The 56,739-nt window shown below is 63.2% G+C and carries 50 protein-coding genes and 1 tRNA gene (1 of these 51 only partly in view); 29 read left to right on the forward strand and 22 right to left on the reverse strand.

The annotated features are described in order from the left end of the window. Positions 1-587 precede the first annotated feature (587 nt). The 5 genes from LZ005_RS04015 to LZ005_RS04035 are packed head-to-tail and all read left to right on the forward strand — an operon-like array spanning position 588 to position 8,505. Positions 588-2,138: a class I SAM-dependent DNA methyltransferase gene (locus tag LZ005_RS04015; protein ID WP_237804941.1), complete on the forward strand. Its 1,551-nt coding sequence runs from the start codon at positions 588-590 to the stop codon at positions 2,136-2,138. After that, positions 2,128-3,396, forward strand: a complete 1,269-nt coding sequence (locus tag LZ005_RS04020) for a restriction endonuclease subunit S (RefSeq protein ID WP_237804943.1) — start codon at positions 2,128-2,130, stop codon at positions 3,394-3,396. The genes LZ005_RS04015 and LZ005_RS04020 overlap by 11 nt, the downstream gene beginning before the upstream one ends. Before the next feature lie 51 nt (positions 3,397-3,447). Continuing rightward, positions 3,448-4,173 (forward strand): hypothetical protein, encoded by a 726-nt coding sequence (locus LZ005_RS04025; RefSeq protein ID WP_373889299.1) that lies wholly within the window; start codon positions 3,448-3,450, stop codon positions 4,171-4,173. Positions 4,174-4,211: 38 nt separating this feature from the next. Beyond that, entirely contained in the window at positions 4,212-7,367 is a 3,156-nt protein-coding gene (locus LZ005_RS04030) for a type I restriction endonuclease subunit R (protein ID WP_237804947.1), read from the forward strand. A gap of 55 nt (positions 7,368-7,422) precedes the next feature. Continuing rightward, positions 7,423-8,505 (forward strand): endonuclease NucS domain-containing protein, encoded by a 1,083-nt coding sequence (locus LZ005_RS04035; protein ID WP_237804949.1) that lies wholly within the window; start codon positions 7,423-7,425, stop codon positions 8,503-8,505. 93 nt (positions 8,506-8,598) lie between these two features. Here the strand turns inward: LZ005_RS04035 and LZ005_RS04040 are convergent, their stop codons facing one another. The 5 genes from LZ005_RS04040 to LZ005_RS04055 form a co-directional block, all read right to left on the reverse strand. Continuing rightward, positions 8,599-10,041, reverse strand: a complete 1,443-nt coding sequence (locus LZ005_RS04040) for a DUF6538 domain-containing protein (protein ID WP_237804951.1) — start codon at positions 10,039-10,041, stop codon at positions 8,599-8,601. A gap of 703 nt (positions 10,042-10,744) precedes the next feature. Continuing rightward, positions 10,745-11,125, reverse strand: coding sequence for an STY0301 family protein (locus LZ005_RS04045; protein WP_237804953.1), 381 nt, complete (start codon positions 11,123-11,125; stop codon positions 10,745-10,747). A 20-nt stretch (positions 11,126-11,145) separates the two neighbouring features. Continuing rightward, positions 11,146-11,520 carry an STY0301 family protein gene (locus LZ005_RS21855; RefSeq protein ID WP_373889300.1) on the reverse strand — a complete coding sequence of 125 codons (375 nt, stop codon included), beginning with the start codon at positions 11,518-11,520 and terminating at the stop codon, positions 11,146-11,148. Beyond that, entirely contained in the window at positions 11,477-11,914 is a 438-nt protein-coding gene (locus LZ005_RS04050) for a BPSL0067 family protein (RefSeq protein WP_237804955.1), read from the reverse strand. Before LZ005_RS04050 ends, LZ005_RS21855 begins: the two co-directional genes overlap by 44 nt. Before the next feature lie 14 nt (positions 11,915-11,928). Further along, positions 11,929-12,420 carry a type VI secretion system tube protein Hcp gene (locus LZ005_RS04055; RefSeq protein ID WP_237804957.1) on the reverse strand — a complete coding sequence of 164 codons (492 nt, stop codon included), beginning with the start codon at positions 12,418-12,420 and terminating at the stop codon, positions 11,929-11,931. A gap of 731 nt (positions 12,421-13,151) precedes the next feature. On the opposite strand from LZ005_RS04055, the gene LZ005_RS04060 reads away from it, so the two are divergent. Genes LZ005_RS04060 through LZ005_RS04070 form a run of 3 tightly spaced genes read left to right on the forward strand, consistent with a single transcriptional unit; the run spans position 13,152 to position 14,338 of the window. Next, a complete protein-coding gene (locus LZ005_RS04060; RefSeq protein WP_237804959.1) occupies positions 13,152-13,457 on the forward strand; it encodes a hypothetical protein in 306 nt (101 codons plus the stop codon). 12 nt (positions 13,458-13,469) lie between these two features. After that, positions 13,470-13,883 (forward strand): hypothetical protein, encoded by a 414-nt coding sequence (locus tag LZ005_RS04065; RefSeq protein ID WP_237804960.1) that lies wholly within the window; start codon positions 13,470-13,472, stop codon positions 13,881-13,883. A gap of 11 nt (positions 13,884-13,894) precedes the next feature. Beyond that, a complete protein-coding gene (locus LZ005_RS04070) occupies positions 13,895-14,338 on the forward strand; it encodes a hypothetical protein (protein ID WP_237804962.1) in 444 nt (147 codons plus the stop codon). Positions 14,339-14,399: 61 nt separating this feature from the next. Here LZ005_RS04070 and LZ005_RS04075 read toward each other — a convergent pair whose 3' ends face one another. The 5 genes from LZ005_RS04075 to LZ005_RS04095 all read right to left on the reverse strand — a co-directional run bounded on the left by LZ005_RS04075 (position 14,400) and on the right by LZ005_RS04095 (position 19,795). Then, positions 14,400-15,620 carry an integrase arm-type DNA-binding domain-containing protein gene (locus LZ005_RS04075; RefSeq protein WP_237805524.1) on the reverse strand — a complete coding sequence of 407 codons (1,221 nt, stop codon included), beginning with the start codon at positions 15,618-15,620 and terminating at the stop codon, positions 14,400-14,402. A gap of 182 nt (positions 15,621-15,802) precedes the next feature. Next, positions 15,803-15,879 (reverse strand) — tRNA-Met (locus LZ005_RS04080). A 40-nt stretch (positions 15,880-15,919) separates the two neighbouring features. Then, positions 15,920-16,873 (reverse strand): tRNA (adenosine(37)-N6)-dimethylallyltransferase MiaA, encoded by a 954-nt coding sequence (gene miaA, locus LZ005_RS04085; RefSeq protein WP_237804964.1) that lies wholly within the window; start codon positions 16,871-16,873, stop codon positions 15,920-15,922. Next, positions 16,873-18,756: a DNA mismatch repair endonuclease MutL gene (mutL, locus tag LZ005_RS04090; protein ID WP_237804966.1), complete on the reverse strand. Its 1,884-nt coding sequence runs from the start codon at positions 18,754-18,756 to the stop codon at positions 16,873-16,875. Before mutL ends, miaA begins: the two co-directional genes overlap by 1 nt. Positions 18,757-18,892: 136 nt before the next feature. Next, the gene (locus LZ005_RS04095; RefSeq protein ID WP_237804968.1) at positions 18,893-19,795 is read right to left on the reverse strand and encodes a peptidylprolyl isomerase; all 903 of its coding nucleotides are present in this window, start codon (positions 19,793-19,795) and stop codon (positions 18,893-18,895) included. A 108-nt stretch (positions 19,796-19,903) separates the two neighbouring features. Between LZ005_RS04095 and LZ005_RS04100 the strand changes: the two genes are divergently transcribed. Then, the gene (locus LZ005_RS04100) at positions 19,904-20,548 is read left to right on the forward strand and encodes a VTT domain-containing protein (protein ID WP_237804970.1); all 645 of its coding nucleotides are present in this window, start codon (positions 19,904-19,906) and stop codon (positions 20,546-20,548) included. A gap of 65 nt (positions 20,549-20,613) precedes the next feature. Then, positions 20,614-21,756, forward strand: coding sequence for a carbonic anhydrase (locus LZ005_RS04105; RefSeq protein ID WP_237804972.1), 1,143 nt, complete (start codon positions 20,614-20,616; stop codon positions 21,754-21,756). Between the two features lie 163 nt (positions 21,757-21,919). On the opposite strand, the gene LZ005_RS04110 is transcribed toward LZ005_RS04105, so the two are convergent. From LZ005_RS04110 to tsaE, 3 genes are read right to left on the reverse strand one after another with little or no spacing between them, the layout of a single operon-like run. Further along, on the reverse strand, positions 21,920-22,765 hold the full coding sequence (locus LZ005_RS04110; RefSeq protein WP_237804974.1) for a D-hexose-6-phosphate mutarotase: 846 nt from the start codon (positions 22,763-22,765) through the stop codon (positions 21,920-21,922). Between the two features lie 9 nt (positions 22,766-22,774). Continuing rightward, positions 22,775-24,070, reverse strand: coding sequence for an N-acetylmuramoyl-L-alanine amidase (locus LZ005_RS04115; protein WP_237804976.1), 1,296 nt, complete (start codon positions 24,068-24,070; stop codon positions 22,775-22,777). Further along, on the reverse strand, positions 24,034-24,519 hold the full coding sequence (tsaE, locus tag LZ005_RS04120; RefSeq protein WP_237804978.1) for a tRNA (adenosine(37)-N6)-threonylcarbamoyltransferase complex ATPase subunit type 1 TsaE: 486 nt from the start codon (positions 24,517-24,519) through the stop codon (positions 24,034-24,036). The genes LZ005_RS04115 and tsaE overlap by 37 nt, the downstream gene beginning before the upstream one ends. Before the next feature lie 41 nt (positions 24,520-24,560). On the opposite strand from tsaE, the gene queG reads away from it, so the two are divergent. Then, positions 24,561-25,673 carry a tRNA epoxyqueuosine(34) reductase QueG gene (gene queG, locus LZ005_RS04125; RefSeq protein ID WP_237804980.1) on the forward strand — a complete coding sequence of 371 codons (1,113 nt, stop codon included), beginning with the start codon at positions 24,561-24,563 and terminating at the stop codon, positions 25,671-25,673. Positions 25,674-25,751: 78 nt separating this feature from the next. Next, entirely contained in the window at positions 25,752-26,366 is a 615-nt protein-coding gene (locus LZ005_RS04130; protein WP_237804982.1) for a hypothetical protein, read from the forward strand. Here LZ005_RS04130 and LZ005_RS04135 read toward each other — a convergent pair. Beyond that, the gene (locus tag LZ005_RS04135) at positions 26,363-26,947 is read right to left on the reverse strand and encodes a response regulator transcription factor (RefSeq protein ID WP_237804984.1); all 585 of its coding nucleotides are present in this window, start codon (positions 26,945-26,947) and stop codon (positions 26,363-26,365) included. The genes LZ005_RS04130 and LZ005_RS04135 overlap by 4 nt on opposite strands. A 9-nt stretch (positions 26,948-26,956) precedes the next feature. After that, positions 26,957-28,903: a sensor histidine kinase gene (locus tag LZ005_RS04140; RefSeq protein ID WP_237804986.1), complete on the reverse strand. Its 1,947-nt coding sequence runs from the start codon at positions 28,901-28,903 to the stop codon at positions 26,957-26,959. A 133-nt stretch (positions 28,904-29,036) separates the two neighbouring features. Between LZ005_RS04140 and LZ005_RS04145 the strand changes: the two genes are divergently transcribed. From LZ005_RS04145 to LZ005_RS04170, 6 genes are all read left to right on the forward strand, one after another. After that, positions 29,037-30,026, forward strand: a complete 990-nt coding sequence (locus LZ005_RS04145; protein WP_237804988.1) for a TRAP transporter substrate-binding protein — start codon at positions 29,037-29,039, stop codon at positions 30,024-30,026. Between the two features lie 18 nt (positions 30,027-30,044). Beyond that, positions 30,045-30,602: a TRAP transporter small permease gene (locus LZ005_RS04150; RefSeq protein WP_237804990.1), complete on the forward strand. Its 558-nt coding sequence runs from the start codon at positions 30,045-30,047 to the stop codon at positions 30,600-30,602. Further along, complete coding sequence (locus LZ005_RS04155; RefSeq protein ID WP_237804992.1) at positions 30,599-31,879, forward strand: TRAP transporter large permease; 1,281 nt, start codon at positions 30,599-30,601, stop codon at positions 31,877-31,879. Before LZ005_RS04150 ends, LZ005_RS04155 begins: the two co-directional genes overlap by 4 nt. 275 nt (positions 31,880-32,154) lie before the next feature. Beyond that, positions 32,155-32,679 (forward strand): methylated-DNA--[protein]-cysteine S-methyltransferase, encoded by a 525-nt coding sequence (locus LZ005_RS04160; RefSeq protein ID WP_237804994.1) that lies wholly within the window; start codon positions 32,155-32,157, stop codon positions 32,677-32,679. After that, a complete protein-coding gene (gene xerD / locus LZ005_RS04165; protein ID WP_237804996.1) occupies positions 32,652-33,557 on the forward strand; it encodes a site-specific tyrosine recombinase XerD in 906 nt (301 codons plus the stop codon). The genes LZ005_RS04160 and xerD overlap by 28 nt, the downstream gene beginning before the upstream one ends. A gap of 64 nt (positions 33,558-33,621) precedes the next feature. Beyond that, positions 33,622-33,813, forward strand: a complete 192-nt coding sequence (locus LZ005_RS04170) for a hypothetical protein (protein WP_237804998.1) — start codon at positions 33,622-33,624, stop codon at positions 33,811-33,813. 48 nt (positions 33,814-33,861) lie between these two features. Here LZ005_RS04170 and LZ005_RS04175 read toward each other — a convergent pair whose 3' ends face one another. Next, entirely contained in the window at positions 33,862-36,981 is a 3,120-nt protein-coding gene (locus LZ005_RS04175; RefSeq protein WP_237805000.1) for an efflux RND transporter permease subunit, read from the reverse strand. Positions 36,982-36,986: 5 nt separating this feature from the next. Further along, a complete protein-coding gene (locus LZ005_RS04180) occupies positions 36,987-38,180 on the reverse strand; it encodes an efflux RND transporter periplasmic adaptor subunit (protein ID WP_237805001.1) in 1,194 nt (397 codons plus the stop codon). 255 nt (positions 38,181-38,435) lie between these two features. On the opposite strand from LZ005_RS04180, the gene LZ005_RS04185 reads away from it, so the two are divergent. Continuing rightward, a complete protein-coding gene (locus tag LZ005_RS04185; protein WP_237805003.1) occupies positions 38,436-40,151 on the forward strand; it encodes a GGDEF and EAL domain-containing protein in 1,716 nt (571 codons plus the stop codon). A 3-nt stretch (positions 40,152-40,154) separates the two neighbouring features. Here LZ005_RS04185 and LZ005_RS04190 read toward each other — a convergent pair whose 3' ends face one another. Then, complete coding sequence (locus LZ005_RS04190; protein ID WP_237805005.1) at positions 40,155-41,057, reverse strand: endonuclease/exonuclease/phosphatase family protein; 903 nt, start codon at positions 41,055-41,057, stop codon at positions 40,155-40,157. A 34-nt stretch (positions 41,058-41,091) separates the two neighbouring features. On the opposite strand from LZ005_RS04190, the gene ybaK reads away from it, so the two are divergent. The 6 genes from ybaK (at position 41,092) to LZ005_RS04220 (ending at position 45,445) form a co-directional block, all read left to right on the forward strand. Beyond that, positions 41,092-41,580, forward strand: a complete 489-nt coding sequence (ybaK, locus tag LZ005_RS04195) for a Cys-tRNA(Pro) deacylase (protein WP_237805007.1) — start codon at positions 41,092-41,094, stop codon at positions 41,578-41,580. Then, the gene (locus LZ005_RS04200; RefSeq protein ID WP_237805009.1) at positions 41,577-42,032 is read left to right on the forward strand and encodes an Lrp/AsnC family transcriptional regulator; all 456 of its coding nucleotides are present in this window, start codon (positions 41,577-41,579) and stop codon (positions 42,030-42,032) included. Before ybaK ends, LZ005_RS04200 begins: the two co-directional genes overlap by 4 nt. A 132-nt stretch (positions 42,033-42,164) precedes the next feature. Beyond that, positions 42,165-43,112, forward strand: a complete 948-nt coding sequence (locus LZ005_RS04205; RefSeq protein WP_237805011.1) for a S41 family peptidase — start codon at positions 42,165-42,167, stop codon at positions 43,110-43,112. A 124-nt stretch (positions 43,113-43,236) separates the two neighbouring features. After that, a complete protein-coding gene (plsY, locus tag LZ005_RS04210) occupies positions 43,237-43,845 on the forward strand; it encodes a glycerol-3-phosphate 1-O-acyltransferase PlsY (RefSeq protein ID WP_237805013.1) in 609 nt (202 codons plus the stop codon). Positions 43,846-43,887: 42 nt separating this feature from the next. Next, positions 43,888-44,538, forward strand: a complete 651-nt coding sequence (locus tag LZ005_RS04215) for a DsbA family oxidoreductase (protein WP_237805015.1) — start codon at positions 43,888-43,890, stop codon at positions 44,536-44,538. 7 nt (positions 44,539-44,545) lie between these two features. Further along, the gene (locus LZ005_RS04220) at positions 44,546-45,445 is read left to right on the forward strand and encodes a LysR family transcriptional regulator (protein ID WP_237805017.1); all 900 of its coding nucleotides are present in this window, start codon (positions 44,546-44,548) and stop codon (positions 45,443-45,445) included. On the opposite strand, the gene tsaD is transcribed toward LZ005_RS04220, so the two are convergent. Genes tsaD through LZ005_RS04235 form a run of 3 tightly spaced genes read right to left on the reverse strand, consistent with a single transcriptional unit; the run spans position 45,438 to position 49,447 of the window. Then, positions 45,438-46,463, reverse strand: coding sequence for a tRNA (adenosine(37)-N6)-threonylcarbamoyltransferase complex transferase subunit TsaD (tsaD, locus tag LZ005_RS04225; protein WP_237805019.1), 1,026 nt, complete (start codon positions 46,461-46,463; stop codon positions 45,438-45,440). The genes LZ005_RS04220 and tsaD overlap by 8 nt on opposite strands. A gap of 43 nt (positions 46,464-46,506) precedes the next feature. Continuing rightward, positions 46,507-48,231 (reverse strand): bifunctional protein-serine/threonine kinase/phosphatase, encoded by a 1,725-nt coding sequence (locus tag LZ005_RS04230; protein ID WP_237805021.1) that lies wholly within the window; start codon positions 48,229-48,231, stop codon positions 46,507-46,509. 1 nt (position 48,232) lies between these two features. Beyond that, positions 48,233-49,447 carry a NarK/NasA family nitrate transporter gene (locus tag LZ005_RS04235; protein ID WP_237805023.1) on the reverse strand — a complete coding sequence of 405 codons (1,215 nt, stop codon included), beginning with the start codon at positions 49,445-49,447 and terminating at the stop codon, positions 48,233-48,235. A 214-nt stretch (positions 49,448-49,661) separates the two neighbouring features. On the opposite strand from LZ005_RS04235, the gene nirB reads away from it, so the two are divergent. Genes nirB through LZ005_RS04250 form a run of 3 tightly spaced genes read left to right on the forward strand, consistent with a single transcriptional unit; the run spans position 49,662 to position 55,167 of the window. Further along, positions 49,662-52,100 carry a nitrite reductase large subunit NirB gene (nirB, locus tag LZ005_RS04240; RefSeq protein WP_237805025.1) on the forward strand — a complete coding sequence of 813 codons (2,439 nt, stop codon included), beginning with the start codon at positions 49,662-49,664 and terminating at the stop codon, positions 52,098-52,100. A 9-nt stretch (positions 52,101-52,109) separates the two neighbouring features. Next, on the forward strand, positions 52,110-52,442 hold the full coding sequence (nirD, locus tag LZ005_RS04245; protein ID WP_237805027.1) for a nitrite reductase small subunit NirD: 333 nt from the start codon (positions 52,110-52,112) through the stop codon (positions 52,440-52,442). Then, positions 52,432-55,167 (forward strand): molybdopterin oxidoreductase family protein, encoded by a 2,736-nt coding sequence (locus LZ005_RS04250; protein WP_237805029.1) that lies wholly within the window; start codon positions 52,432-52,434, stop codon positions 55,165-55,167. Before nirD ends, LZ005_RS04250 begins: the two co-directional genes overlap by 11 nt. 28 nt (positions 55,168-55,195) lie before the next feature. Here the strand turns inward: LZ005_RS04250 and LZ005_RS04255 are convergent, their stop codons facing one another. After that, positions 55,196-56,254: a 3-deoxy-7-phosphoheptulonate synthase gene (locus LZ005_RS04255; protein ID WP_237805031.1), complete on the reverse strand. Its 1,059-nt coding sequence runs from the start codon at positions 56,252-56,254 to the stop codon at positions 55,196-55,198. Positions 56,255-56,329: 75 nt separating this feature from the next. Here LZ005_RS04255 and ybiB point away from each other — a divergent pair, with 75 nt between their 5' ends. Continuing rightward, positions 56,330-56,739, forward strand: partial view of a DNA-binding protein YbiB gene (gene ybiB / locus LZ005_RS04260; protein ID WP_237805033.1) — the 5' portion only. 535 nt of this gene lie beyond the right edge of the window; only the first 410 of its 945 coding nucleotides appear in the window; the start codon lies at positions 56,330-56,332; the stop codon falls past the right edge of the window.

Below are 56,739 nucleotides of genomic sequence, written 5' to 3' on the forward strand. Positions count from 1 at the left end.
CAAAGACTTCTGGGGGGGGGCTGGTGTACCTTGAACGACGATGATGGGCAACCGATTCGCAGGCTCATCGGTTGCTGGTTAGAGGGTGAGGGGCCATGGAGGAGTGGTAGGAAGGTGAGGGAGAAACAGTGTCGGGAGGATGCTGATTGTTATCTACTATATGGGGTCTCTATCCTTGGCTAGGCGGCCCTGAAAAACCCCGTAAATCCAAAGACTTAGATTGTCCCGTCCACCATCAGTGACAGCCTTGTTTCCGCTTTTTCTAGCTTTCCTGGGCGTCCTGACCGCAATCGGCTGGGCTGGGCTTGGCCTGGAATTGATCGGAATTGGGGCTGGCAGCGTGTAAATATGCGCCAAATTGAGATCCAGGCTGTGGAAACGCATGGTCCCTGAGACAAAGTTGGAGATTGTGGAATGTTTCTGGCGTGTATTATTCGGGAGGAAAGAATCAACTCCGCGCCAGGCTTGTAATTGCTAGTTAAGTTGGCCGTTCTAGAGACTACTTGGCGTCCAATTTACATATGCCGTGAGACTGAGACATTGAGGGGGCGTTTGCCATCCTCGGAAATTAGGGTTTTAACTAAGAAATGATCGAAGACATCAAGAAAACGCTCTGGGCGACAGCTGACAAGCTCAGAGCCAACATGGACGCCGCAGAATACAAGCACCTGGTGCTTGGTCTCATTTTCGTCAAATATATTTCCGATACATTTCAGGCACGCCGCGAAGAACTGACTCGCCGGTTTGCAGATAAGGACGACGATTACTTTCTTCACGATGCCGATGCAGAACTCCTGGCTGAAGAGCTTGAGGATCGAGACTACTACCGTGAAGTGAACGTGTTTTGGGTGCCAGAGGCGGCGCGCTGGGAAAGCATTCGGTCCAATGCCAAGCAACCTGACATTGGCAAGCGTATTGATGATGCGCTGACGCTCATCGAAGTCGAAAACCCCAAGCTTAAAGGCATCCTGGACAAACGCTACGCGCGCGCCCAACTCCCGGATGGGAAGCTAGGCGAACTGGTGGATTTGGTTTCGACTATCGGCTTCGGCGAAAGTGCGGGCGCTGCGCGCGACGTGCTTGGGCAGGTCTACGAGTATTTCCTTGGCATGTTTGCGAGTGCCGAAGGCAAGCGCGGCGGACAGTTCTACACGCCGGCAAGCATTGTAAAAACCCTGGTGGCAGTTTTGGCGCCGCATCATGGGAAAGTGTATGACCCATGCTGCGGGTCAGGGGGCATGTTCGTTCAGTCCGAGCGCTTTATTGAGGCACACGGCGGCAAGCTGGGTGACGTCAGTATCTACGGGCAAGAAGCCAATCCGACAACCTGGCGATTGGCAGCAATGAACCTCGCCATTCGCGGCATTGATTTCAATCTTGGCCGTGAACCTGCCGACACGTTCACTCGCAACCAACATCCCGACCTGCGAGCCGATTTTGTTCTGGCGAATCCACCGTTCAACATTAGCGACTGGTGGCATGGCAGTTTGGAGGGTGATCCGCGTTGGGTCTATGGCACGCCACCTCAAGGTAATGCCAACTATGCGTGGCTTCAACACATGCTGTATCACCTGAAGTCTAGTGGCCGCGCCGGCATTGTGCTTGCCAATGGCTCAATGAGTTCGAGCCAGAACAGCGAAGGCGAGATCCGGCGTGCGATGGTGGATGCTGATGTCGTCGAAGTGATGATTGCGCTACCTGGCCAGTTGTTCTTCAATACGCAGATTCCCGCTTGCCTGTGGTTCCTTGTCAAGCAAAAGACCATCCGAAAGGGCGAAGTGCTGTTCATCGATGCCCGCAAGTTGGGGAGCATGATCAGTCGCGTGCAGTGCGAATTTACGGATGACGTGATTGACCGTATCGCAGGAACTGTTGCGTCATGGCGAGGCGAAAGCACGAGCGATTATGAGGACATCCCTGGTTTCTGTCGCAGCGTGCAGCTGGCGGAAATCGCTGAACATGGCCATGTCTTGACGCCCGGTCGTTACGTTGGCGCAGAAGAAGTCGAAGATGACGATGAAGCCTTTATTGAAAAAATGCAGAAGCTTACGGAGACGCTTGGCAAACAGATGGCTAAGGGGGCGGAACTCGACGCGTTGATTCGCCGTAAATTAGAAGGGCTGGGTTATGAGTTCTGAATGGCTCACGACCACGCTTGGAGCTGTCTGTGCTGAGCAGCGTGGCATGATTCAGACCGGCCCATTTGGTAGTCAGCTCCATGCATCTGACTATGTTGCTGAGGGAATTCCCGTTGTGATGCCAGCCAACATTGGTGCTGATGGAGGTATATCTGAAGAAGGTATTGCTCGAATTCAGCCGCATGACGTTGAGCGCCTGTTGCAACACAAACTGCAACTCGGAGATGTCGTTTTTAGCCGACGCGGGGACGTAACCCGCAATGCACTCGTTGAACCTCATCAAGTAGGCTGGCTTTGCGGGACGGGATGCTTAAAAGTTCGCCTCGGCAATGAACAAATAGCCAATGCAAGGTTCATCTCGTACTGCTTGCGTTTGCCTGAAACCAAGGATTGGTTGGTTCGGCATGCAGTTGGAGCAACGATGCCAAATCTGAACACTGCGATATTGTCAGCGGTGCCATTGACCATTCCACCATTGGCAGAGCAAAGGAAAATCACATCGGTTTTAGGTGCTCTCGACGACCGCATCACCCTGCTTCGCGAAACCAACGCCACGCTCGAAGCTATTGCCCAAGCCTTGTTTAAGTCCTGGTTTGTAGACTTCGACCCAGTTCGCGCCAAGCAGCAAGGCCAGGCGCCTGAAGGCATGGACGAAGCGACGGCGGCATTGTTTCCTGATAGCTTTGAAGAGTCGGAGCTGGGGTTGGTGCCGAAGGGGTGGTCGCCCCAACGCTTAGATTCGATACTCGAATTGCGATATGGCAAGGCACTGAAAGCTACCGACCGCGTTTCAGGAATAGTACCCGTCTATGGGTCCGGTGGAATCACCGGATTCCATAACAAGGCACTGGTGACCGGGCCTGGCGTTATAGTTGGCCGTAAGGGCACAATTGGAAGTCTTTACTGGGAAGATTCTCCATTCTTTCCGATTGATACCGTGTTCTATGTCATTTCAAAAGTGCCACTGACATATAGCTACTATTTGCTAAAAACGCTTAGCCTCAATGAAATGAACACTGATGCGGCTGTCCCTGGACTCAATCGAGAAAATGTGTATCGGCTTAAAGTGGCCATCCCAAATACCGAGGCGATTCATTGTTTCAATGAGATTGTTGGGGTCTTGCGAAAGAGTATCGGGCACAACAACGAACACGCTGAGTGTCTGACACATCTCCGTGACACTCTTCTCCCACGCTTGATCTCCGGCCAACTACGCTTGCCGGAGTCCGTTGAACAGGTTGAGGAAGCGTGCGCATGACGTCCAGTAAGCCTTTCCGGCTTGTTTAGTTCAGGATAGAGAGCTGAAACCATGCTTTGCTTCCATTGCACACAAGCCGCTTGTGACGCACTTGCCAGCATTTTCAAAGGCCATACGGAATCATGGTTGGATCAGACTTCATTGCCCGATAACGACTCGGGTTGGCATTGGCAATTACATGCAGTGAAAATCTCTCGCAAATTGGTATTCGTCGCCATGGAACATGAGACCCGTTACGCAATGGTTTTCTGGGGCTTGAAGAAGGGCGACGGCGAGACGCTGATTAACCTTTTTTTTGAACGGTTGGTGAACCATCTATTGCTTCTTACGCAGATAAGCACAATCGTTGACGACTCGCATGCGCACAAGCTAGTGGGCAACCTGTTGGAAGCAAATCGTGCCTTCAACTTCCAGCCTGGCAGTGACCGCAGCGTGCAAACTCACATCAACGAAGTGGTGCATATGTGCCGATATGACGTGAGCGATCATGGCTCCCTACCGGACAATCGTGCAGAAGCTGCTGGGTTCGAAGCCAAGTTGAATCAGACGCTGCGAAGTGTTCGGGGCGGCAAATACTTCCAGCCGGACGAAGCCCTTCTCCTGAAAGCCCTGCGCTTGTTTGCCGGTTTCGATGCTTATCAGTTGCGGCAGGTGTCAGCCAGCCTTCAAGTCGTGCGGAGACAGAGATGGGCGAGCCTAATGCAGGATGCTGAGGCTAGTGATGCAACTGAAGGCAGTAGCCCATCGCTGCTAAAGCGTAGCTCAACCATGCATTGAAAAGAAAACGGCGGCTCAGCCACGTTGCGAAAGCGAACATGACAGAAGACCAACTCGAGCAAGAAGCGCTGCAATGGCTGGGGGAAGTGGGGTACACCCACGTCTACGGATATGACATCGCACCGGACAGCGAAGTCTCGCCGGAACGAACTGATTATCGACAGCCCTTGATGGTTGAGCGCTTACGCAAGGCAATCGCCAAGCTCAATCCTGGAATTCCTTTGGTGGCGCGCGAAGACGCGATGAAGCAAGTGATGGACCTTGGTATCCCATCTCTGCTTTCCGCAAACCGGCTATTTCATAGTCTGTTGGTTAATGGCGTTCCGGTTCAGTATCAGAAGGACGGCGAAACGCGCGGTGACTTCGTGCGTTTGATCGATTTCACCGATGTTGCGGTTAATGAATGGCTAGCGATCAACCAATACACATTGAGGGGAGCGAAACATACCCGTAGGCCAGACATCATTCTGTTCGTAAATGGCTTGCCGCTCGTTCTCATCGAGCTGAAGAACCCTGCTGATGAGAATGCCGACATCTGGAAAGCATTTGATCAATTGCAGACTTACAAAGAACAGATACCAGATGTTTTCAACTACAACGAAGTATTAGTCATTTCGGACGGAAGTGAAGCGCGTCTGGGTTCGCTTTCTAGTGACGCCGAGCGCTATATGCAGTGGCGAACTATCGATGGCGTTACGATTGATCCGCTTGGTCAGTTCAATGAGCTTGAAACGCTCGTTCGCGGGGTGCTTGCGCCCGCCTATCTGTTGGATTACCTCCGTTTCTTTGTGCTATTTGAGGATGATGGTGGGCTGATCAAGAAAATTGCGGGTTATCACCAGTTTCATGCCGTCCGCGCAGCGATCGAACAAGTCGTAACCGCATCTAGACCTGGCGGGAGTCACAAGGGAGGTGTCGTCTGGCATACGCAAGGTAGCGGCAAGAGCATCACCATGACCTGCTTTGCGGCTCGGGTGATGCGAGAAGCGGCGATGGAAAACCCAACAATTGTGGTAATCACTGACCGGAATGATTTGGATGGGCAATTGTTCGGCGTGTTTTCACTGGCCCAAGACCTCCTACGTGAACAACCAGTGCAAGCAGAAACACGCGGAGATTTGCGAGCCAAACTAGGCAATCGACCCTCTGGCGGTATCGTGTTCGCCACGATTCAAAAGTTTATGCCAGGCGAAGACGAGGACACCTTCCCCGTTCTGTCCGATCGCAGCAATATCGTTGTGATTGCCGACGAAGCTCACCGAACCCAATACGGCTTTGAAGCAAAGCTGAAGACAATCAAGCCTAAGAAGGCTGCGGCAAATGAGGAATTCGGCCGCGAAGTCGCTGAGCCTGCCACATCCTACGACGTTCAGACCCAATTCCAGGTTGGCTACGCTCAACATCTGCGAGATGCACTTCCCAATGCGACTTTCGTCGCCTTTACGGGTACCCCTGTTTCCAGCGAAGACCGCGACACGCGGTCAGTATTTGGCGACTACATCCACATCTACGACATGCAGCAGGCAAAGGATGATGGCGCCACGGTTGCGATCTATTATGAGTCGAGGCTGGCAAAGTTGGGTTTGAAAGAAGCCGAGCTGGCGAACGTCGATGATGAAGTGGATGAGCTTGCAGAGGACGAAGCCGATGACGAGCAATCCAAGCTAAAGAGCAAATGGGCGGCGCTCGAAAAAGTGGTTGGCGCCGAGCCTCGGATTCGGCAGGTCGCAGCTGACCTGGTGACTCACTTTGAAGAGCGATCCAAGGCTCAGAGTGGCAAGGCGATGCTCGTCGCCATGAGCCGAGAAATATGCGTTCATTTATACGATGAGATCATCAAGCTTCGCCCAGATTGGCACGATGAAGATCCTTCAAAAGGCGCAGTGAAGATCATTATGACTGGCTCTGCTAGCGAAAAAGCGCTTCTGCGGCCGCATATCTATTCGAAGCAGGTCAAGAAGGACTTAGAAAAGCGATTCAAGAATCCGGGCGATCCGTTGCGTATGGTTATTGTGCGCGACATGTGGCTGACGGGCTTTGATGCGCCTTGCGTTCACACCTTATATGTCGATAAGCCCATGAAGGGTCACAACCTCATGCAAGCAATTGCACGCGTGAACAGGGTGTTCAAAGACAAGCAGGGGGGCTTAGTCGTTGACTATATCGGGATTGCCAACGATCTCAAGCAAGCTTTAAAGGAATACACAGCGAGCAATGGGCGCGGGCGCCCGACGGTCGACGCACATGAAGCATATGCGGTGCTGGAGGAGAAGCTGGAAGTACTCCGTGCAATGCTGCACGGCTTTGATTACAGCAATTTCGTGCATGGTGGTCACAAGTTGCTTGCAGGTGCTGCCAATCATGTTTTAGGAGACAAAGATGGCAAGAAGCGATGGGCTGACCATGCGCTTGCGATGAGCAAGGCGTTTTCCCTTTGTTGCACACTGGACGAAGCGAAGGCTGTACGGGAAGAGGTCGCCTTCTTTCAGGCCGTGAAGGTGCTGCTGACGAAGCGCGACATAAGCAAAAAGAAGAAGACAGACGAGGAGCGAGAGCTTGCGATTCGTCAGATTATTGGCTCTGCGGTTGTGTCTGAGCAGGTTGTAGATATCTTTGACGCAGTCGGACTAGATAAGCCGAATATTGGCTTGCTTGATGATGAGTTCCTGGCCGAAGTTCGAAATTTGCCAGAGAGGAATCTCGCTGTTGAGTTGCTGGAGCGCTTGCTAGAAGGCGAAATCAAAAGCAAGTTCGGTGGCAACGTGGTTCAGAACAAGAAGTTCTCTGAATTACTCTCAGACGTCATCAAACGATACCAAAATCGCTCCATCGAGACGGCGCAGGTAATCGAAGAGCTAATCGAGATGGCGAAGAAATTCAAGGCCGCTGCAAGCCGTAATGAGGCTCTTGGTTTGTCCGATGACGAGATTCGCTTCTACGATGCGCTGGTCGACAATGAATCAGCCGTAAGAGAGTTGAGTGATGAAACTCTGAAGTTGATCGCTCACGAACTAACTGAAAACCTTCGACAAAACGTCAGCGTCGATTGGGCTGAGCGGGAAAGTGTGCGTGCAAAGTTGAGGCTTATGGTGAAGCGGATTTTGAGGAAGTATCGGTATCCGCCTGGTCGCCAAGAGGAGGCAGTTAAGACTGTCTTGGAGCAAGCAGAAAACCTGACAGCAGAGTGGGTTTGAAAGAAGGCAGTGTTGTCGTGATTATTGGCTGAGAATGGCTACAAAGGAGTGTGCTTTGACGGTTCGAACTGCGCTTTGGAAAGTGGGAAAAAATCCTCAAGAGCTATTGGAGGCGCAACTACCCAGCGAGAAAAGCTTAGAGGACATGGTCGTTGCTGCGCCCAGGCTGCTCTCTGATGAGTGGATGCTAATCGGACGACAGGTCTCAACGGGATTTGGTGGCATCATCGACCTGGTTGCGATAGCGCCTGACGGGTCCCTCATATTGATCGAACTTAAGCGAGACCGCACGCCTCGAGACGTTGTCGCTCAGGCGATTGACTATGCAGCTTGGGTAGAGCGGTTAGGCAGCGATGAGATTGGTGCTATTTACGGTCGATTCCGACCAGGAGAGGATCTCGCTGCAGTCTTTCAAAAGAAATTTGGCACACCGCTTGATGAAGAAAGTCTTAATCAAAGCCACCAAATTGTGATCGTAGCTGCGGAGCTAGATCCGAGCAGCGAGCGTATAGTCGCCTATCTGGCGGAACGAGACATTGCAATTAATGTCCTGTGCTTCCAGGTTTTTTCTAACGGCAGCGAGCAGTTTCTCAGTCGGACCTGGTTATTGGACCCTATGCTTACGCAGAGTTCAGTTAAGGCCGTTGGCGCGAATGAACCGTGGAATGGTGAGTTTTATCATTCGTTCGGGCATGGTGTCGAGCGATCGTGGGATGACGCGACAAAGTACGGTTTTATTTCTGCTGGAGGCGGCCTGTGGTACACGAATACTTTTGCATTGTTGTCTCCAGGCGACCGTGTATGGGTAAATGTGCCGCGCTCCGGTTATGTCGGTGTCTGTAAGGTTCTTGGCGGCGCCATACCTGCTCGGGACTTTCTAGTACAGACCGAACAGGGGCAACAACCTTTCCTTGAAATTGGAATTGGCAGCTACCACAAGGAGTTCCGTGATGACCTCGACAAATGTGAGTATTTCGTGCCGGTCGAGTGGTTGCAGACGGTGCCACTTTCCGCTGCCGTGAAGCAAGTCGGCTTCTTTGGTAATCAAAACACTATATGTAGGCCTACATCTCCCAAATGGAGAAGCACGGTTGAAAAGCTAAAGCAATCATTCCGAGGCTGGGACTCCAAGGCCTGAAACATGTCGTAACCTGGCCTTTGATCGACTCGGATGAATTCACTGTAAAGTGAGAGTTCGTTGGTGAGTACGATTTTGCTTTAGACGACCTGATCACGTTGAGAGGACGTCGTCCAAGACACGTGCTAATTCATTCAGGCCAGGTTCTATTCCACTTCGGAAGAGTCTCTTGTGATCGGACTTCAAATGTTCATATCGCTCCGCGTCGGCACCACCATAACGGCGGCCAGATAGTGCTTCGGAAATTTCACTGGAGACGCCTGCATTGCCAAGGATTTGCTTGAATGAATGGCGCATGGAGTGGAAGAAAGCGAGTTTGCTTGTGTCCCAATGGTTCTTTGCGCCAATTGCAATGAGTTCGCGACCACCCCATTTGGAAATGTAGTGCGACCATTTGCAGATATAGCCAATCAGCTTGCTGGTCTCCTCGCGCGGCGCCCATTCGGCTTCAAATGGGCGGGTATGGCCTAGGTTACGCTGGTCCAGCAAGAAATCGACAAAGCCGTGCTTAAAAAGCGCTGGATGAATTGGTGCGCTGCGCCAGCTACTGGTCTTCTTCAGACTTTTTCGCAAGACGCCATCGGGGTCGGGTTTGCCATCGAATTTCAGATACCAAATTCCGGCATCCTCGTCGAATCTTAAATCTTCATGGAGATGAACCTGAGCCAGCTCTTCAAGTCTGCAACCTAGGAAGGCGGGCGCGATAGATGCCCAGAATTTGCACGGCGCAGACTTACGATACTGCTTAGCATTTTCGAAAATAGCCTGAAGTTGATCAAGAGTGAACGGCGCGCGATCGTCTGCGTCTGGCGTGTCTTTCTTTGGCATGAGACTTTTCACGGTCAGCAATTGAAGTCCGGCGCGTATGCGGTGCCAGTTCAGGAATGTTGCAACAGTCGTGATGTAGTGTCCCTGCGTGGACGGGTGTTCAATAGTTGAGCGGACATGCTTTGAATATGCAACGAACTCGACCTGGCCGATTTCCAAAACGCCAGCGGCGTCGGCGAAGTAGGCCTGAGCGTGATTCAATTTTGAGCGATGTGTGGCTTTGGAGGCGGGCTTGATTGACGATTCCGTAAGGTACTCTTCAACCGCAGCTTCGATAGACTTGTCACCAGCGTGCTTTAGAGTCGCTTTGACGCTGTGAGTGGACTGCGGTGCCGCACTGACGGGAAATGCATTCCCAAGAGCCTCCAAGGAGGTCTTGATGGCGGCGTTGACAGCATCGACTTCTTCGGGTTTTGCATCGACCTTGATGGCTTTGGGGCGTCCAGTAAGCTCATCAATAGGGATTTCAAGCGTGAAGTCAAAGGTGATGCCGGATGAATCAGATTTGCGCGCCATAATTTCTTCAAAAAGCAAGTCAGTCCGCGCAGCCAGTGCGCGGCCCCGAATCATAGCCAAGCGCCGGTCGGATGTCTCTAGTGACCTCTGTATAACAGTCATTTTGATTACGTCGCGAAGGGAGGACGGAATGCGACGTCGGAAGTAGTAGACCGTCCCGTGGCGGGAAAGAACTAAGAAATTCGCTGCCATGTGTAGCACCTTTGTGTAGCACCAAGCGCTTCCGGCCCAAATGAAAAAGCCGTTGATCCTTTCGAATCAACGGCTTAGCAATTCTTTGGTGGTGATAGCTTCACTCGAACTCTGGGCTGGAAGCCGCATGGGCAGTGGGTTTTGCTTCGTGGAACTCCTTATTTTGCCCCATCCCATTCCCCATTAAATCGATAGATTCCGGCATTTGAGAAACGTTTGACAATTTAGCGTTGCTCCAACACTCCAGGGCGTGCTGGCGGGGGAGGTGCTTGGAGAGCCCAGAAGTAGATCCGCAGTTCTTGGATCTCCTCCCCGGTCGCCATGACCTGCAGCCAACGTCCCCTCTTGTGGTAATAGAACACGCAAACGGGCTTGTCAGTGGGGCAGCCACCAACCTCGATCACCCCCAGTCGATGCAAGCTGCACTCCAAGAGCACACAATCGGGTGTTTCCTCCGAGATCCATGTGCTTTTCAGATCGACGGGCCTCCATCCATGACGAAGAATGACCTTCCTGGCTGATAGAAATGGCGTGCCGGCATTCATTCCCGGAACAATTTTGGGTAGACGTGCCGGGTCAACGGTATCGGGGTCGCGTGGGTAAAAGCGCAGATCAATTTCAGAATGCGCGGGCTGCCCTAGTAGCAAAAAGCCGATAAAGATTACTGCCCTCACTTTGCGAGCTTTCCGCGTGCGGCCAAGTTTCACTTGCATCTGAGCTTTGTGTGGCGGCGTACATTGACATTGAAATCGCAACGTTCGATTCGTTTGATTGATTTGATATCAAACATGAAGCGATCGGCATAGAAACACCGAAAGTGCACCTGTCTGCCGGCGTCATAGATATAGCCCAGCTCAAAGAAGCCAGAGTTAGGCCCAGTTAATTCAGCTTCCAACGAAGCGAGCTCTTCGGGTGGCCCATCGTAGATGCCAACATACTTTGGTGGCTGACCATGCCGAAGGGGACAAGGGCCTTTCGCAATTGCAAACTGTGGCAATGCCATGGCGACTAAGTAGCACATGCTAAAGATCTTCCGAGCCAGGGTCCCGCGAGTTCCAATTTCTTTTTGTTTTACATTCAGCATGGCTTGCGGTTCCGCTCTTCTTATTTACAGGTCAATGAAAGGTGCTGTTTCTTGTCGGCCTTGAAGCTGCATTGCGCAACGCGTTTGGTTAGCTTCATGTCGATCATGTAACGGTCGTCATACTTACAACGAATCGTAACAATGCGACCGGCATCAAAGATGTAGCCGAGGTCCCAATAGCCGGTTGTTGGGCTGGTCTGTTCCGCTTGAAGGTAAATGAGCGCTTCGGGAGGCCCGTCAAATACGTCGACGAATCGGAGAAAATGTCCTCTTTCGACGGGGCAAACCTCAGCGCAATATGCAGACTCGGAGGTCCAAGCGAGTGGAAGGAATAGGGCAAGAGTCGCCAATTTATTCAACGACATAATAGTTATTCCCGTCATTTGCCAAGCCATGTCCGCCCCAGCTGACCGTTCTCGGGCCAACCGGCTTTGGATGTTGGCCGTTGACGTATTGGTCGTAGATGTTGATGCCAACAGGATTTTGATTCACATAGATCGCGGCATGGCCATGAAAGCGCCCTTGCTCATTAAACGTAGCGATGACAGTGCCTGCGGAGAGCGTGTTATTGCCCTTCACTGCGACGCCTTTTTGCCATAAGTGAGTAGGTGGCAGACTTGGGCAGACCTGCTTTACGAAAGATACGCATTGTCCGCAAAGGTCATGTCCGTCCCGCACATCCATGGGTGGTAGCGTGTCGTAAGGTTGCTTATTTGAAGTGGGCGCGCAAGTCCATTTTGCAAGTGGAGCGTTGGAGTTGCTTAAGTAGTTGCGAGCGACGTAAGCCATTGCTTTGCCCTCTCTTAAGCCAGGCGATTCGCTGAAAGATCCCATCCCCCAGCGGTGTTACCACCTGCGCCGCCGCCGATTTTTTGCTGTGTGTAACGCCAACGCACCTTTGCGTACTTCAAACCAATCGATTCAGTAACTACGTCGCCTTCGGTAACCCCGGGATTGACGTGGCCGATTAAGACGTTTTCCAACTCAATTTCGTAATACTTGATGCGCTCACCATTTCCATCGGCGCGCATGAATTCAAGTCGAGCTTTGGGAATGGTGCGCCCAGCCGAACAGGTCTGCAGCAGGATTGGCGAAGACAAATCGGCCAGCTTGGTTAATGTGATGTCTGCATGAACGCAACGTTCGGCGGTGTGTCCGCCTGCAGTCGATGCGGTTGCGGAGCGCGGTTGGCTTACGCCCCAGTGAACGGACGTTAGCTCAATCCAATCACGGTGACGGTCGTCCGTCGACTCGCCCTTAATGCCGTCCAGCTGCAAATAAACGTCGATGGCCATGATGTCCTCCAGAAATGAAGTGTGAGGTGATTTTTCACATGCATCGCATTCCATGTCTTGCGGAGAGTCAACCTGAGGCTTAACCAATTGCAAGCCCATGTTCGGCACACTCCAGCGTGTCGTCATTGAAAGCAGTCAATTTGATCCGTAGCGAGGTGCTAGTGCCACCTACGAAATCCGTGCGGTGAATCTCGATCAATCTTCCGTCGCATTTCAATGGCGCTTTCAGGCGCGCGCTCGCACAATAGAACTGCTAGACCGCGAGGATCGCCCTCGCAGCCCGGGTCAAGTTGCCCGGACCTGAGCCGCTGGTTCAGGCGTTGCGCTCGATACGCGCCCTTTCCATAGCGGTATCAAACTGCTCGCGGCTTAGTCCGCAGTTACAGCGGCTCGTCATGGCCGCTTGAACGCCGATCATTCGTCGTTCCGCCACCGGCCTTTGCTTGGCCGCCACGCTCGCCTTCTTCGAGCATTTCAATGCGTCAGTTCCGCTCGCAAGGGGACGGCGCATGCACGCCAGGTCTTTAGATTGGACCACCGGCGTGTGCCGCGCGTCGTTACTGGCGGCAACGCTGCCAGTGACGACGCGCTACCGCGCTACTCCTGCCTAGCAAGGAGGAGGAAAACGGTAAGTTACGGTAGCAAGTGACAGCCTCATCAGTAGGCACACAGGCGACCGTCAATGCTGCTTGCCAGCAGCTTCGCTCCCATCAAACGGAGCCGTCTCGTGCATGTCGATGCACTCCTTGGGCCCAGGGTTATTGGCCCGCCCGCTGACCGGTATTCAAGCCATCAACGGCGCCACACACGCATGCGGCGTGGGCAAGCAGTGCAACAAACCGCATGAACGGGCGTGGTGTCCCGTGGCCTTCGATTCCCTGGCTTTGCTGCGGCAAGTCGGGCGGCCAGAAACACTGACCGGACTGAACTACACCGAGCTGTATAGAACATTTGCAATTCTCGAATCTAGCCGAACCTTAGCATTGCTGCTTGTCAATGCCGTCATGCAACGTCTCAACAAAATGGGAGGAACTTAACCGGGAGGGTCTATGGGGGAGCTGAACGTCGCCAAAGCGGGAAAAGCGCGATCCCATCATACAAAGCGTCAGAGCCGCCCCGCAAAGGCAGAGTGGACGGAACGGAATCCTGCGTCGGTACCCGCGACAGTTCAAAGTGCTCTGAAAGAAGCCTTGAATATCGAAAAGGTGTCGATGGCTGAGTACGACGACTTCCTTTGGATAATTGCGCAAGAGTCCTCCGGCGTTGTTGATGCCCGTAACCCAAAATCCACTGCACGTGGTCTATTTCAGTTGTTGCGTGCACAGTACAGCTTGAATCCGAATGGAGAGAAGTCGTTTGGAAACGCTGTTGAGGAATGCCAGGGTGGAATCCACTATGTACTCGGCCGATATCATTCTGCATCCGCGGCAAAGCGCTTTTGGCTGGCGCACCATTGGTATTAAGAGAACCAAACATGCGCGTGTTTGCATTGCTACTTGTCTTGCTGGCGACAGCGGTCCAGGCCGAACCAAAGTTTTCTGAGTTCCCAGCAGAGCGGTTTTCGGGCGCAACAGCGAGAGTGAGGCTGTCAGATCAGAAGAGTCGCGAATATGCCAGCGCCCTTCGCGCCTCAGCAAAGCGCAGGCCTGACTTTGCAGGGCATTTTGTTTTGGCCACCTGGGGATGCGGCGCCTCGTGCGTCATGGGGGCGGCGATTGACGCCAAGAACGGCGTGGTGACGTGGATCCCATTCACCGTTTGCTGCTGGTCCGATTCTCGTTCGTCACCGATCGAATACCAGCGCGACAGTCGCCTTTTGGTGGTGCATGGCCTGCGTGACGAGAAGGGCCTTGAAACGGATGTCGCGTACTTTGTGTTTGACGGCAAAACTTTTGCAGAGTTGAAATCGACTCCATAGCGCAAGCTTGGGCCGCAAGGCGATTGCAAGGGGCGGGAAGCGGCATCGAAGCAGCGCTTGGTTATGGTCTTCGGCCGATGGGGATGACAACCGCGCCAGACTTGAGTGAGTCGAGATAGTCCGCCCACACCTGCATCATGAGGCGGCGGTCCTCGATGTGCGTGGCGCGGTTGTAGGCGCGGCCGAGCGGGTCGCGCACGGCGTGGGCCAGCTGGTGCTCGATGCGATCAACCGGGAAGCGGAGGACTTCATCGAGGATGGTGCGGGCCATGGCGCGAAAACCGTGGCCACTCATTTCGTCCTTTTCGATGCCCATGCGGCGCATCGCCGAGAGGATGGCGTTCTCGCTCATGCAGCGGTCCCTCGTTCGCGGGCTCGGGAAGGCAAAGCGGCTTGCGCCCGTCAGTGGCTGGATCTCTTTGAGGATCGCGATGGCCTGCGTCGCAAGAGGGACGATGTGCTGCGTCTTCGTCTTCGAAGTGGTAAAGCGCCATTCGGCTTTTTCGAAGTCGATGTCGGCCCACTTCGCGCTTCGCAGTTCGCCGGGACGGACGAAGACCAGCGGCGCCAGTTGAAGCGCGGCGCGGACGACCGGTGAACCGTGGTAGCTGTCGAATGCTCTCAATAGCGCCCCGACTTCCTTCGGTTCGATGATCGCGGCGAAGTGCGTGCGGCGGTTCGAGACTGATGGAAGCGCACCGCGAAGGTCCCCGGTCGGGTCGCGCTCTGCGCGCCCGGTGGCGACGGCATAGCGAAAGACCTGGCCGCAGTTCGCAAGTGCGCGATGCGCTGTTTCGAGGACTCCGCGGCTTTCGATCCGCCGAATCATCGCAAGGATCTGCGGGGCCTTGAGCGAGTCGATGGGCAGCTTGCCGATGTAAGGGAAGACGTCCTTCTCAAAGCGACCGAGAATTTTGGAGTAGTGTGTCGAGGCCCAGCCGTCTTTGTTCATGGCCAGCCATTCGCGGGCGACGGCTTCAAAGGAGGTGGTCAGATGATCGGCCTTCGCCGCCTTTTGCGCTTCTCGATGATCGACCAGGTCGACGCCTTCAGCGAGCAGCCGGCGCGCCTCCAGTCGCCGTCTGCGGGCTTCGGCGAGGGTCATTTCCGGGTAGCGGCCGAGCGCCAGGCGGTTTTCTTTGCCGTTGGCGCGCTGAAACTTCAGGCGCCAGAATTTGGTGCCCGAAGGCGAAACTTCGAGGTACAAGCCAAGCCCATCGTATAGCCGATAGGGTCTACTTTGGGATTTGGCGTTTCGGACCTGGGTTTCGGTGAGGGGGATGCATTGCTTAGGCATCTTTGGGGCATGCGCTGGTTACAAAAGTCAGCGCATTCCCCCAAATGTGCCCCCACCCGAAGTGGATGTCAACGGAATTCAACGGACGATTTGACACAAAAAAACCGCGATCTCATAGTGAGGTTCGCGGTTTCTAGGACTTCCCCGGACTGCCGAGGACGTGTAAATGGTGGTGATAGCTGGACTTGAACCAGCGACCCTCGCATTATGAATGCGATGCTCTAACCAACTGAGCTATATCACCAAGCAAGAGCCCAATATTATGCAGGCCTTGGCGCTTGTTGTCAAGCACCTTGTTTTGCGCGCCTTGCAATTTCATTCAGCAGACTGGCGCTCGGGTCGGGGCCCAGGCAGTCGATTACGCGGCGCTCGGGCATGGAACGCAGCCAGGTGATCTGGCGCTTGCACAGCTGGCGGGTGGCGAAGATGCCGGTGTCGCGCAGCGTGCTGCGGTCGATCTTCCCATCCAGGTAGTCCCAGGTCTGGCGGTAGCCCACGCAGCGCATCGACGGCAGGTTGGGATGCAGGTCGCCGCGTGCGCGCAGGCGTTTGACTTCGGCCACCAGGCCGCTGTCGTCGCTGGTGCCCAGCATCTGGTCGAAGCGTTGGGCGATGCGGGCGTGGAGCACGGCGCGGTCGCTCGGCTCGAGCGCGAACAGCTGCAGATCGAAGGGCAGCTCGGGCTTCTGGCGCCGGGCGATCAGGGCGGACATCGGCTGACCGCTGATGGCGTGGATTTCGAGTGCGCGGTTGATGCGCTGGGCGTCGTTGGGCGCCAGGCGCGCGGCGGTGACGGGATCCACCTGGGCCAGGCGCGCGTGCATGGCGGGCCAGCCAAGACGCGCGGCGTCGGCATCGATGGCGGCGCGCACGCTGGCGTCGGCCGTGGGCAGGTCGTCCAGGCCGTCGATCAGGCCTTTGAAGTACAACATGGTCCCGCCGACCAGCAGCGGCAGGCGGCCGCGCGCGTGGATCTCGTCCACCAGGCGCAACGCGTCGGCGCGGAACTGGGCCACCGAATACGACTCGGTCGGCTCGATGATGTCGATCAGGTGGTGCGGCACGGCGCCCAGTTCCGCGGGCGTGGGTTTGGCGGTGCCGATGTCCATGCCGCGATAGACGAGGGCGCTGTCGACGGAGATGATCTCGCTCGGGATCACGCGGGCGATCGCCAGCGCGGCAGCGGTCTTGCCGGAGGCGGTGGGCCCCATCAGGGCGATGGCTTGGGGCTTGCGCATCACTGCCCGCGCAGGAACAGGCGGTCCAGCTGACCCAGTTCGAGCTGGACCCAGGTGGGGCGGCCGTGGTTGCACTGGTCCGCGCGCTCGGTCTGCTCCATCTGGCGCAGCAGGGCATTCATCTCGGGCACGGTCAGCACGCGGTTGGCGCGCACGGCGGTGTGGCAGGCCAGGGTGCCAAGCAGCTCGTTGCGGCGTTCGATCAGCACGCGCGAGCCGCCGTATTCGCGCACGTCGCGCAGCACGTCGCGCGCCAGGGTCTGGGCGTCGGCGTTCTTCAGCAGCATGGGCACGCTGCGCACGGCCAGCGTGGTCGGCGAGATGGCGCTGATGTCGAAGCCGAGTTTGTGCAGCACCTCGGCGTGTTCGGTCGCGGTGCCGACTTCCACTTCATCGGCGAAGAAGGTCACGGGGATCAGCAGCGACTGCACCTGCATCTCGCCTTCGAGCGCCTGCTTCAGCTGCTCGTACAGAATGCGCTCGTGCGCGGCGTGCATGTCCACCAGCACCAGGCCCTGGTTGTTCTGGGCCAGGATGTAGATGCCGTGCAGCTGGGCCAGCGCGAAACCGAGCGGGAAGTCCTCGTCCGGGACCATGCCCCTGGGTCCATTGGCGGCCAGGCTGGCCACGTCTTTCGGCTCCCATGCGGCCGGCGCTGGCGCAGGCGCGGCGCTGGCTTGGTCCTGGCCCAGGCTGGCGAACAGGGCGCCGTAGCGTGCCGTGCTCTGGGCCACGCCGCCGCCGCTGTTGAAGGGGCGCGCGGGCTGGTAGGCGCCGAAGCTGGGCTTGAGGTCTTCGCCAAAACTGGTCTGGCGCATGGGCGCGAGGATCGGCGCGGCAGAGACGCTGGAACCCATCGCCGGCAGCGGGTTCGGCGCGCTGCCGCTGGTCTGGGCCAGCGCGCGCTGCACCGCGTGGAATACGAACTGGTGGACCGAACGGCTGTCGCGAAAGCGCACTTCGATTTTCGACGGGTGCACGTTCACGTCGACCATCGCGGGGTCGAGGTCGAGCGCCAGCACATACACGGGGTGGCGGTCGCCATGCAGCACGTCCTCGTAGGCGGCGCGCACGGCGTGCACCAGCACCTTGTCGCGCACGAAGCGGCCGTTCACGTAGAAGTACTGGGCGTCGGGCCGGCCCTTGGACGCGGTCGGCAGGCCGATGTAGCCGTGCACGCGCAGCGGGCCGGCTACTTCGTCCACGTGCAGGCGGGCTTCGGCGAATTCGTTACCGAGGATGTGGGCGGTGCGCTTGCCGATCTCGCTCTGGTTCCAGTGGTCGACCGCCTTGCCGTTGTGGCTCAGGGTGAAGGAGACGTCGGGCCGCGCCAGGGCGATGCGGCGGACCACGTCGGCGCAGTGGCCGTACTCGGTCTGCTCGCTTTTCAGGAATTTGCGCCGCGCCGGGGTGTTGAAGTACAGGTCCTGCACGTCCACTGTGGTGCCCAGGCCGCCGGACGAGGGCACCGGCGTGGCCAGATGCGAGCCGGTGATCTCCCAGGCGTGCGCGGCGTCGGCCGTGCGCGAGGTGATGCGCACCGCGGCGACCGAGGCGATCGAGGCCAGGGCCTCACCGCGAAAGCCGAGCGTGGAGACGTTTTCCAGGTCGGTCAGCGAGGCGATTTTGGACGTCGCGTGGCGCGCCAGGGCCAGCGGCATCTGATCGTGCGGGATGCCGCGCCCGTTGTCGGTGATGGCGATGCGTTTCACGCCGCCTTCTTCCAGGCGGATGGTGATCTGGGTGGCGCCGGCGTCGAGCGCATTTTCCAGCAGCTCCTTGACCACGGCGGACGGGCGCTCGACCACCTCGCCGGCGGCGATCTGCGAAATCAACTGGTCGGGGAGGGCCTGGATCGGGCGGTAGGGCTTGGGCGCGTTCATGAGGGGGATTATAAACGGCGGCGGTGCTGAACCGGGGTCAGACCCCAAGCGGGAAAACCGGCGGGGGTGCTAAACCGGGGTCAGACCCCAAGCGGGAAAACCGGGGTCTGACCCCTCTGGCGAGGGGGGGGGCTGCTTATTTGGTCTCGCGCACGGGGATCGGGGCGTTGCACAGGTCCAGGTGGCCGGCGGGGCGCACGTAGAAGGGGCCGCCGCGGTTGCGCATCGACTCGAGGGCGGCGGCGTAGCTGGGGCTTTCGCTGCGCATCACTTCGAGTTTGCTGCGTTCGGCCTCGGGCACGTCGGCCGCCACCTTCACGCTCTTGATCGGCACGCGCATCTCGGGCTTGTCGAAAAAGCCCATCGGGGCCGGGCCGCGCGGCACGGTCGACAGCAGCTGCATGCCGGACACCACGCGTCCAACCACGGTGATATTGCGGTCCAGCTGGCGCGGCGACTGGCCGGTGACGGCGTACAGCTCGGCGCCGTTGGCGCTGTCGGGCGAGTTGTCGCGTCCCACCCCGATCATGCCGTAGCAGTGCGCCAGCCAGGTCACGCCGGCCTTCGGGTCGCGCCCGACCGGGAAGCCGTTCGAATGGCCGACCTGGGGCGCATAGCCGTCCTTGTCCTTCATCGGCACGAAATGCTTGTCGTTCTTGATCGGCACCGTGAACTCGCCCTGCAGCTTGGCCTTGGCGCTGCCCAGGGGGCGCGGCTTGTCTTCATCCGGATTACCCCACTGGACCACGAAATTGTCCTGCGAGCGCGTGATGGCGATGCCGTCGTAGAAGTGCTCGCGCGCCAGCGTCTTGATGTTGGCCACGTGGTTGGGCGCGAAGTCGGGCGCCAGTTCGATCACCACCCGGCCGCCGGGCAGCTCCATGTACAGGGTGTTCTCGGGGTCGAGCGCGCGCCACTCGCCGGGCTTGGACGCTTTGATCACATCGGCCAGCGAAGGCTTGTTGGCCTTTGCCGGTTCCGCCGCCTGGGCAGCACCGGCGATGGCCAGCGCAAGGGCGCACAGTTTCAGAGCCTGCATCGTGTCTCCTGGTGGGTTGAGGATCGGCGCATTGTAATCCGAATCGCGCCCGGCGGGACCGCCCGCCGCCTTCGATGGTATGATGCGCGCCTATCCTCGAGGAGCGCTATGGACCTGATGCAAATGCTCGACCTGCTGCTGCATGTCGACACCACACTGGAAACCCTGCTGTCCCAGTATGGCCCATACATATACGCTGTGCTGTTCCTCATCGTGTTCTGCGAGACGGGCCTGGTGGTGCTGCCCTTCCTGCCGGGCGACACCCTGCTGTTCATCGCCGGCGCCTTCTGCGCCACCGGCCAGATGAACTACTGGCTGCTGTCGCTGCTGCTGATCGTCGCGGCCTTCACCGGCAATACGGTCAACTACTGGATCGGCGAGGCGATCGGCCACCGCGTCTTCACGCACGACTACCGCTGGCTGAACAAAGACGCGCTGCGCCGCACCCACGAATTCTTCGAGCGCCACGGCGGCAAAACCATCATCCTGGCGCGCTTTGTGCCGGTGGTGCGCACTTTCGCGCCGTTTGTCGCCGGGGTGTCGGACATGACCCACGTGCGCTTCCAGCTGTTTAACTTCGCCGGCGCCTTCCTGTGGGTCGGCAGCCTGGTCACCGGCGGTTACTTCTTCGGCAATATCCCGGTCGTGCGCAACCATCTGACCACGATCGTGCTGGTCGGCGTCGGTCTGGCCGTGGTGCCGCTGCTGCTCGGCGGGCTGTGGAAATTCGCGCGCAAGCTGTCGGGGCGTTAGAACCGATTCAAGTTTCGGGCCTTGCGAGCCGTTAGAGGGTCGGAGTCATCACTATTCATACCCTCATGCGCAAGTTGATCGCCCTGTTAACCGGCTTCGTCGTCATAGCGGTGGGCGCCAATGCGTCCGACCCGCCGAAAGGCGGTGCGCCGACCGTTGAAACGGCTGTCAAACCCGCTTCGTCCGCGCATGCGAGCGCAGGTTCGGCCCATGGTGCAAGCGCGGCGTCGGCCGCATCCGGCCCCAAGCTTCCTTACGAAGCCACACTGCCCATTCCGGGCGGGAGTGCGCGCGCCAAGAGCAGCGCCAAATCCGAAGAATCCGAGAAGGCCAAGGACGACAAGCCGAGGGGCCTGGACGTCAAAAAGGTCGACGAGACCGAAGCCGACCTGACCGCCAAGATCGCCCAGCGTCTGGCCATCCTGCGCGCCAACCAGGCAGCGCGTGCGGCCGCCGCCGAGAAGGCGCGCAAGGCCGCCGCCGCCAAGGAGGCCGCCGCCGTGGCCGAGAAGGCCAAGCAGCCGCCGCCCAAGATCGAGCACTGGACCTATGAGGGCGAAACCGGCCCGGCCAACTGGGGCAAGATCAATACCGACTGGGCCAAGTGCAGCGCCGGCAACCGCCAGTCGCCGATCGACATCCGCGATGGCATGAAGGTGGACCTCGAGCAGATCGTGTTCGACTACCGCCCGACCAGCTTCTCGGTGATCGACAATGGCCACACGGTGCAGGTGACGCTGGCCGGCGGTAACTACCTCACCGTCGGCAACCGCATGTACGAGCTGCTGCAGTTCCACTTCCACCGGCCGTCGGAAGAGCGCATCAACGGCAAGGGTTTCGAGATGGTGGTGCACATGGTGCACCGCGACGCCGAGGGCAAGCTGGCCGTGCTGGCCGTGCTGCTCGAGCGTGGCAATGCCTCGCCGATCATCCAGACCGTGTGGAACAATCTGCCGCTCGAAAAGAACATGGAAGTCTCGCCGGCCGTGCTGATCGACCCGACCCAGTTCCTGCCGCAGCGGCGCGAGTACTTCACGTATATGGGCTCGCTGACCACGCCGCCGTGTACCGAAGGGGTGCTGTGGCTGGTGATGAAGCAGCCGATGTCGGCCGCGCCGGCCCAGATGGCGCTGTTCTCGCGCCTGTATCCGCTCAATGCGCGTCCGATCCAGCCGAACGCTGGCCGCGTCATCAAGGAATCGAACTAGGACCCACGGCGTGTATGTCGTGTAGCTCAGGGCGGATCGCAGGATCCGCCCTTTTTTTTGCGCCGTCGCGAATCCGCGCGGAACACCCCCTTGCCCCACAAACAAATCGGGGTCAGACCCCATTTATCCAGGCGGAAAAATGGGGTCTGACCCCATTTTTCGTTCAGGCAGCGCGGATGGTGTGGCTGCCGTGCCAGCTGGCGCCGGGCGGCAGCAGGTGGCCGCCGATCAGGGCCGGCTCGATGCAGACAAAGGCTGTGTATTCGTCGTCGGCCATGTCGGCCAGGGCCGCGCAGTCGGCCGCGCCGGGATTCCACACCACGGCGTTGTGAAAGCCCTGGTGCGTCAGTTCGCGCGTGCCGTCGGCGTCGCGCAGCGTGATCGGGGCGGCCACTTCCTGGTAGATGCGGTCGGTCTTCTCGGGCAGGCTCAGGATCGCGTCCTCCTGCAGCCGGGGCGCGGCCCCGCTCTCGGCATAGGCGAGGCCCTGCAGGCCGCCGATGCGCACGTCGGCCAGCGCCGACACCCGGTGGTAGCTGTGCAGGGCGCTGGCGAAGCTGAAGGCGTCGGCGCCGCAATTGGTCACGTGCAGGCTCAGATGCAGCTCGCGCGCACGCACGGCCACGCGCAGGCGCAGCTGGGCGGCATGCGGCCAGCTGGCGCGCGCCTTGGCGTCGAGATCATCGGGCGTCAGCACCAGGTCGACAAAGGCGGCGCCGTCTTCGAGCCCGTCGCCGAGCACGCGCCAGTGGCTGATGCGGGCGAAGCCGTGGCGGATCCCGCTGCCCTGCTCGGCGAACTGGGGGAAAATCACGGGCACGCCGCCGCGCAGGGCCTTGCTGCCATCGAGGGCCGACTGGCGGCTCATGAACAGCTGCTCGCGCCCGCTGGCGTCGATCCAGGAGACGACGTGGGCGCCGTACAGGGTGATGGTGGCCTCGGCGCCATCGGGCGCGCGCAGGCGCACCGCGGGCAGCTTGCCGTACACAAGCTCGGTCGTGCAGTGCATGGTGGTCCTTTAGGTCTGGCGGCTCTTGGCGAGCGGCGGATTCTTGGCGAAGTAGCGCTTGATGCCCTTGACGATGGCATCGGCGATCTGGTCCTGGTAGGCGTTGTCGGTCAGGCGCTTTTCTTCGTCCGGGTTGGAGATGAAGGCGGTCTCGATCAGGATCGACGGAATGTCGGGCGCTTTCAGCACGGCGAAACCGGCCTGTTCGACCTGGCCTTTGTGCAGGCGGTTGATGCCGCCGATTTCATTGAGCACGGCCGCGCCGACCTTCATCGAGTCGTTGATCTGGGCCGTGGTCGACAGGTCGAGCAGCACGCTGGCCACATTGCGGTCGTGGGTCTTCATGTTCACGCCGCCGATCGAGTCGGCCAGGTTCTCCTTGTCGGCCAGCCAGCGCGCGGCGGCCGAACTGGCGCCTTTTTCGGACAGCACAAATACCGAGGAGCCGCGCGCCGTCGGCGAGACGAAGGCGTCCGCGTGGATCGACACGAACAGGTCGGCCTGCACCTTGCGCGCCTTGTCCACCCGCGTTTGCAGCGGCACGAAGTAGTCGGCGTCGCGTGTCAGCATGACGCGGAAATTCGGCAGGTCTTCGAGCTTGCCCTTCAGGCGCTTGGCCACGGCCAGCACGATGTCCTTTTCGCGGCTGCCGGCCGCGCCCAGCGCGCCCGGGTCTTCGCCGCCATGGCCGGGGTCGAGCGCCACGGTCACCATGCGCACCACCTTGGCCGGGCTCCTGGCCGCGTCGGCCTTGGCATCCGCCTTGGGTTCGGGCTTGGCGTCGGGCTTGGGCTCGGCCGCCTTGGCTTCGGGCGCGGCATCGGCCTTGGCGATCAGTTCCGCCAGCGGGTCGGCCGCATTGACCGGATACAGGTCGAAAATCAGGCGGTGCTTGTAGCTGCCGACCGGCTCCAGCGTGAACACCTGGGGCTTGACGGCCTCCTTCAGGTCGAACACCAGGCGCACCACATTCGGCCGGTTCTGGCCCACGCGCACCTGTTTGATGTAGGGGTCGTTGGAGGTGATCTTGGCGACCAGGCTTTTCAGCGTCGGATTGAGTTCCAGGCCTTCGATGTCGACCACCAGGCGGTCCGGATCGGTCACGGTGAAGTGGCTGACCTTGAGATCGGTGTCGTTTTCGAGCGTGACGCGCGTGTAGTCGGCCGCCGGCCACACGCGCACGGCCAGAATCTGGGCAGCGCGCGCCGGCAGACTGCCCAGGACGGACAGCAGCAGGGTGGCACCGGCTTTGAGCGCGGTGCGGCGGCTTACAGATTGGGGGCGAATTTGAGGCGATTCAGGCATAACTGGCCAAGCGCGGTCTGTGCCTCACATTCTACATCACGGCCGTGGCCGCTGATGCTGAGGGTGAGCTTCAGATCGGGCGGCGGCAGCACCGGCGCGCCTTTTTCCGGCCATTCGACCACGCAGATATTGACGCCATTGAAGTCCTCGCGAAAGCCGGCGTCGAGGAATTCCTCGGGGCTGGCCATGCGGTACAGGTCGTAGTGGATCAGGTCCAGGCGCTGGCCGTCGATGCTGATGCGATAGGGCTCGGACAGGGTGTAGGTCGGGCTTTTCACGGTGCCGACATAGCCGGCTGCGTGCAGCAGAGCGCGCGTGAGCGTGGTCTTGCCGGCGCCAAGGTCGCCATGCAGGTAGAGCACCAGGCCGGGCGCCAGCGCGCGCGCCAGCGCCACGCCCAGGGCGGTGGTGCCGGCTTCGTCGTGCAGGTGGGCGGTAAAGTGGGCCATCGAATAGAATGCAGGTTTCGGTATCCCCCTATTGTATCGCCATGCCCGCTGACGTCCCCGACTTTGCCGCGCTGGCGCGCTCCATCAAAGACTGGGGGCGCGCGCTGGGCTTTGCCGAGGTGCGCATCGGCGCGGCCGACCTGCCCGGCGCGGCGGAAGGCCTGCAGGCCTGGCTGGCGGCTGGCCACCATGGCGAGATGGACTACATGGCGCGCCACGCCGAGCTGCGCGCCGACCCCGCCCAGCTGGTGCCGGGCGCGATCCGCGTGATTTCGGCCCGCATCGACTATCTGCCGTCCGCGCGCGGTCCGGCCTGGCGCGAAGAGGAACTGGCGCGCCAGCGCGATCCGCGCGCCGCCGTGGTGTCGGTGTATGCGCGTGGGCGCGATTATCACAAAGTGGTGCGCAGCCGGCTGCAGGCGCTGGCCGACCAGGTGGCCGCCGTGGCCGGGCCGTTCGGCTACCGCGTGTTCTCCGATTCGGCCCCGGTGATGGAGCTGCCGCTGGCGGCCCAGGCGGGGCTGGGCTGGCGCGGTAAACATACGCTGCTGCTCGCGCGCGAGGCCGGCTCGCTGTTCTTCATCGGCGAAATTCTGTGCGACCTGCCGCTGCCGCTCGATGCAGCGGTCAGCGATCACTGTGGCCAGTGCACGGCCTGCATCGACGCCTGCCCGACCGGCGCCATCCTCGGCCCCGGGCGGCTGGACGCGCGCCGCTGCATCTCCTACCTGACGATCGAGCTGCGCGAGGCCATCCCGCTCGAACTGCGCCCGCTGATCGGCAACCGCATCTACGGCTGCGACGACTGCCAGCTGGTCTGCCCCTGGAATAAGTTCGCCCAGCGCGCCAGCCTGCCCGATTTCGACGAACGCCAGGGCCTGGGCAGCGCCAGCCTGATCGAACTGTTTGGCTGGAGCGAGGCCGAATTCCTGCAGCGCCTCGAGGGCAGTCCGATCCGCCGCATCGGCCACGCCTGCTGGCTGCGCAATATCGCCGTCGCCCTCGGCAATGCGGCCGCGTCCCTGCCCGGCGACGCGGCCATCGTCGCGGCCCTGCGCGCGCGCGCCGAGCATCCGTCCGCGCTGGTGCGCGAGCATGTGGCCTGGGCGCTGGCGCGCCACGGGGTGCAGGCGTCGCTCCCGTCGGGGGCGTAGGGCGATACCGCGCGCGTCCGGCTTGGCGCGCCCGGCGCCCAGCGGCAGACTGCCGCCGTCCCCCTGCCGGAGCCGCTCATGAAACGCACGTATCTGCTGACCGCCACACTGGCCATTCTGGCCCTGGCCGCCCTGACCCTGGTGCTGCCGCCGGCCGCCGCGGCCGAGGCCTCCACGCTCGATGGCTATGCCGCCTGCGCCTTCCGGGCGCCGCTGGTGCGCGCCAGTGTCGAGCACTTTTCCAGCAAGCGCCAGTACCGCAAGGTGCGCACGGCCGATGGCGAGGAGAAGGTGTCGGTCCTGGAAGGCACGCGCCTGATGCTCAATGACGCCGGCGGCACGCCCTTCGTCAACCTGAAGTTCGAACGCTCGCTGCCCGGCCAGATCGACGCCGACCGCACCGCCATCCTGGCGCAGATGCGCTACCTGGCCAATACGCCGCGCGTGCCGGTGCCGCTCGAGCAGAGCGAGCACGCGGGCATCGAGCGCATCGCCATCGTGCACAGCGGGGTCGATGACGACCGCGTGCTGTCGATCGTCACCCTGATCGACCGCGTCCACGAGCTGGTGGTGACGGCCTATTTTCTGAATGCCGCGCCGGGCCAGCGCAGCTTTGCCAGCATGCCCGAATTCCTGGCCCTGCGCGATGGCGCGCTGGCCGATCTGGACGCCTGTCTGCGGGCGCCGCGCTAACGCAGCAGCCCGGCCAGCTCGACGGCGGTTTTCACCTGCATCTTCTCGAAGATATGGGCGCGGTGGACCTCCACCGTGCGCATGCTGATGCCGAGCTTGTCGGCGATGACCTTGTTCATCATCCCGGCCAGAATCAGATCGAGCACTTCGCGTTCGCGCGTCGACAGCGAGGCCAGACGCTCCTGCACCTGGGCCTCGGCGCCGGCCGCGCGCGAGGCGGCCAGGGCCTGCTCGACGCGGTCCATCAGGGCATTGTCGTTAAACGGTTTTTCGAAGAAGTCGAAGGCGCCGCGCTTGAGGGTGTCGACCGCCATCGGCACGTCGCCATGGCCGGTCAGGAAGATCACGGGCAGGCGCTTGATCAGGCCGCGCAGCGACAGCTGGTCGAACACGGCGATGCCGTTCGTGCCCGGCATGCGCACGTCCAGCAGCACGCAGTCGCCGCCTTCATCAAAGCGCTGGCCGGCCACGGCCAGAAAGCTCTCGCCATGCTCGTGGGTCTGGGCCGGAATGCCGCGCGAGCGGGCCAGCCAGGCGAGGGCGTCGCGAATCACGGCTTCGTCGTCGACGATGTGCAGCATCGGGGTCTCCTAGAGCGCAGGCAGGTCGAATGTGAAAATGGTGCCGCCTTGCGGATTGGGTGAGTGTACCAGTGTCCCGCCGTGGAATTCGACGGCGGTGCGGCAGATGGACAGGCCCATGCCCATGCCTTCGGCCTTGGTCGAGAAGAAGGGCGAGTACAGACGCTCGGCCACGTCGGGCGCGATGCCGTGGCCCTGGTCGGCCACCCACACGGCCACGCGCGCGCCTGCGCAGCGCGCACCGATGACCAGCACGCGCCGCTCGGAGCCCACATCCTGCATGGCCTCGATGGCATTGCGCGTCAGGTTCAGCAGCACCTGCTCGATCATCATGCGGTCCACGTTCACCGGTGGCAGGCCGGGCGCAATCTCGGTCTGCACGGTCACGAAGTATTTGCGCGCCTGCAGATCGATCAGGGTGCGCACGGCCTCGAGCAGGGCCTCAATGCTGACCGGCTGGCGCTCGGGTTCGCGCTTCTTCACGAATTCGTGCACGCTGCGGATGATCTGTCCCGCGCGCTGGGCCTGGGCGCTGGCCTGCTCGAGCGCCTGGCGCAGCATCTCGGGATCGACCGCGCCGCGCTGGACCAGATTCAGCGCGCCCGTCGTGTAGCTAGAGATGGCCGCCAGCGGCTGGTTCAGTTCATGCGCCAGCATCGAGGAGATTTCGCCCATCGTGGCCAGACGGTTCGACACCTGCAGCTTTTCCTGCTGCTGGCGCGCCAGTTCTTCGGCCCGTTTGCGCGCCGAGATGTCGAGGATGGAGCCGACCCAGCCCGTCTGGCGGCCATGCGCGTCGACCAGCGGCGCCTCGAAGATCAGCACCGGTACCCGTTCGCCGTTCGGGCGCAGGAACACGGTTTCGAACTGCGGCGTGACCGAACCGGCCAGCACCTCGGCCACCCGGCCCTGGTAGTCGGCCATGGCCTCGGGCGCCCAGTAGGGCATGGGCGGCGCCTTGCCGATCAGTTCCTCGGCTGGCAGGCCGACGATCTGGCAGAAGGCCCGGTTGACATAGGTGACGCGCCCCTCCAGATCGCGCGCGCGCAGGCCGGTCAGGGTGGAGTTCTCCATCGCGTGGCGAAACGCCATCTGCGCCTTGAGCGCCCCTTCGGCCGCCAGCCGCCGCGCGATGTGGCGCCACAGGGCGGCCAGGCTGGCCACCAGGCCCAGGGCCAGCAGGATCACCGAGCCGACCAGCAGATTGGGCAGCAGGCGCGGCGCGCCCTTGATGCTGTCGGTGGCCAGCACCAGGGTGGTGCCGCGCAGGTCGAGCGCATGCTTGTGGGTGTACACGCCCTTGCCCTCGCCGGCGGCGGCGCGGCGCGCCACCAGGCGCTCGTCGCCATCGAGCACCGAGATCTGGTTATCCTGGGCGAACCACCAGGGCACCATGTCGTTCAGCAGCGTGTAGACGTCGTAGCTGGCCATCAGGCTGCCCAGGTAGACGTCGCCATGGTAGATCGGCAGGTGCAGGTCGAGGGCGGCGCGCGGGCGGCCCGGCGGCGGGTCCGCATACTGGGCCTGGCGGGTGCGGCGCGCGCGGTCCATCGCCGCTTGCGAGGCCGGGCTCAGTTCGACGCGGCCGGTGCCGGAATCGGACAGGATGGCGCCGTCCTTGTCCCATACCACCAGGCGCTGGATCGAACGGCCGGCGCCGACCAGGCGCACCAGGCGCTGGTGCAGGACGTCCCCGTGCAGGCTGTCGTGGCCGATGTCCTCGGCCAGGGCGCGCAGCAGGTCTTCGTTGCGCGCCAGTTCAAAGCGGATGGTCTGCTCGACCCACAGGGTATCGGCGATCAGCTGCTCCTGGCGCTCATTGGCCTCGAGCTGGCGCGCCTGCCACGGCAGGCCGACCAGCAGGGCGATGATCAACAGGGCCAGCAGGACCGGCACCAGCCAGCGCAGGGGGCCGGACAGGGCGATACGGCGCGGCAGGGCGAAGGGATTTTTCATGGGCGTCAGCCTAGCGAAAGGCGGCGGACACAGGATTGTGGTTTTCCACAATAGCCGGCGCCGGAACGGGGGAGTGAGAATCACACTAAGCCCCCAAGAGCCCATCCATTGTAAAACAGAGAGGAGACCTCGCATGAAACTGAAAGCCCTGCTGGCCGCGTCGCTGGCCGCCCTGTCCCTGAGCGCCTTTGCCCAGGCCCCGATCGTCATCAAGTTCAGCCACGTGGTGGCGACCGACACGCCCAAGGGCCAGGCCGCCGAGCGCTTCAAGGAACTGGCCGAAAAGGCCACCAAGGGCCGCGTGAAAGTCGAGGTCTACCCGAACAGCCAGCTGTACAAGGACAAGGAAGAACTCGAAGCCCTGCAGCTGGGCGCCGTCCAGATGTTGGCCCCCTCGCTGGCCAAGTTCGGCCCGCTGGGCGTGAAGGAATTCGAAGTCTTCGACCTGCCCTATATCTTCCCGAGCAAGGCCGCCCTGTACGCGGTGACCGAAGGCCCGATCGGCAAGGGCCTGCTGAAAAAGCTCGAATCGAAGGGCATCACCGGCCTGGCCTATTGGGACAATGGCTTCAAGATCATGTCGGCCAATAAGCCGCTGGTCAGCCCGGCCGACTTCAAGGGCCAGAAGATGCGCATCCAGTCGTCCAAGGTGCTTGAGGCGCAGATGCGCGCGCTCGGCGCCAATCCGCAGGTGCTGGCCTTCTCCGAGGTCTACCAGGCGCTGCAGACCGGCGTGGTCGATGGCACCGAGAATCCGCCGTCCAACATGTACACCCAGAAGATGCATGAAGTGCAGAAGCACCTGACCGTGTCCAACCACGGCTATCTGGGCTATGCCGTCATCGTCAACAAGAAGTTCTGGGATGGCCTGCCGGCCGACATCCGCAGCGCCCTCGAAGGCGCGATGCGCGACGCCACCACCTACGAAAAAGCCATCGCCGAGCGCGACAACAATATCGCCCTCGACAACATCAAGAAGGCCGGCAAGACCCAGATCTATGTGCCGAACGCCAAGGATGTGGCCGAATGGAAGAAGGTGCTGCTGCCCGTGCATAAGCAGATGGAAGACCGCATCGGCAAAGACCTGATTGCGGCCATCGCCAAAGAAACCGCCGGCAAATAAGCGCCGCCGCCCGCCACCATGAAAATCCTCGATCATCTGGAGGAGTGGCTGATCGCGACCCTGATGGGGATGGCTACCATCCTCATCTTCGTCGCGGTTGTGCACCGCTACCTGTCCGGCCTGCCGATTCCGGGCCTGCAAGACTGGCTGATTAGCCTGAACTTTTCCTGGGCCCAGGAACTGTGCATCTATATGTTTGTGTGGATGGCCAAGTTTGGCGCCGCGTATGGCGTGCGCACCGGCATCCACGTCGGCGTCGATGTGCTGATCAACCGTTTGGACGACAAATGGCGCGATAAGTTCATCATCGTCGGCCTGCTGGCCGGCGCCCTGTTCACCGGCATCGTCGGCACCCTGGGCGCCAACTTCGTCTGGGCCATGGCGCAGACGGACCAGACCTCGGCCGATATGGAAATGCCGATGTGGATCGTGTATCTGGCCGTGCCCCTCGGTTCCTACCTGATGTGCTTCCGCTTCCTGCAGGTGCTGGTCGGCTTCGTGCGCACCGGCGTGCTGCCCAAGCATGACCACGGCCATGTCGAAGGCCTGGATGAGGTCGAAGGAGCGAAAGCATGAACGCGACCATCATCTTTGTGCTGCTGATCGTGCTGATGCTGACCGGGATGCCGATCTCGATCTCGCTCGGCCTGACGGTGCTGACCTTCCTGTTCACGATGACCCAGGTGCCGATCGAATCGGTGGCCCTGAAGCTGTTCACCGGCATCGAGAAATTCGAGATCATGGCGATTCCCTTCTTCATCCTGGCGGGGAATTTCCTGACCCACGGCGGGGTGGCCAGACGCATGATCAATTTCGCCACCGCCATGGTCGGCCACTGGCACGGCGGCCTGGCCCTGGCCGGGGTGCTGGCCTGCGCCCTGTTCGCGGCCGTGTCGGGCTCTAGCCCGGCCACCGTGGTGGCGATCGGTTCGATCATCCTGCCGGCCATGGTCAAGCAGGGTTATCCGAATCGCTTCGGCGCCGGTGTGGTCACCACCTCAGGCGCGCTCGGCATCCTGATTCCGCCCTCGATCGTGATGGTCATGTATTCGGTCACGACCAATACCTCGGTCGGCAAGCTGTTCATGGCCGGGGTGATGCCGGGTCTGCTGCTGGCCTTCCTGCTCGGTCTGACGACCTGGGTGCTGGCCAAGAAGCGCGACTACCCGCGCATGCCGCGCGCCAGCTGGGGCGAGCGCTGGCAGGCTTTCCGCAAGAGCGCCTGGGGCCTGTTCCTGATCGTGATCGTGATGGGCGGCATCTACACGGGCGTGTTCACGCCGACCGAGGCGGCGGCCATGGCGGCCGTGTATGCCTTCATCATCGCCGTGTTCGTCTACAAGGACCTCAAGCTCAAGCAGGTCGGCAAGGTGCTGCTCGACTCGGCTTCGATGTCGGCCATGCTGCTCTACATCATCACCAACGCCGTGCTGTTCTCCTTCCTGATGACCTCGGAGAATATTCCGCAGGCCATGGCGAACTGGCTGACGGGCCAGGGCCTGGGCATGGTCGGCTTCCTGCTGGTCGTGAACATCCTGCTGTTGCTGGCGGGTAATGTGATGGAGCCCTCGTCGATCGTGCTGATCATGGCGCCGATTCTGTTCCCGGTGGCGATGAAGCTGGGCATCGATCCTGTCCATTTCGGCATCCTGATCGTGGTCAATATGGAAGTCGGCATGTGCCATCCGCCGGTCGGCCTGAACCTGTATGTGGCCTCGGGGATCACCAAGATGGGCATCAGCGAGCTGACGGTGGCGGTGCTGCCCTGGCTGCTGACCATGCTCGGTTTCCTGGTGCTGGTGACCTACTGGCCGGGCCTGTCGCTGTGGCTGCCTAACTTGATTTACAACTAAACTTATTTACTCCTCGTGTCATAAAAACGACACAAACCCCGAGCCGTTTGGTTTATTATTTGCACCACTTCGGGGCGAGAGCCCCAGACGAACCGAACATGTTGAGGGGAGTTGAGAAGAACAACGGCAGGGGATGCCGAATTCGAGGAGACCATGTCTTACAGTATGCCGAGGGCAATGACCCATTGGCCGGGGATGTGAACCAATTCCAAGCGCACCGCAAGGTGCGCTTTTTTCTTTTATGATTCAGGTTTCTACGCGAGATTCGGTGCCCGATGTCTGCTCCCGCCGGTAGCGAACTGTTCAACGCCATCGTGCCCGCGCCATTCGGCGCCATGGGCATTCGCAGCGCCGCCGGCGCCCTTGCCGAGCTGGTTTACCTGCCGCCCCATTTTGGGGACAAGGCGCCCACCGATGCACTATCGGAGCGCACGGCCGAACAGCTGGCCGCCTACTTCCTTGACCCCGACTTCCGTTTCGATCTACCGTTGTCTGCGGCCGGCAGCGCGTTCCAGAAAAAGGTCTGGGCCGCCATCGCCAGCATTCCGCGCGGCCAGGTGCGCACCTATGGCCAGGTGGCCAAGGCGATCGGCTCGGCGCCGCGCGCCGTCGGCCAGGCTTGCGGGGCCAACTGGTTCCCGCTGATTATTCCCTGCCACCGCGTGACCGCCTCGGGCGGGCTCGGCGGCTTTTCCCATCACGATGACGAGCATGGCTTCCATCTCGCCGTCAAACGCTGGCTGCTGCGTCATGAAGGCGTCAGCAGCGCACCATGGCAACAGCAGACGATCTCCTTCTGATTGACGGCTTCTGCGACAGCCTGTGGCTGGAACACGGGCTGGCCCGCAATTCGCTCGACGCCTACCGGCGCGACCTGCGCCAGTTCGCCACCTGGCTGGCCACCACCCGGCCCGAGTGCGGTGGCCTGCTCGGCGTCGGCGGCGCGGACCTGGCCGCCTATTTCGCCGCGCGCCACCAGGACACCAAGCCAAGCTCGGCCAACCGGCGCCTGTCGGTGTTCAAGCGTTTCTATCAGCTGGCCCTGCGCGAACACCAGGTCCAGCAGGACCCCTGCCTGCACCTGGCCTCAGCCAAGCAGCCGCTGCGCGTGGTCAAGACCCTGAGCGAGGCCCAGGTCGAGGCCCTGCTGGCCGCGCCCGATGTGCGCACGCCGCTCGGTCTGCGCGAACGGACCATGCTGGAGCTGATGTATGCGAGCGGCCTGCGTGTGTCGGAACTGGTGGCGCTGAAACTGGTCGAACTGAGTCTGAACGATGGCGTGCTGCGCGTCACCGGCAAGGGCAGCAAGACCCGCCTGGTGCCCTTCGGTGAGCAGGCACGCCACTGGCTCGAGCGCTACCTGGGCGAGGCGCGCGCCCTCATTCTCAACGGCCAGGTCGATGACGCGCTGTTCGTCACCGGGCGCGGCGGCCCGATGACGCGCCAGATGTTCTGGGTCATCATCAAGAACCACGCGCGCCGCGCGGGCATCACGGCGCCGCTGTCGCCGCACACCCTGCGCCATGCGTTTGCCACCCATTTGCTCAATCACGGGGCCGATCTGCGTGTCGTCCAGCTGCTGCTGGGCCACGCCGATATTTCCACCACCCAGATTTATACCCATGTCGCGCGCGAACGGCTGAAACAGCTGCACGGCGCGCATCATCCTCGCGCCTGATCAAATGTGCGCGCGGCGGGGCGGCGAATAATGGCCGCTGCCTGAATCCACAGAGGAGTGCACGATGGCTAAGACGAATTACCAGTATGAAAAGCGCCAGCGCGAGCTGGAGAAGAAACGCAAGGCCGAGGAAAAGGCCAAGAAGAAGGCCGAGCAGCGCGGTGGGGGCGGCGCTGACGGCGAGGCCGTCGAGCACGCCGCCGTCAATGGCTTCGACCCCGGCCTGCCGCCCGAGCTCGACGGGCCGCTGGTCTAGAACGCGCAGGCGCGGGGCGGGCCGCGCCCGCTGCCCGCGCCCGCTGCCTCAGGCCACTTCGGCCAGCTTGTCTTCCTCGACGGCCGCCTCGTCCTCGTCCGCCCCCTTGAGCTTGCGGGCCGCCCATTTGCCGAGCGAATCGAGGTAGGTGTAGGCGACCGGCACCACCACCAGGGTCAGCAGGGTGGAGGTGATCACCCCGCCGATCACGGCGCGGCCCATCGGGGCCTGGGTTTCGCCGCCGTCGCCCATGCCGATGGCCATCGGCAGCATGCCGAAGATCATGGCCAGGGTCGTCATCAGAATCGGACGCAGACGCACCTGGCCGGCATCGAGCAGGGCCTGCAGCTGGCTCTTGCCCTCGGCCTGGCCGTGGTTGGTGAAGTCGACCAGCAGAATCGCGTTCTTCGTCACCAGGCCCATCAGCATGATGAAGCCGATCACCGAGAAGATGTTCAAGGTCGAGCCCGTCACGAGCAGGGCCACCAGCACGCCGATCAGCGACAGCGGCAGCGACACCATGATGGCGATCGGCTGCAGGAAGGAGCCGAACTGCGAGGCCAGCACGATGTAGATGAAGATCACCGCCGTGCCCAGGGCCATGGCGGCGCCGGCCATGGTTTCCTGCATCTGCTGGGCCTGGCCGCCGACGTCGAAACGCACGCCTTCGGGCAGTTTGATGGCGTCCATCTCGCGCTGGATTTCCTTGTTCACATCACCGAACGGACGGCCTTCGATGCCGGCATAGATGGCCACCCGGCGTTGCAGGGCCTGGCGCTTGAGCACCTGCGGGCTGGACGAGGGCACGAAGTCGACCACCTGGCGCAGCGGCACCATGACCGGCTTGCCATCGGCGCCGAGCTTGCTTGAAGCCAGGCTCAGTTCGCCAAGGTCGGCCACGTTCTGGCGCCCCGACTTGGGCAACTGCACATTCACATCATAGTTCTGGCCATCCGGGGCCAGCCAGTGGCTGACCACGTCGCCGGCCACGAAGGGACGCACGGCCTGGCCGATCTGGGTCACCGTCAGGCCAAGGTCGCTGGCGAGCTCGTTATTGATCTTGATGGTGGTCGAGGGATTCGCGCCTTCCTGGCTGTATTCCATGTCGGCCACGCCCTTGATCTTCTTCATGCGCGCCATCAGATTGTGGGCCACCGCGTCGAGCTTGGCTTCGTCGGTGCCCAGAATCGCGATGAATACGGGCTTCCAGCCGACCGAGAGCGTGATGCCGGCGATCGGCTGCAGACGCTGGCGGATCGCCTGTTCCAGATCCTTCTGGGAACGGCGGTGGGTCCTCTGCACGTCGTTGAGCTTGAGGCTGATGCGCGCCGCATAGTGGCCGTCCTGGGTGCCGACGGTCGAGCTGACGAAGTCGATTTCCTTGAAGTCCTTGAGCGCCGCTTCGATCTGCTTGACCTTGGCATCGGTGTAGTCGAGGCTGGAGCCGACCGGGGTCTTGAACGACAGCTGGATATAGCCTTCATCCGTTTCCGGGAACATCTCGCCGCCGATCATCGGCACCAGGGCCAGCGAGCCGACGAACAGGGCGAAGGCGGCCGCCAGCGTGGTCTTGCGCCAGCGCAGGCACCAGGCCAGCACCTTGCCGTACACCACGTGCACGCGGTCGAGCCGGGCTTCGATCGCATGCATCAGGCTGCCCAGCCAGGGCAGATACTTGAAGCGGTTCTTGACCGGGTCCTTCCACACCGAGGACAGCATCGGGTCGAGCGTGAAGGAGACGAACAGCGAGACCAGCACCGAGACCGTGACGGTGATGCCAAACGGCAGGAAGAATTTGCCGATGATGCCCTGCATGAAGGCCACCGGCACGAACACGGCCACGATGGCGAAGGTGGTGGCCATCACGGCCAGGCCGATTTCATTGGTGCCGTCCTCGGCCGCGCGCTTGTGGCCCTTGCCCATGCCCAGGTGGCGCACGATGTTCTCGCGCACCACGATGGCGTCGTCGATCAGCAGGCCGATACACAGGGACAGGGCCATGAGGGTCAGGAAATTCAGCGTGAAGCCGAAGGCCTTCATCGCGATGAACGAAGCCATCACCGAGATCGGCAGGGTCAGGCCGGTGATGATGGTCGAGCGCCACGAGTGCAGGAACAGGAACACGATGGCCATGGTCAGCACGGCGCCCTCGATGATGGTTTCCTTCACGTTGTCGAGCTGGCTCTGCACGCGCACCGACTGGTCTTCCATCACGCGCAGCTTGATGTCGGACGGCAGGCTCTTCTGCAGCTCGGCCGTGACTTCCTGCAGGCGCTTGCCGACTTCCACCACATTGGCGTCCTGCACCTTGGTGATCGACATCGACACGGCGCGCTGGCCGTTCAGGCGCGAGATCGAATTCTCCTCGCGCTCGCCGTCGATGACCTCGGCCACCTGTTCCAGATACACGGGGCCATTCGCGCGGCGCGCCACGATGATGCGCCTGAATTCGCGCGGGTCCTTCAGCTTGCCTTCGATGCGCACCAGGCGTTCGTAGGCGCCATTCGCGATATAGCCGGCCGGCAGATTGGCATTGGTGGCCTGGATCGCGCGCATCACTTCGTCGACGCCGACGCCCTGGGCCTGCAGGGCCTCGGGCTTGAGGCTGATCTTCACTTCGCGCGTGGTGGTGCCATACACCTGCACCTGGCCGACCCCGGCCACGCCCTGGTAGCGCTTGCGGATGGTCTGCTCGACCAGGGTGGACAGGTCGCGCAGGCTGCGGCCGTCGGCCGTCAGCGTCAGCTCAAAGATCGGACGCGCATTGTCGGTTTCGGCGCGCACGATGAACGGGTCCTTGGCCTCCTTGGGGAAACCGGGCCGGATCACGGCGATCTTGTCGCGCAGATCCTGCATGGCGCGGTCCATATTGGTCGACAGCTCGAACTCGATGTACACGCCCGAGCGCCCTTCCCAGGAATTGGCGCGGATGGTCTTCACGCCCGAGACGGTGTTGACCTGCTCCTCGATCGGACGGGTGATGTCGTTCTCGACGGCCTCGGGCGAGGCGCCCGGATACTGGACCTCGATGGCCGCGAACGGGAAGTCCACGTTCGGCATGGCCTCGACCCCCAGCTGCCGATAGGAGAACAAGCCGAGCACCATCAGGGCCACCATCACCATGGTGGCGAACACGGGGTGCTTGATACTGGTCTTGGTGATCCACATGGCGCTCAGCCTTTCTTGTCCTGGACCTTGACCTTGTCACCGGCCTTGATGTCGAGCTTGGCGGTGATGATCTGGGCGCCGGCCGCCAGGCCTGCGCGCACTTCGACCAGGCCTTCGTCTTCATTGCGCAGACCCAGGCTGACCGGCTGCAGCTGCACCTTGCCGTCCTGGATGACCTGCACCGCGTCCTTGTCGCCCGCCTTGCGCAGGGCCGACAGCGGCACCAGCGGCATCGGCGCCGATTTCTCGGTGGTGATCGCCCCCTTGGCGAACATGCCGCCGCGCAGGGCGCCGTCGGCATTGTCGACACTGATATACACGGTCATTGCGCGCGAGCCGGCCTCGGTGGTCGGATTGATGCGCGCCACCTTGCCGCTGAAGCGGCGGCCCTGGAAACCATCGACCTGGAATTGCACTTCCTGGCCCACCTTCACGCGCGGAATCTCGGAGGCCGGCACCTGGGCTTCGAGCGTCATCTCGCGCAGATCGACCACGCTGAAGGCGGGCATGTCGGGCGAGAGCTTGTCGCCGGCCTGCACGAAGCGCTTGCTGACCGTGCCGGCCATGGGCGCGCGGATCACCGTGTCGTTGAGGGCGATCTGGGCCACCTCGAGCTGGGCCTGGGCCTGCTTGACGGCGGCGCGCGCCAGATCGACGCTGTTCTGGGTCGTGTCGTAAGCCGACTGGGAAATATAGTTCTGCTTGAGCAGGGCCTGATTATTGCTGGCGTTCTTGGTCGCCAGGGCCAGGCGCGCATTGGCGTCGTCGAGGGCCGCCTGCTGCTGGGCCACGCGGGCGCGCAGATCGGCCTGGTCGAGGCGGGCGATCGGCTGGCCGGCCGCGACGTTCATGCCTTCCTGCACCATCGTTTCCTTGACCTCGCCCGAGACCTTGGATTTGACGGTCGCCTGGCGCAGCGGCACCAGCGAGCCCGACAGCGGCAGATTCACATGCAGTTCGCGCAGGGCCACGGTGGCGACGTCCGAGGCCACCAGTTCATAGGCCTCGACCTTGGGCGGGCCGTCCTTCTTCGGCGTGGCCGCCTGGGCCGTGGGGGCGGCCGCCTTGCGGCCTTGCAGCACCGTCCAGCCGCCACCGGCCACGGCCAGCACCAGCAGGGCGATCACCGGTTTCTTCCAGCGGTTTTTCTTCGCGTCGGGAAGCGTGGGCGACATCGGGGGCAGGGTCTCCAGTTTCATGTTGTTCTCGTGCAGTGGTGACGGTCGGGGGAGGGGGCGCGTGGCCTCCCTCTTCGCCTGAAGAGGGAGAGCCGGGCGCATGCGAGCACTATAGGAAGCGGGGCCGCTGGCGGCGAGCGGAATGCGATGAGTGGTGCATTCCGGACGCTGAACTGCAAAAAAAGCGGATGAAATGCCGGCCCGATTGAGGCGCCACAAGCGCTATGCATATAGGTGGGAGGAAGATGAAAGCTTCGATCGAAAAGATAAGCAGCCGTGAGCGCAGAGCCTGTCCATGCCGTCCACCAGCGCCTTGTCTCCGCGAGCCAGGCGCTGGGGGAGTTGCTGCATGTCGTCGCCAGTCTCGAAATGCAGGCCCAGGTGTTTGCCCATTGCCGCGACGCCATCGCCATCATGGATGCCGACTGGCGCATTCTCGCGGTGAATGATGCGTTCGAGCAGATTACCGGCTTTAGCGCCCAGGCGGTGCACGGCACGCCCGGCCTGTCCTGCCTGAGCGACTCGCACGAGGTCGACGGCGGGCCCGAGGCGCGTCAGCACCTGCTCAGCCATTGCCACTGGAAGGGCGAGTTCCGCGCCACCGCGCGCGACGGCCGCCTGTTTCCGGCCTCCGCCGCCATCACCGCCATCGTCGATGCCCAGCGCCAGGTCAGTCATTACATGGCCATCTTCACCGACATTACCGAGCGCAAGCTCCATGAAGACCGCACGCGCTACCAGGCCGAGCACGACTTTCTGACGGGCCTGCCCAATACCGTGCTGTTTGCCGACCGCCTGCAGCTGGCCCTGGCCTCGGCCCAGCGTCACCGCACCCAGCTGGCCATCCTGTTTCTCGATCTCGACCGCTTCAAGGACATCAACGACACCCATGGCCATGCGACCGGCGACGCCGTGCTCAAGGCCGTGGCCGGCGCGCTCACGCGCTGCGTGCGCGGGGCCGACACGGTCAGCCGGCGCGGCGGCGACGAATTCGTGCTGATCCTGGTCGACATCGGCGGGCCCGACCAGGCGGCCCACGTGGCGGCCAGCGTTATCGACGCCATCCATGCGATCCGTCTGCCCGAGCTGCCCGAGGTGCGCGTCGGCTGTTCGGTCGGCATTGCGCTGTGGCCCGGCGACGGCGGCGGGGCCGACGAGCTGGTCCACAATGCCGACCTCGCCATGTACCACGCCAAGCAGGACGGGCGCGGCGAGTTCCGCTTCTTCAGCCCGACCATGAACGCCCACGTGGTCGAACGCATCGAGCTCGAGAATGCGCTGCGCCAGGCCCTGGCGAACGAGGAATTCGTGCTCGAATACCAGCCCGAAGTGCAGGTGTCCTCGGGCCTGACGATCGGGGTCGAGGCCCTGATCCGCTGGCGCCATCCGCGCCTGGGCACCATGCTGCCCGAGCAGTTCATCCCGGTGGCCGAGTCCAATGGCCTGATTTTGCAGATCGGCGAGTGGGTGCTGCGCAAGGCCTGCGAGCAGGCGCGCGCCTGGCGCGACCTCGGCTTTCCGGTGGTGGTGGCCGTCAATCTGTCGAGCGCCCAGTTCCTCAATGCCGATCTGGTCGGCTATGTCGACACGGCCCTGCAGCGCGCCGGCCTCGAAGCCCGCTTTCTCGAACTCGAAGTGACCGAGGCCATGATCATGCAGGGCGACCATGGCGCCGTCGATGCGTTCGCCGCCCTGCAGGCGCGTGGGGTGCAGGTCACGCTCGATGATTTCGGCACCGGGGCGGCCAGCCTGGCGCGCCTGCGCAATTTCCCCATCAGCAAAATCAAGATCGACCGCTCGTTCGTCGACGACACCGAGCTGGTGCCCGCCATCATCGCGCTGGCGCGCAGCCTCAAGCTGCGGGTGGCGGCCGAAGGGGTGGAAACGGCCGAGCAGCTGGCCTTTCTCCAGCAGCAGGGCTGTGACGAATACCAGGGCCATCTGGCCAGCCTAGCCACGGCCGCGCCCCAGCTGGCGCGCGCGCGCCAGTAGGCCTCAGGCGGGCGGCGGCGCGCGGTACAGCTTGGCCAGCACCTGGCCATGATCGGACGCGCCCGGTTCGTGTTCGCGCAGATGCTGGTTGAAGTAGTGGACCTCGCTCACGGCCAGCTGGGGCGACACCAGAATATGGTCGATGGTCGAGGCCACGCCCTCGTGCAGCAAAGTGAAGGCATTGCTCGGACGGTTGTGGGCGATGGCCGCCGCGTCGGCCAGGCGGGTGGCCGGCTCGGCCCCATAGCCGAGCACCAGTTCAGTGGTCACGGCGCCGATCGCATCATTGAAGTCGCCGAGCACGATGCAGGGCCGGCCCGCGCCCAGCAGCCGGCTGACGTGCACGCGCAGCGCGGCCGCCTCGAGCGCGCGCCAGTGCAGCGAGCGCAGGTGGGCCAGACTGAACTGCACGGGATCGTCCATCGACTCGCCGACGCGGTAATCGGGGCGGCGCGATTTCAGATGCACGACGATCACATCGACCAGCGTGCCATCGGCCCATTGCAGCGTCGCCAGCAGGGGCGCGCGCGCAAAGCCCGGCGTGTCCGGTCCGGCGCCGAGTTCGGGCGGAAAGTCGAGCATGCGCACCGGCCCGGCCAGCGGCAGGCGCGTGACCAGGGCCACATTCGGCGTGTAGCGGGCGGCGCCGGGCGCCGGGTCCTGACCCAGGCGCAGGGCCGTGCGATAGCCGCGCGTGCGCGCCAGCACCGCATCGAGCAGGGCCTGGGAAAAGACCTCCTGCACGGCCACCACATCGGCATCGAGCAGATCGAACTGGCGCGCCAGCCAGGCCAGCTTGGCCTCGACCTCGTCCGGTCCGCAGACCGCCAGATTCTCATACAATGCCACGCCCGGCGGGGCCAGATTCAAAACGTTAAAGGTGGCAACCCGAGTCTCTTGCTGCATAATGTAGAACCTCCCTGAAGTTCAGCGTAACACGATGGCCAAGAAAGAGCATGTTTCCGAAACGCCCGCGACCGCCTTCCTGCGGCAGCATAAGGTGGCGTTCACCGAACACCCTTACGCCTATGAGGAACACGGCGGCACGGCCGTATCCGCGCGCGAGCTCGGCGTGGACGAGCACCACGTCGTCAAGACCCTGATCATGCAGGACGAGGCGGCCAAGCCCCTGGTCGTGCTCATGCATGGCGACCGCAAGGTCTCGACCAAGGAGCTGGCGCGCCAGGTCGGCTGCAAGCGCATCGAACCGTGCGCGCCCGAGGTGGCCAACCGCCACACCGGCTTTCTGATCGGCGGCACCAGCCCCTTCGGCACGCGCAAGAAAATGCCTGTGTACGTCGAGCAGAGCATCCTGGCCCTGCCCAAGATCTACATCAACGGCGGGCGGCGCGGCTTCCTGGTCGGGATCGACCCGGCCGTGCTGGCGCCGCTGCTGGGCGCCCAGCCCGTGGTGGTCGGCCTCGCATGAGCCTGGACCGGATCGACCGCGAACTGCTGGCCCTGCTGGCGCGCGACGGCCGCCAGAGCTACAAGGAGCTGGGCGAGCAGGTCCATCTGAGCCCGAATGCCGTGGCCGAGCGCGTGCGCCAGCTGCAGGCGCGCGGCCACATCCGCGGCGTGCATGCCGACGTCGACCCGGCCGCACTCGGCCTGCATCTGCAGGCCCTGGTCGAAGTCAAGCTGCAGGCCGGCGCCCCGGCCGCCCGTTTCGAATCCTTCCTGCGCGGCCTGCCCGGCGTGGTCGGCGCCACCTTGCTGGCCGGCAGCTACGATTACGCGCTGCGCCTCGCCGTGCGCGACCAGAACGATTTTGTGCGCGTGCTCGAAGCCCTGCGCGCCAGCGGCGACGTGCTCGACACCCAGAGCCGCATGATCCTGCGCGAAGTGATGCAACCAGGCAATTGGCCGGACGTCCAGTGATTTGCTCTGTTTCGGCATAAATTTCAGAGAAAAACGCTGAATTATGCATACTAAACAGAGAATATCCTCGCCAAACGCAGTAAATTCAGCGTTAACATCTTTCTACGTTTCCAACAAAATAAAGGTAGAACGATGCACCCGATCCGCCGTCACCTGCTGGCTGCCAGCCTGAGCCTGCTGACCCTGGCCAGCCAGGCCGCCGACACCCTCGACCCCGCCACCCGCAAGCAAGTCATCAGCGGCGTGGCCAAAGCCCTGGTCGAACAATACCGCCTGCCCGAGCAGGCCACCCAGATCGCCGCCGATCTCGAAGCGCGCGCCCAGCGTGGCGAGTACGACAGCGTGGCCAGCGGTCCCGAGCTGGCCAAGCGCCTGACCAGCGACATGCAGGCGATCAGCCACGATCAGCACATGAGCGTCAGCTACCGCGACAAGCCGCGCCCGCGCGCCGCGCCCGGCGGTCCCGAGGAAGACCGCAAGATCAACTGGGGCATCAAGCATGCCGAAGTCCTCGAGAACAATGTCGGCTATCTGCGCATCGACCAGTTTGCGGACGCGGCGGCCGGGGGTAATGCCCTGGCCGGCGCCATGCAGTTCCTGGCCAATACCGACGCCCTGATCATCGACCTGCGCCACAACCGCGGCGGCGGCGTGATGATCATGCACCTGGCCAGTTATTTCTTCGACGGCGAGCCCGAAGTGCTGCAGACCATCCATTTCCCGCGCATGGGCGAGAGCGTGCCGTACGCGACCGTGCCCTGGCTACCCGGCCCGCGCTATCTGAACAAGCCCGTCTACATCCTGACGGCCAAGCGCACCTTCTCGGCCGGCGAAGCCTTTGCCTACGCGATGCAGACGCACGGCCGCGCCAAGGTGGTCGGCGAAGTCACGAGCGGGGCCGCCAACCCGAACACCTTCGTGGCGCCGCACCCGAACTACACGGTGTCGATCCCGATTGGCGAGACGATCGGCGCCAAGACCAAGAGCAACTGGGAAGGCAAAGGCGTGCAGCCCGACGAGCCCAGCCCCGAAGCCGACGCCCTGAACCGCGCCCTGGCCCTGATCAAAGCCAAATCCTGAACGGTGTCAGGTCCGGCAATCGGACATCTGCGAACTTTCGCCCCATCCGCTGGTCCAAGGCAGCTTGCCGGCGGTGTGGGGCGATGGTGTATAGTCGCGGCTTCCGCTTGCTTTGGGAACTGTGATGAATACCTTCCTGTTTGCGCTTGCCGCCTACCTGATCGGCTCGATTTCCTTTGCCGTCGTCAGCAGCCGCCTGTTCGGCCTGGCTGACCCGCGCACCTACGGCTCCAAGAACCCGGGCGCCACCAATGTCCTGCGCAGCGGGAACAAGGCGGCCGCGATTGCCACCCTGATCGGTGACGGCGCCAAGGGCTGGCTGGCCGTCTTCCTGGCCCAGCAGTTTGGCGACCAGTATGGCGTCGGCGATCTCGGCGTGGCCCTGGTGGCCGTGGCCGTCTTCCTGGGCCACCTGTGGCCGGTGTTCTTCCGCTTTGTCGGCGGCAAGGGCGTGGCCACGGCCCTGGGCGTGCTGCTGGCCCTCAATGGCTGGCTTGGCCTGGCGACCCTGGTGACCTGGCTGGTGGTGGCCTATGCCTTCCGCTATTCCTCGCTGGCGGCCCTGATCGCGGCCCTGTTTGCGCCTTTCTACTACGGTCTGCTGTTCGGCATTAACGACAAATTCTTCGCCGTGGTCGTCATGAGCGCGCTGCTGTTCTACCGCCACGGCGCGAATATCGCCAATCTGCTGGCCGGCAAAGAGAGCCGCATCGGCTCCAAGGCCAAGAAGTAAGCCCTGCCTGCGTCATCCCCGCAAGTGTGCGACACTGTGGGGATGACTACCTCACTGCATATCGATTTCGTCTCCGACGTCTCCTGCCCCTGGTGCGCCATCGGCCTGAAAAGCCTGGAGCAGGCGCTGGCCAATGCCGCCGACGCGGTGCACGCCGAGATCCGCTTCCAGCCGTTTGAACTCAATCCCGACATGGGCGCCGAGGGCGAGGACATCATCGCCCACCTGGCGCGCAAATACGGCGCCAGCCCGCAGCAGCTGCAGCAGACCCAGGAAATGATCCGCGCGCGCGGCGCCGAATTGGGCTTCGTGTTCGACATGGACCAGCGCAGCCGCATCTACAACACCTTCGACGCCCACCGCCTGCTGCACTGGGCCGAGGATTCGGGCCGCCAGCAGGCCCTGAAGATGGCCCTGTTCGAAGCCTATTTCACGCGAGGCGAAAACCCCGGCGCCACCGAGGTGCTGCTGGCCGCCGTCGACAAGGCCGGTCTGGACCGCGCCGAAGCCGCCGCCATTCTGGCCAGCGAGCGCTTTGCCGCCGAGGTGCGCGAGCGCGAACAATACTATCTGCGCGCCGGGATCAACTCGGTGCCGGCCGTGATCATCAATAACCGCCATCTGATTTCGGGCGGCCAGCCGCCGCAAGTCTTCGAACAGGCCCTGCGCCAGATCGCCGCTGCCGGCGAGTAGACCCCCGATGGACCGCCTGCATCTGATGCAAGTGTTCGTGGCGGTCGCCGAAGAGGAAAGCTTTGCCGCCGCCGCGCGCCGCCTCGGCATGTCGGCGCCGGCCGTCACGCGCGCCGTGGCCGCGCTCGAGCAGCGCCTCGGGGTCAAGCTCCTGAATCGCACCACGCGCCATGTGCGCGTCAGCGACGCCGGCGCGCGCTACCTCGATGACGCGCGCCGCATCCTGATCGAAGTCGACGAAGCCGATGAAGCGGCCGGCGGCATCCACGCCGCGCCGCGCGGCCATCTGAAAGTGACCGCGCCTGTCCTGTTCGGCAAACTGCATGTGATGCCGGCCATTGTCGACTACCTGCGCCGCTATCCCGATACCGACGTCGCAGCGACCCTGGCCGACCGCGTGGTCAATCTGATGGAGGAGGGGATCGACGTCGGCGTACGCATCGGCGAGCTGCCCGATTCGACCCTGCACGCGATTCCCGTGGGGCGGGTGCGGCGCATGCTGGTGGCCGCGCCCGGCTATCTGGCGGCGGCCGGCTATCCGCAGTCGCCGCTGGAGCTGCAGCGCCACACGCTGCTGGCCACAGTGAACATGCAGGCGGCGGTGGAGTGGCGTTTTCTGGTCGATGGCAGCGTGCAGCCGCTGCGCATCCGTCCGCGCCTGACCGTCACCAGCAACGATGGCGCCATCGAAGCGGCGCGCCATGGCCTGGGCATCACCCGCCTGATGTCGTATCAGGTGGCGCCCTATCTGGCCAATGGCGAACTGGAAGCCCTACTGACAGCCTACGAACTGGCGCCGTTGCCGATCCATGTGATCCACCGCGAAGGGCGCCATGCCTCGGCCAAGGTGCGCGCTTTCATCGACCTGATCGTCGACCGGCTGCGCGCCGATCCTTCGCTCAGATGACGCGCAGTTCTTCCAGCGGCCAGCGCGGGCGCACGTTGAAGCTGTAGTCTTTTTTGGCGGCCTGCGGATTGATCTGCAGGCGCATGGCGCCGGCGAAGGCGATCATGGCGCCGTTATCGGTGCAGAACTGCAGCTCCGGGTAATACACGCGGAATTTGCGCTTGGCCGCCGCCGCATTGAGCGAGGCGCGCAGCTGCGCATTGGCGCCCACGCCGCCGGCGATCACCAGGCGCTTCAGGCCCGAATGGCGGATCGCGTTCACGCATTTGGCGGTCAGGACGTCGACGATGGCGTCGACGAAGCCGCGCGCGATATTCGCCTTGTCCTGCTCGCACACATTGGTCTGGTTCTTGACCACCGTGAGCACGGCCGTCTTCAGGCCCGAGAAGCTGAAGTTGAAGTCCTTCGAGTGCAGCATCGGGCGCGGCAGCTTGTAGGCGGCGGGGTCGCCGAATTCGGCCAGGCGCGAAATGGCCGGCCCGCCCGGATACCCGAGGCCGAGCAGCTTGGCCGATTTGTCGAAGGCTTCGCCGGCCGCGTCGTCCAGGGTTTCGCCGAGCAGCGTGTACTGGCCGACGCCGTCGACCCGCATCAGCTGAGTGTGGCCGCCCGAGACCAGCAGGGCGATGAACGGAAAGGCCGGCGGCTCGCTGGCCAGCAGGGGCGACAGCAGGTGGCCTTCGAGGTGGTGCACGCCGAGCACCGGCTTATCGAGCGCGAGCCCGAGGCTGCAGGCGATCGAGGAGCCGACCAGCAGCGCCCCCGCCAGGCCGGGGCCGAGCGTGTAGGCGATCGCATCCACCTCGGCCAGCGCCACGCCCGACTGCTGCAGCACCTGCTCCAGCAGCGGCAGGGCGCGCCGGATATGGTCGCGCGAGGCCAGTTCCGGCACCACGCCGCCGTATTCCTCGTGCATGGCCACCTGCGAGTGCAGGGCGTGGCCAAGCAGGCCGCGCTCGGTGTCATAGAGCGCGAGCCCGGTTTCGTCGCAGGAGGATTCGATGCCGAGGACAATCATGAAACGGTCTGCCGGATACAAGCCAAACCGCCATTGTAAACGATCATCCGCGCACCAGCAGCCAGCCCAGGACCAGGTTCCCCGCCAGCGCGGCCAGGGCCAGCGCGCGCCACAGGGCCAGCCGCGGCAGGCGTGCCACCAGCGGCGTCGGGGCCGGCGCGGGCAGCGGCCGGGTGGCCCCGCGTTCGAGCGCGATCAGGAATTCCTCGGCTGTTTCGAAGCGTTCGGCCGGCAGGCGCGCCACCGCCTTCAGCAGCAGGCTCTCGAACCAGGGCGGGATATCGGGCCGGTAGCGCACCGGGCTGGCCGGCGCGCCGAAGTGCGGGCGCTGGAAAGCCTCCACCTCACCGTACGGGTAGCGCCGCGTCAGCACATAGTAAAGCGTGACGCCGAGCGCATACAGATCGGTACTGGGGCTGGCCGGCGCGCCCTCGAACAGCTCGGGCGCGAGGAAGGACGGGGTGCCGGCCTGGCTGGCGCTGGCGCTCTCGCGCGTCAGGCCCGACTGGGCCACGCCGAAGTCGAGCAGGCGCAGTTGGCCGTCCTCGCCGCAATGCACATTGGCCGGCTTGATATCGCGGTGCAGGATGGCGCGCCGGTGCAGGGCGCCGACCGCGCGCACCAGTTGCGTGGCCAGGTTCAGGGCTTCCGGCACGGTGCAGTGGTGGCCGGCGTCGACCTGCTCTTGCAGCGAATGGCCGGCGTGGTAGGTGCTCAGGTAGTACAGGTAGTTGCGCTGGGGCGGATTGACCACCTGGGCGAAGAAGCGCGCCACCGCGCGCCGCGCCAGCCATTCCTCGTGGGCGAAGGCGCTGCGTTCCTCGGGATCGTCGCCGCGCTCCGGGCTCAGGGTCTTGAGCACCAGATCGCGCCCGCTGGCCGGCTCGCTCACGCGGTAGACGAGGGTGGTCGGCGAGGCGTGCAGCAGCTCCTCCACGCGCAGGCCTTCGAACACCTGGCTCGCCTGCAGGCGCGGTGGCACCGGCAGATGGCCGATGCTGGCCACGCTGTCGCGCAGGTTCAGCTCGGGCAGGGCCAGTACGCGCAGCACCAGGGCGCTGGCGTTGTCGCGCCCACTGGCGGCCAGGGCGGCATCGACGATTGCTTCGGCCGTCGCGCCGGCGCTGGCATCGGCCTCGGGCTGCTCGCTCACGGCGCCGGTGGTCTGCGCCAGCAGGGCGCGCAGCGCGGGCGGCTTCAGATAGGCCCAGACGCCGTCGGTGGCCAGCAGCAGCACGTCGCCGCTGCGCAGCTCGCCCATGCCGTGGTCGATGGTGATCTGGCTGTCCAGGCCCACGGCGCGGGTCAGCACATGGCGCATCTCGGGCCGGTCCCAGACATGGTCCGTGGTCAGGCAGTGCAGTTCGCCATCGCGCAGCAGATACAGGCGGCTGTCGCCGACATGGACGAAGTAGTAGAAGCCGCCGCGCAGCACGACGCCGGTCAGTGTGGTGGCCATGCCCGCAAGCTCGGGCCGCACGGCGCCCTGCTGCTGCACCCAGCTATTGCAGGCGCGGACCACGCGCTCCATCGCCTGCGCCACCGTCCAGGTGTCGGGCGTGGCGTAGTAATCCGAGAGCAGGCCGCGCACCGTGTATTCGGCCGCCTCGCGCCCACCTTCGTTACCCGAGACGCCATCGGCGATGGCGGCCAGCACGCCCTTGCTGTTCAGGTCAGGCAGATGCGGCGTGACGACGCCGAGAAAATCCTCGTTGCGCTTGCGCGGGCCGGTGCGGGTGGCATGGCCGACGGCGACAGTCAGCACCATGTCACACCCGGGCCGTGGTCATGGCGGCACTGCCCCAGGTGGTGCGCCAGCGCGTCTTCACCGCGGTCAGGCCCAGCAAGGCCACGATGGCCAGTCCGGCGAACAGCAGCAGGCCCGCCTGATAGCTGCCCGTGTACTGGCGCGACAGGCCAAGGCTGGAGGCCAGGTAGAAGCCGCCGACGCCGCCGGCCATGCCCACCAGGCCGGTCATCACGCCGATCTCCTTGCGAAAGCGCTGCGGCACCAGCTGGAACACGGCGCCATTGCCGCAGCCCAGGGCCAGCATGGCCAGCACGAACACCAGCATGGCGCTGAGGGCGTCGGACATGCCGTCGCTGGCGATCACCAGCATGGCGGCGGCGATCGCGTACATGCCGGTCAGCGTGCGGATGCCGCCGATGCGGTCGGCCAGCCGGCCGCCGAGCGGGCGCACGAGCGAACCGGCGAACACGCAGCCGGCCGTCAGATAGCCCGCCGTGACAGGCGCGATGCCGTATTGGGCGTTGAAGTAGATCGTCAGCGAGGAGGCCAGACCGGAGAAGCCGCCAAAGGTCACCGCGTAGAAGAACATGAACCACCAGGCGTCGCGGTCCTTCAGCACGGCCAGGTAGGCCTTCAGCTGCTTGGGCTCCGGCGCGGTCGGCGCGTCCTTGGCCATGCCCACGTAGACCAGCAGGGCCAGACCGAGCGGAATCAGGCACAGGCCAAACACGTTCTGCCAGCCGTAGCTGAGGGCCAGCGAGGGCGCCACCAGGGCCGCCAGCGCGGTACCGCTGTTGCCGGCGCCGGCGATGCCGAGCGCCGTGCCCTGATGTTCGGGCGGGTACCAGCGCGAGGCCAGCGGCAGGGCCACGGCAAAAGCGGCGCCGGCCACGCCAAGCAGGCAGGCCAGCAGCAGCATGCTGGCGTAGGAATCGAGCCGCCCCTGCCAGGCCCAGAGCATGGCCGCGATGACCACCAGCTGGCCGATCAGGCCCGCCTTCTTCGGCTTCAGGTGATCGACCATCACGCCCATCACGATGCGCAGCACGGCGCCGGCCAGCAGCGGCACGGCCACCATGAAGCCTTTCTGCGCGGGCGTCAGGCCCAGGTCCTTCGAGATCTGCACGGCCAGCGGCCCGAGAATGACCCAGACCATGAAGGACAGGTCAAAGTAGAAGAAGGCGGCGAACAGCGTAGGCAGGTGGCCCGCTTTCCAGAAGGACGTCTTGCTCATCAAAGGCTCCAATGTGAGGGGATGCCCGCTCTGAATGCAAGCGCCGTGCCACTTCGGTGCGCCGTCCAAAGCGCCGCCAGACTGCACCAGCGGCCGCACCGGCCGCACCTTGTTGGTGCGCGTGCGCCATCGCGTCTCATCCTTTCGAACTAGTTCACCGCTTTCCACCCGCCTGGCACCGAATTTGCAAAGGAGAGGGTATCAAGGAGGCATCATGAAGAAACTGAAGCTGGTAATGGTGGGGAACGGGATGGCCGGGGTGCGCACGCTCGAGGGGCTGCACAAGCTGGCGCCGGACCTGTATGAGATCACGGTGTTCGGCGCCGAGCCCTATGCCAACTACAACCGCATCCTGCTGTCGCCGGTGCTGGCTGGCGAGCAGACCATCCAGGACATCATGCTCAATGACGAGGACTGGTACGCCTCGCTCGGCATCACTCTCCATCTGGGCAAAAAGGTCGTGCAGATCGACCGCGCGCGCCGCCTGGTGGTGGCCGAAGACGGCACCACGGCCGAATACGACCGCCTGCTGCTGGCGACCGGCTCGACCCCGTTCATGCTGCCGGTGCCGGGGCGCGAACTCGATGGCGTGATCGCCTACCGCGACATCCATGACACCAACACCATGATCGCCGCGGCCGCGCGGTACAAGCATGCGGTGGTGATCGGCGGCGGCCTGCTTGGCCTGGAAGCGGCCAATGGCCTGAAAATGCGCGGCATGGACGTCAGCGTGGTGCATCTGCCCAAATGGCTGATGGAGCGCCAGCTCGACCCCGTGGCCGGCAAGATGCTGCAGCAGGAGCTGGAGTCGCGCGGCCTGCATTTCCTGCTCGAGAAGCAGACCCAGTGCCTGCTCGGCGACGAGCACGGGCGTGTGCGCGCGATCCGCTTCAGCGATGGCAGCGAGGCGCCTGCCGATCTGGTGGTGATGGCGGTCGGCATCCGCCCGAATACGGCGCTGGCCGAGAGCGCGGGCCTGCACTGCGAGCGCGGCATCGTCGTCAACGACACCATGCAGACCTTCGATCCGCGCATCTACGCGGTGGGCGAATGCGTCAATCACCGCGGCGTGGCGTATGGCCTGGTGGCGCCGCTGTTCGAGATGGCGCGCGTGTGCGCGACCCATCTGGCCAATTTCGGCATCGGCCGCTACCAGGGCTCGGTCACGTCGACCAAGCTGAAAGTCACCGGCGTCGACCTGTTCTCGGCCGGCGACTTCATGGGCGGGGAGGGCACCGAGGACATCGTGCTGTCCGACCCGATCGGCGGCGTCTACAAGCGCCTCGTGATCAAGGACGACAAACTGGTGGGGGCCTGCCTGTACGGCGACACGGTCGACGGCAGCTGGTACTTCAAGCTGCTGCGCGAGGGCCGCAGCATCAGCGATATCCGCGATAGCCTGATGTTCGGCGAATCGAACACGGGCCGCCCCGGCGACGTCGGCCACGAGGGGCATACCAAGGCCGCCGCCATGCCGGATGACGCCGAGGTGTGCGGCTGTAACGGCGTCTGCAAGGGCAGCATCGTCAAGGCCATCAAGGAAAAGGGCCTGTTCACGCTGGAGGACGTGCGCAAGCACACCAAGGCCTCGGCCTCGTGCGGCTCCTGCACCGGCCTGGTGGAGCAGATCATCATGGCCACGGCGGGCGGCGACTATTCGGTGGCCAGCAAGGTCAAGCCGATGTGCGGCTGCACGGAGCACAGCCACCAGCAGGTGCGCGAGGCGATCCGCAACCAGCACCTGACCGCCATCCCGCAGGTGATCCAGGCGCTCGGGTGGCGCACCCCGAACGGCTGCGCGAGCTGCCGCCCGGCCCTGAACTACTACCTGATTTCGACCTGGCCGCGCGAGGCGGTGGATGATCCGCAGTCGCGCTTCATCAACGAACGCTCGCACGCCAATATCCAGAAGGATGGCACCTATTCGGTCATTCCGCGCATGTTCGGCGGCGAGACGACGGCGGCCGATCTGCGCCGCATCGCCGACGTGGTCGACAAGTACAAGATCCCGACGGTGAAGGTGACGGGCGGCCAGCGCATCGACCTGCTGGGGGTGAAGAAGGAAGACCTGCGCAGCGTCTGGCAGGACCTGGGCATGCCCAGCGGCCTGGCTTACGCCAAGGGTCTGCGCACCGTGAAGACCTGCGTCGGCAGCGAATGGTGCCGCTTCGGCACGCAGGATTCCACGCGCATGGGCCAGGAGCTCGAACACGAACTGAAGCTGATGTACGCGCCGCACAAGGTCAAGCTGGCGGTGTCGGGCTGCCCGCGCAACTGCGCCGAAGCCGGTATCAAGGACGTGGGCGTGATCGGCGTCGATTCCGGCTGGGAGATCTACGTGGCCGGGAACGGCGGCATCAAGACCGAGGTCGCGCAGTTCCTCGTCAAGGTGAAGACCCACGAGGAGGTGCGCGAAATGGCCGGCGCCTTCCTGCAGCTGTATCGCGAGGAGGGCTGGTATCTGGAGCGCACCGTGCACTACGTGGGCCGCGTAGGCCTCGACTATGTGAAGCAGAAGGTGGTGGAGGATGCGGCCAATCGCCAGGCCCTGTATGAACGCCTGCTGTTTGCGCTCGAAGGACAGCCCGACCCGTGGCTGCAGAGCGAGGCCGCCCAGGTCGATGTGCGCCAGTTTCAACCTCTGTCGGTATAAGGAATGTCGATGAAACCTGAATGGAAGACGATCTGCAAAGTGAGCGACATCCCTGTGCTCGGGGCGCGCGTGGTGGCGCGTGGCGATGCCGTGCCGGTGGCGATCTTTCGCAACAGCGAGGACAAGGTCTTCGCGCTGCTCGATAAATGTCCGCACAAGGGCGGCCCGCTATCGCAGGGGATTGTGTTTGGCGAGCGGGTCGCCTGCCCGCTGCATAACTGGCAGATCGAGCTGCACAACGGCTGCGCCGTATCGCCCGACGAAGGCTGCACGCAGCGCTTTGCCGTGCGGGTGGAGAATGGTGAAGTGGCACTCGACCTGAGCGAGCTGTATGGCGAGTGAAGTACGCACCACCTGCTGCTACTGCGGCGTGGGCTGTGGCGTCATCGTCAGCACCGACGGCCAGCAGGTGCTCGGTGTGCGCGGCGATCCGGACCATCCGGCCAATTTCGGCCGCCTGTGCAGCAAGGGCAGCAATCTGCATCAGACCGCGCGGCCGCTGGTGCAGCAGCAGGTGCGGGCGCTGGCGCCGGCGCTGCGCGTGCTGCGCCAGGGCGTGCGGGCGCCGGTCAGCTGGGAGTATGCGGTCGAGGTGGCGGCCGGGCGTATCGCCAATGCCGTGCAGGCCTATGGGCCGGACAGCGTCGCCTTCTACATCTCGGGCCAGCTGCTGACCGAGGACTACTACGTCTTCAATAAATTCGCCAAGGGCCTGCTGGGGACGAATAACATCGACTCCAACTCGCGCCTGTGCATGTCGAGCGCGGTAGCCGGCTACAAGCAGACCCTGGGCGCCGACGCGCCGCCCGCCTGTTACGAGGATATCGCGCTGGCCGACGTGGTCTTCATCGCCGGCGCCAATATGGCCTACGCCCACCCGGTGCTGTATCGCCGGCTGGAGGCCGCCCGCGCCGCGCGCCCGGAGATGAAGATCATCGTGGCCGATCCGCGGCGCACCGATACCGCCGCCGAGGCCACGCTGCATCTGCCGATCCTGCCCGGTACCGACGTCGCCCTGTTCAACGGCATGCTGCACCTGTGCCTGTGGGAGGGCTTTGCCGATCAGGCCTTCATCGCCGCCCATACCGAGGGCTTCGACGCCATCCGCGATGCCGTGCGAGATTTCACGCCGGCGCATGTGGCGGCCATCTGCGGCATCCCCGAGGCGGACCTGCTGCAGGCGGCGCGCTGGTTCGGCAGCGCGCGTGCCGCGCTGTCGCTCTACTGTCAGGGCCTGAACCAGTCGAGCAGCGGCACGGCCAAGAACGCGGCGCTGATCAACCTGCACCTGGCCACCGGCCAGATCGGCAAACCCGGCGCCGGCCCGTTCTCGCTGACCGGTCAGCCGAATGCCATGGGCGGGCGCGAAGTGGGCGGCATGGCCAATCTGCTGTCGGCCCATCGCGACCTGGCCGACCCGCAGCAGCGCGCCGAAGTGGCAGCGCTGTGGGGTGTCGACGCGGTGCCTGCCGAACGCGGGCTGACGGCAGTGGAGATGTTTGAAGCGGCGGCGGAAGGCCGCATCAAGGTGCTGTGGATCGCCTGCACCAATCCGGCCCAGTCGATGCCGGACCAGAAGCTGGTGCGCGCCGCACTCGAGAAGGTGGACTTTGTCATCGTGCAGGAGGCCTTTGCCAGCACCGCCACGGTCGCCTACGCCGATCTGCTGCTGCCGGCCACCACCTGGGCCGAAAAGGAGGGTACGGTCACCAATTCGGAGCGGCGCATCACACGTGTCCGCGCGGCCTTGCCCAAGCCCGGCCAGGCCCGCCACGATTGGGAGATCGCCGCGCAGGTGGCGCGCGCCGTGGCCGCCAAGCTCGAAAAGCCGGGCATCCGTTTCGACTACCCCGATCCTGAGTCGGTCTGGAACGAACACCGCGCCTCGACGCGCGGCCGTGACCTCGATATCACCGGGCTGTCGTATGCGCTGCTGGAGCAGCAGGGGGCGCAGCAATGGCCGTATCCCGAGGGCGCGCAGGCGGGCCGCCAGCGCCTGTACGAAGACGGCGTCTTCCCCACGCCTTCAGGCCGCGCGCGCTTCGTGCCGACGCCTTATGTGCCGGTGGCAGAGCCGGCCGACGCGCGCTACCCCTTCCAGTTGAACACCGGCCGCCTGCGCGACCAGTGGCATGGTATGAGCCGCACCGCGACGTCGCCCCAGGCGTTTGCGCACGTGGCCGAACCGAGTCTGCAGATGGCGCCCGACGATATGGCGCGCCGCGGGCTGGCCGAGGGCGATCTGGTGCATGTTACCAGCCGCCGCGCCACGCTGATTCTGCCGGTGCGGGCCGACCCCGGCCAGCGGCGCGGCCAGGTGTTCATGCCCATGCACTGGGGGCCGGAGTATGTGTCCGGCCGTGGCCCCGCGCTGGGGGTGAACGGCCTGACCGTGCCTGCCATCGACCCCAAGTCCTTCCAGCCGGAGCTGAAAAACGCGGCCGTCAAAGTGCTGAAGGCCGAGCTGCCATGGCGCTTTGCCGTTTTCGCCTGGGTGGACGAGGCCCAGGCCCTGCGGCTGCAGGCCCGCCTGCGCAGCTACTACGGGCGCTTCGCGTTTGCCGCCTGCACCCTGTTTGGCCGCGAGCGCTGCGGCGTTTTGTTCCGCGCGGCCGACGACTATGCTGCCGCGCCAGCCCTGGTGAGCGAGATCGAAGCCCTGTTTGGCATCGAGGGCGCCTTGGTGCTGCGTTACGAGGATACCCGTCGTGGCAATGCGCGGCGCATGCTGGTGCGCGACGGGCAGCTGCAGGCCGTGGCCCTGGCCGGCGATACGGCCGCGGAGCAGTGGCTGCGCCAGCTGCTGGAGACGGGCGCCGATGTGCGCAGTCTGGGCCGGCTGCTGCTGTCGCCGTCGGCCACGGCGCCGCAGGGCTTCAAGGCGCGCGGAAAGGTGGTGTGCAGTTGTCTGGGTGTGGCGGAGGCCGAGATTGCGGCCTGTCTGGCCGCAGCGGCGCCGGGCGAAGATGGCTTGGCGCGTCTGCAGGGAGAACTGAAATGCGGGACGAGCTGCGGGTCCTGCGTGCCGGAGCTGAAACGGATGGTGGCCGCAGCGGCGCAGGTGTGAACGCCTGCACCGCCGGGCCGGGCGCCGCTTACGGGCGGTTCAGCAGTTCGGCGTGGGCGGCCAGCAGCATGGCCTCGGTGTCTTCCCAGCCGATGCAGCCATCGGTGACGGAGCAGCCGTACTTCAGTTCCGACAGGTCGGCCGGGATCTTCTGGTTGCCGCCGACGATGTTCGATTCGATCATCACGCCCACCAGCGACTGGTTGCCGTGTTTGATCTGCTGGATCACGTCGGACATCACGAGCGGTTGCAGTTCCGGCTTCTTGTAGCTGTTGGCGTGCGAGCAGTCCACCACCAGATTGGCGGGCAGCTTGGCCTTGGCCAGCGCCTGCTCGGCGATCTTGACCGAGACCGAGTCGTAGTTCGGACGGCCGTCGCCGCCGCGCAGCACCACGTGGCCGTAGGCGTTGCCGCGCGTGCGCACGATCGACACCTTGCCTTCGCCATTAATGCCGAGGAAGGCGTGCGGGTGGGCGGCCGACAGGATGGCGTTGACGGCGATGCTGATGTCGCCGTCGGTGCCGTTCTTGAAGCCGACCGGGGTCGAGAGGCCGGACGACATTTCGCGGTGGGTCTGCGATTCGGTGGTGCGCGCGCCGATGGCGGTCCAGGCGATCAGGTCGCCCAGGTACTGCGGCGAGATCGGGTCGAGCGCTTCGGTGGCGGTGGGCATGTCCATCTCGCACACGTCCAGCAGGAAGCGGCGCGCGTTCTCCATGCCGACGTCGACGCGGAAGGAGTCGTCCATGAACGGATCGTTGATGTAGCCCTTCCAGCCGGTGGTGGTGCGCGGCTTTTCGAAGTAGACGCGCATGACCAGATACATCGTGTCTTTCACCTTCTCCTGCAGGGCTTTCAGGCGACGGGCATAATCGAGGCCGGCCACCGGATCGTGAATCGAGCAGGGGCCGACGACGACGAACAGGCGCTTGTCCTTGCGGTCGAGGATGTTACGCAGCGTTTCGCGGCCGCGCATGACCGCGTCAAAGGCGGTTTCGGTCAGCGGCAGCTTGGCATGCAGTTCCTCGGGCGTGGGCATCGAGGCGAAAGAGGTAACGTTGATGTTTTCAATATCTGGGGTAATCATGATGCGGACTTTAGCTGTGCGGTTTTTACGGCGTGGGTCGTCTAGTGTAGCCCGAATCCCGAACTGGTGCTGACCATGGACGCTTTCCCCTGTGCCCATCTGATCAAGGAAATCGGCCGCGGCAAGCATGGTGCGCGCAGCATGAGCCGTGCCGATGCGCGCGCGCTGTATGCGGCCATGCTGGCTGGCCGCGTGTCCGATCTCGAACTCGGCGCGGTGCTGCTGGCCATGCGCATCAAGGGCGAATCGGTGGAGGAGATCGCCGGCTTCCTCGACGCGGCCGAGGCCTCGTTCCCGCGCCTGGTGCTGCCCGCTGCGACGGCGGCACCGGTGCTGATCCCGTCTTACAACGGCGCGCGCAAGATGGCCAATCTGACCGCCTTGCTGGCCCTGCTGCTGGCGCGTGAGGGCGTGCCGGTGCTGGTGCACGGCGTGCGCACCGATGTGGGGCGCGTGACCACGGCCGAAGTGATGGCGGCGCTGGG

The sequence above is a fragment of the Massilia sp. TS11 genome (assembly GCF_022012445.1).
In the GTDB taxonomy this organism is placed as follows: domain Bacteria; phylum Pseudomonadota; class Gammaproteobacteria; order Burkholderiales; family Burkholderiaceae_D; genus Telluria.

Coding starts and splice junctions, on each gene's coding strand:
- tsaE (WP_237804978.1), bottom strand. CDS start 24,519: ATGGCCCACTTTACCGCCCACCTGCACGACGAAGCCGGCACCACCGCC.
- LZ005_RS04235 (WP_237805023.1), bottom strand. CDS start 49,447: ATGAGCAAGACGTCCTTCTGGAAAGCGGGCCACCTGCCTACGCTGTTC.
- LZ005_RS04095 (WP_237804968.1), bottom strand. CDS start 19,795: ATGCAGGCTCTGAAACTGTGCGCCCTTGCGCTGGCCATCGCCGGTGCT.
- LZ005_RS04100 (WP_237804970.1), top strand. CDS start 19,904: ATGGACCTGATGCAAATGCTCGACCTGCTGCTGCATGTCGACACCACA.
- LZ005_RS04255 (WP_237805031.1), bottom strand. CDS start 56,254: ATGATTACCCCAGATATTGAAAACATCAACGTTACCTCTTTCGCCTCG.
- LZ005_RS04205 (WP_237805011.1), top strand. CDS start 42,165: ATGCACCCGATCCGCCGTCACCTGCTGGCTGCCAGCCTGAGCCTGCTG.
- LZ005_RS04220 (WP_237805017.1), top strand. CDS start 44,546: ATGGACCGCCTGCATCTGATGCAAGTGTTCGTGGCGGTCGCCGAAGAG.
- LZ005_RS21855 (WP_373889300.1), bottom strand. CDS start 11,520: ATGGCTTGGCAAATGACGGGAATAACTATTATGTCGTTGAATAAATTG.
- tsaD (WP_237805019.1), bottom strand. CDS start 46,463: ATGATTGTCCTCGGCATCGAATCCTCCTGCGACGAAACCGGGCTCGCG.
- LZ005_RS04070 (WP_237804962.1), top strand. CDS start 13,895: ATGCGCGTGTTTGCATTGCTACTTGTCTTGCTGGCGACAGCGGTCCAG.
- LZ005_RS04135 (WP_237804984.1), bottom strand. CDS start 26,947: ATGCTGCACATCGTCGACGACGAAGCCGTGATTCGCGACGCCCTCGCC.
- nirD (WP_237805027.1), top strand. CDS start 52,110: ATGAAACCTGAATGGAAGACGATCTGCAAAGTGAGCGACATCCCTGTG.
- miaA (WP_237804964.1), bottom strand. CDS start 16,873: ATGCGCAAGCCCCAAGCCATCGCCCTGATGGGGCCCACCGCCTCCGGC.
- LZ005_RS04160 (WP_237804994.1), top strand. CDS start 32,155: ATGTCTGCTCCCGCCGGTAGCGAACTGTTCAACGCCATCGTGCCCGCG.
- LZ005_RS04050 (WP_237804955.1), bottom strand. CDS start 11,914: ATGGCTTACGTCGCTCGCAACTACTTAAGCAACTCCAACGCTCCACTT.
- LZ005_RS04045 (WP_237804953.1), bottom strand. CDS start 11,125: ATGCTGAATGTAAAACAAAAAGAAATTGGAACTCGCGGGACCCTGGCT.
- plsY (WP_237805013.1), top strand. CDS start 43,237: ATGAATACCTTCCTGTTTGCGCTTGCCGCCTACCTGATCGGCTCGATT.
- LZ005_RS04055 (WP_237804957.1), bottom strand. CDS start 12,420: ATGGCCATCGACGTTTATTTGCAGCTGGACGGCATTAAGGGCGAGTCG.
- LZ005_RS04155 (WP_237804992.1), top strand. CDS start 30,599: ATGAACGCGACCATCATCTTTGTGCTGCTGATCGTGCTGATGCTGACC.
- LZ005_RS04040 (WP_237804951.1), bottom strand. CDS start 10,041: ATGGCAGCGAATTTCTTAGTTCTTTCCCGCCACGGGACGGTCTACTAC.
- mutL (WP_237804966.1), bottom strand. CDS start 18,756: ATGAACGCGCCCAAGCCCTACCGCCCGATCCAGGCCCTCCCCGACCAG.
- LZ005_RS04175 (WP_237805000.1), bottom strand. CDS start 36,981: ATGTGGATCACCAAGACCAGTATCAAGCACCCCGTGTTCGCCACCATG.
- LZ005_RS04230 (WP_237805021.1), bottom strand. CDS start 48,231: ATGGTGCTGACTGTCGCCGTCGGCCATGCCACCCGCACCGGCCCGCGC.
- ybaK (WP_237805007.1), top strand. CDS start 41,092: ATGGCCAAGAAAGAGCATGTTTCCGAAACGCCCGCGACCGCCTTCCTG.
- LZ005_RS04200 (WP_237805009.1), top strand. CDS start 41,577: ATGAGCCTGGACCGGATCGACCGCGAACTGCTGGCCCTGCTGGCGCGC.
- LZ005_RS04140 (WP_237804986.1), bottom strand. CDS start 28,903: ATGAAAAATCCCTTCGCCCTGCCGCGCCGTATCGCCCTGTCCGGCCCC.
- queG (WP_237804980.1), top strand. CDS start 24,561: ATGCCCGCTGACGTCCCCGACTTTGCCGCGCTGGCGCGCTCCATCAAA.
- LZ005_RS04130 (WP_237804982.1), top strand. CDS start 25,752: ATGAAACGCACGTATCTGCTGACCGCCACACTGGCCATTCTGGCCCTG.
- LZ005_RS04065 (WP_237804960.1), top strand. CDS start 13,470: ATGGGGGAGCTGAACGTCGCCAAAGCGGGAAAAGCGCGATCCCATCAT.
- LZ005_RS04145 (WP_237804988.1), top strand. CDS start 29,037: ATGAAACTGAAAGCCCTGCTGGCCGCGTCGCTGGCCGCCCTGTCCCTG.
- xerD (WP_237804996.1), top strand. CDS start 32,652: ATGGCAACAGCAGACGATCTCCTTCTGATTGACGGCTTCTGCGACAGC.
- LZ005_RS04215 (WP_237805015.1), top strand. CDS start 43,888: ATGACTACCTCACTGCATATCGATTTCGTCTCCGACGTCTCCTGCCCC.
- LZ005_RS04180 (WP_237805001.1), bottom strand. CDS start 38,180: ATGAAACTGGAGACCCTGCCCCCGATGTCGCCCACGCTTCCCGACGCG.
- LZ005_RS04020 (WP_237804943.1), top strand. CDS start 2,128: ATGAGTTCTGAATGGCTCACGACCACGCTTGGAGCTGTCTGTGCTGAG.
- LZ005_RS04110 (WP_237804974.1), bottom strand. CDS start 22,765: ATGCACTGCACGACCGAGCTTGTGTACGGCAAGCTGCCCGCGGTGCGC.
- LZ005_RS04170 (WP_237804998.1), top strand. CDS start 33,622: ATGGCTAAGACGAATTACCAGTATGAAAAGCGCCAGCGCGAGCTGGAG.
- LZ005_RS04250 (WP_237805029.1), top strand. CDS start 52,432: ATGGCGAGTGAAGTACGCACCACCTGCTGCTACTGCGGCGTGGGCTGT.
- LZ005_RS04190 (WP_237805005.1), bottom strand. CDS start 41,057: ATGCAGCAAGAGACTCGGGTTGCCACCTTTAACGTTTTGAATCTGGCC.
- LZ005_RS04030 (WP_237804947.1), top strand. CDS start 4,212: ATGACAGAAGACCAACTCGAGCAAGAAGCGCTGCAATGGCTGGGGGAA.
- LZ005_RS04015 (WP_237804941.1), top strand. CDS start 588: ATGATCGAAGACATCAAGAAAACGCTCTGGGCGACAGCTGACAAGCTC.
- LZ005_RS04105 (WP_237804972.1), top strand. CDS start 20,614: ATGCGCAAGTTGATCGCCCTGTTAACCGGCTTCGTCGTCATAGCGGTG.
- LZ005_RS04060 (WP_237804959.1), top strand. CDS start 13,152: ATGTCGATGCACTCCTTGGGCCCAGGGTTATTGGCCCGCCCGCTGACC.
- LZ005_RS04150 (WP_237804990.1), top strand. CDS start 30,045: ATGAAAATCCTCGATCATCTGGAGGAGTGGCTGATCGCGACCCTGATG.
- nirB (WP_237805025.1), top strand. CDS start 49,662: ATGAAGAAACTGAAGCTGGTAATGGTGGGGAACGGGATGGCCGGGGTG.
- LZ005_RS04025 (WP_373889299.1), top strand. CDS start 3,448: ATGCTTTGCTTCCATTGCACACAAGCCGCTTGTGACGCACTTGCCAGC.
- LZ005_RS04115 (WP_237804976.1), bottom strand. CDS start 24,070: ATGCCTGAATCGCCTCAAATTCGCCCCCAATCTGTAAGCCGCCGCACC.